Origin of the sequence: Micromonospora sp. DT81.3, from assembly GCF_049847225.1 — a bacterium.
In the GTDB taxonomy this organism is placed as follows: Bacteria; Actinomycetota; Actinomycetes; order Actinomycetales; family Microbacteriaceae; genus Microbacterium.
This window is the reverse complement of sequence record NZ_JBNCNY010000007.1, coordinates 114,997-172,667: the sequence shown is the minus strand read 5'-3', so window position 1 is coordinate 172,667 and position 57,671 is coordinate 114,997. Positions and strand designations below refer to the sequence as shown.

The following is a 57,671-nucleotide window of genomic DNA, read 5'->3' as shown; positions in this document are numbered from 1 at the left end:
GTCGACGTGCTTCCGCTGAACAAAGGGCTGATCGATGCTTAACAGTTTTTGGGATTTCCTCGTCTGGATCTTCTGGTTCTACATCCTGATCGCGTGCATCTGGATCTTCATCTCGATCTTCATCGACATCTTCCGCGATCGCACGCTGGGCGGCTTCGCCAAGGCGCTGTGGATCATCTTCCTGGTCTTCGTGCCCTTCCTCGGCGCACTGGTGTACCTCATCGCTCGCGGGCGCAGCATGACCGAGCGTCAGATGGCGGAGGCGGCGGCAGCCCAGTCGAAGCAGAACGAGTACATCCGCCAGGTCGCGGGCTCGTCCTCCGCTTCATCGCCCTCGGCCGAGATCGAGTCGGCCAAGAAGCTGCTGGACTCCGGTGCCATCACGCAAGCCGAGTATGACGCGCTGAAGACGAAGGCCCTCGCCGCCACCTGATCCAACGCAAGGACACGCAGCACTCGGCCCGCGGCCCGGAGTGGCGAACGTCACGGGCCGCGAGATCGCGAGACTGACGTGGACCCCACCCCGGCCTTCGAACCGGCTGACGCAACGGCGCTCGCGTCGACCCCTGCACCTCCCCCGGAGGCGGGGTCGGCGCGAGCGCCGTTCCACGCGCCGCCGAGGATCAGGGCTGCGCTGGATCACCCGATCCGCACCCCGTTCGTGGCGACCCTCGCGGTCATGGCGGCCATCGTGCTGGGCCTGGCCGTCGGCTCGCTGGCGACGATCGTCGTGTCGATCGTTCTCGCGATGTTTCTGGCCCTGGGCCTGAATCCGGTGGTGCTCGCGCTGCAGCGCGCCGGGCTGAAGCGCGGAACGGGCATCGGAATCGTGTTCGCCGCCTTCCTGATCCTGGTCGTCGTCGGCGTCGTCTTCCTCCTGCCGGCGGTGATCAGCCAGTTCGCCGCGTTCGCGGAGAACCTGCCCTCCAGCCTCGACGAGCTCACGCAGACGGCATGGTTCGTCTCCCTCGATCCTGCGGCTGCCGCCGTCGTGACCGACGGGCTCACTCAGGTGGCGGCGTTCTTCGCGGATCCGGGGAACATCATCGTCATGTTCGGCGGTCTGCTGGCCTTCGGGGTCGGGGTCGTCGAGGCGATCTCATCCAGCATCATCGTGGTCGTACTGACCCTGTACTTTCTGGGTTCGCTGGATGCCATGAAGAGCACGCTGTATCGGCTGACGGCGTCGCACTCGCGCACCACCGTGGAGACACTCACCGAGCGGACCACCGACTCCGTCGGGGCGTACGTGCTGGGCGAGGTCATCCTTGCGGCGTGCAACGCGGCGGTCGTGGTCGTGCTGTACCTCGTGCTGGGACTGCCCTATGTGGCGCTCATGGGGGCGGTCGCCTTCGTCGTCACTCTGGTGCCCGTGATCGGATCGGTGGCCTTCCTCGTCATCGGCACCGTCGTGGCGCTCTTTGCGAATCCGACTGACGCGCTGCTCTTCGCGGTGCTCTACCTGATCTACATCCAGGTAGAGGCATACGTCGTCACGCCGAGGGTCATGTCGCGCGCGGCGGAGATTCCCGGCGTGCTGGTGATCCTCGGTGCCCTCATCGGCGGAGCGCTGATGGGTTTCCTCGGCGCGCTCGTGGCGATTCCGATCACCGCCGCCATCCTGCTGATCATCAAGCACGTCGTGATCCCGTTGCAGGATTCGAAGACGCTGCCCGACCGGTAGAGCGCGGGCACCGGAGGCCGCCCGCGCAATTCAGATGTCGAGGCTGCGGTCCACGAGGCGTGCCGCCACCTGACTCAGCCCGAGACGGTGCGACCGGGCGTATTCGCGGATCAGGGTGAACGCCTCGTCGATGGGCACGCCTCGCGTGTGCGAGACGACGCCCTTCGCCTGCTCGATGACGATGCGGCTGTTCAGCGCCGTCTGCAGCTGCTCCGTGAGTACCGCGCTCTCGCGGATCGATCGTTCGTGCAGGATGCCGATGGTCGCCACGTCGGCGAAAGCCTGGGCGGCGCTGAGGTCGTCATCCGGCGGGCGACCAGGCTCGGACCGCAGCAGATTGAGCGTTCCGATGGTCGCGTCGCGGAGCCGCAGCGGGAGGGCCTCCACGGAGTGGTAGCCCTGCTCGAGGGCGCTCCGCCGGAATGCGGCCCATGCGTCGGGCGCATCCTCGATCTCGGAAAGCGACACCGCGCGCCCGGTGCGAAAACTCTCGATGCAGGGGCCGGCCTCGGCGCTCAGCTGCATCATCTCGACGAGGCGACTGGACTCGCTCGTCGATGCGATGACCTCCAGCTCGCCCCGTCCGTCGGCGAGGAGGATGGCGGCCGCCGTCATTTCGAGCACATCCCTGCACGTGTCGACGAGGAGCTGCAGCAGCTCCACGACGTCGTAATCGTCGACCAGGGTGTCTGCGAGTTTGGCGAACGTCTGCAGCAGCTGTCGCTCGCGCGTGAGGGTCATTCGGCGACCTCGATCCGGGTGCCGTTTCGCGTAAATCGCAGTCGGCCGTCGAGGATGTCCTGTGCGACGTCCATCATCGACCGGCCGGCCGAGAAGGCCTGGCCCTGGATGACGAGGCGAGCGTCGTCGGCCGACACATCGAGCTGGGCGAGGACCATGCCCGACGCCTGGTGGATGAGCCGGCGCGAGAAGGCGTTCCCCACGTCGTCGTAGCCGTCGCCGATCGATGCGAGCGCCCGGCGGAGCACATGGCGTCCGACGACGGTCGCCATCGCACCGGCCTGCTGCGTCTGCGTCCCGCTCAGCCGGAACGGCGCGGCCGTATACAGGTCGATTGCCCCGAACCGCAGCGGGCCGACGGCGAGAGGAAATGCGAACACCGAACTGATGTCCTCGGACTCCAACGACTTCGACAACGCCGGCCAGCGACCGCGGCCCGATTCGCGGATGTCCGGGGCGAGCACTGCCTGCGCCGAGCGCATCGCGTCCCAGCACGGTCCTTCTCCGAGGTCGAACTGCAGCTCGTCGAGGCGCGCGGCCTGACCGTTGCTGGCCGCGAGCGTCTCCGACCCCAGCACCTCGCCGATCGTCGACACCGAGGCGCCGGTGATCGGAAGGACTTCGAGGAGCACGTCGCAGTAGGTCTCCGGATCATCCGGAGTGCGCTCCAGCGTGTCCATCGCATCAGTGAACGAATCGCTCATACCGCACCGCCTCCTCTGGAGAAAACGCTACCGCCGTCGGCGTTATGTGTCAGCGACCGACGTCCCCCGCGGCCTCCTCCTCGGGGCTGGGGATGGGGATGAGGGAGATGGGGACTCCGGGCGTGATCAGCAGCTGGGCGTCCCGTCGCATTCCCTCGCCGTCGTTGACGATGAGCCAGTACTTGCCGCTGTCGAGTCCGGTCAGGATCTCCTGCCGAAGCTCCTCCAGGTCGCGCCCGCCGACGCTGTAAGTGTCACCCCCGTATCGAATGTCGATCCGCTTCATCTCGCTCTCTCCCGTCCGCGTCGTATTCCGCAGGCTCCGGCACTGCATACAATCCCGTCGGCGAGTTGGCGGTATAGACGAGAGCATCCACCCACGCTCGATTGATGGCGGGCCGCTTGCTCCCGTAGAACTTGTACACGACCGAGCACCGCGGGTGGATCCACACGGTGGTCCGGCCGTCGCCGATGCTCGGATCGTCCTTCCACGTGAAGTGGAAGGATTCGCCTCGGCGCATCTTCGCGCCGATGACCAGCTGCAGATGGGCGAGCAGCCGATCCTCGAAATCGACCTTGACGATCGCGTCGTAGATGAACTTGCCCATGGCGCCTCCGTATGCCGAGAGTGTTCGGACACGCCCCCAAGGGTACTGATCGTGCGACGGCGGAGAGCGACGCGCTGACGCGGGGCGCTGGATTCGATTCCCGTGCCGGATCTACTCGGTCCGACACGAGGCATGCGAACGTGCGCACCACCATTCTGCCCGATCGCCCGCATTCTGGGCCCGGGTTGACATGGGCTCCGGGGGGGGTTAACTCCGGGGCTCACGCGGGATGGTGGTGAACGCCTTCCGCCCAGTCCATGTCGTCCCGTGTGAAAGGCGTGCTCGAGAACGGATGAAGGTCGCGGATGCGATCCTCGACGCGAGCCAGCGCCGCCGGATCGATCAGCTCCGGCTTCGCGGATTCGATGGCCCCGACCTCGATGCGGTACGGCGGGCCCACGAGGATCTTCACCCAGCGCAGCCCCCCGCCATCGTTCACGAAGGGAACGCTGATGCAGTCGATCTCGCGGGTGGCCGTCACAGCGTCGTGGCAGCGCAGAACCGCGTCAGCGAGCTCTGAGCCCGTCACGTAGGACCCCTGAACGGTGGTGAGCACTTTCATGATCCGGACCTCGCTCTGCTTAATGCGGAGCCGGGGTCCAGGGCTTCTCGAAAGCTACCACTCGCCGCCGCCAGATGCCACCGGGAGCGGCCAGTGGGGCGAGCATTTTGCACGTTGTCCCCGTGGCTCGTCAAGCCCCTGCAGCCATGGCCCGCGGTGGACATACCGTGGCCTCGGTACGGTGGCGCCCATCGACCTTCGCTGCGCGACCGGTCGAGAAGGGCGCGCACGTCCGGCAAGGGTCCGACTGGGGATTCGGACCCTTGCCGGAAACGCCGGGCGGAGAACACGCCGCAGGGACGGCGGGGCGGCTGCTGCGGGATTCGCGGCGTCCGCAATAGAATTCGGCACAAGAGTTCGCACCTCCCCCCGGTGCGGCCCCGTCGCCGAGGACCGTGTCATGCCGCGCACACGCGCATCCGCTGTACAGGAGAGCGAACGCTCCCGGCCCTCTCGCGCGTTCCTGCGCGTGCTCTACATCGTGCTGGTCGCGCAGACCATCGCGCTGGCGATCGCCATCGTGCTGCTCGTCCAACGGCCCGCGGGCGCCGACTCCGCAGGGGCCGGCACTCCCGCTCCGGCCAGCTCGACGCCCACCGGCTCGAAGCCGACCCCGACGCCCGAGCCGCTGACGCCCGGGCAGCAGCTGCTGGCCGATGCGGCCGACCCCGCCGCGTGCGCGGTGACATTCGCCGGGGAAGGAATCGCTGATCCGCCGGTGCTCGAGCACCTCGGCATCCTGTACGCCCACCTCCCCATCCCTCAGCGAGACGGAGCCGTCTTCGCCGGGTGGTATCCCACACCGGAGGACGCCGCCGCATACACGGATGCCGCCCGCATCAACGGCGCCGACATGGTCGCGTGCACAGATCAGCAGATCACGCTGCATGGATCGTGGAAGACCCCCGAGCAGGTCGCGGCCGAGGATGTCGGCGTCCCCATCCTCATGTACCACCAGTTCACGGCCCGCCCCGAGGGGGAGGATGGCTGGCTGCGGGGCAACTACGCCTACATCGGCGACTTCGACGCGCACATGGCGTACCTCGCCGAGCAGCAGTTCTACCTTCCGACGTGGGATGAGCTGAGCGCCTTCATCGACGGCCGGCTCTCCCTGCCCCACCGGTCGGCCATCGTCACGGATGACGACGCCGACCAGACATGGTTCGACCTGGCCGTGCCGGTGATCGACAAGCACAAGGTGCTCGCGACGTCCTTCATGATCACCGCCTATCGCCAGGACCCGGCGCCCTCCCCGTACGTGCTGAGGCGCTCGCACACCCACGACATGCACCAGGCCGGCGACAACGGCGACGGACGGATGGTGAACTGGAGCGCGGATGAGATCGCCGCAGATCTGCAGGCATCCGCCGCCGTACTGGGTGTCGGACAGGTCCTCGCCTACCCCTTCGGCCACTACAACGACACCGCGAAGCAGGGCGTCGCGAAGGCGGGCTTCGAGATGGCGCGCACGATCGAGCCGGGGTACGTACGGGCGGGCACCGACAAGCTGGCGATGCCGACCGTCCGCATCAACTACGGGATGGGGCTCGACGCCTTCATCGACCTCGTCGGCTGAGCCCACGTTCGGTCGGGCCCACGTTCGGTTCAGGCCTACGTTCGGTTGGCTGCCGGGGAGCGGTTCTCGGCGCTCACCATCCACGCGAACTGTTCGAGCTTCTCGATGATCGCGTGCAGGATGTCTGCGCTGGTCGGATCCTCTTCGTCCACCTGATCGTGAACGCCGCGCATGGTCGAGACCGTCGCGTCGAGGCGCGCGGTGATCAGGTCTACGGTCTCGCTGGTGTCGACCTCGCCCTGCGGATACTCCGGGAGCGTGGTGGTCTCGGCGACCGTGTCGCTGCGGCCGTCCGGCACGGCGTGCAGCGCCCGCATCCGCTCGGCGACGGTGTCGCTGAACTCGCGGGCGGCCTCGATGATCTCGTCGAGGATGCGGTGGGTGTCGCGGAAGTTGCGGCCCACGACATTCCAATGCGCCTGCTTGCCCTGCATCTGCAGCTCCAGCAGATCGACCAGACACGCCTGGAGAGCCTCGTCGAGTTCCCTGGATGCGACGAATCCCTTCTCCGCGTTCTGCCGGCGGGTGCTTTTGACTCCCTTGCCGCCCGGGGCGGTGCGCTTGGCGCCGGTGGATGAGGGGGTCGTCTTGGTCTGCGTGTCCGTCTTGGCCATGGTGGATGAACCTCCTATCCCCTCACCGTAGGGCTGTGGGATCTCGCGGGGGATCCCCTTGACACGTCGGAGCGGTCGCCCTAAGCCCGGGGAGACGGCGCGCGGGACGGTGTACATTTCGGTTCGCCTAGAAGTCGGGAAAGTGAAACTTCCGGAAACTGGTCCCGGCATGTAGAGTCGGTTCCGCGTCATCTATGCATGTGGGATGCATCGATGTTCGGGCGGCTGGGGCTCTCCGATTGCGCGATGGGGATAGAGACGTACCTGGGGTGCGTTTCGTCATTGTGTTGGGGTACACATGCTTGGGGACGATTCTTCGTGCGCGCTTTTCGCCGCTGATATGCGGTGACGGCGGTCGACGCGACGACAGCGGGGGTGGGTGCTGACCCGATCAGCATCTTCGGCCCGGTGGCCGCTCCGCGCGCCGTCTGGGAGAACGTCGGCACCACCGTCGCGCCGCGCGTCCTGCCCGCGCTGGAGCGCCGCCGGCTCTGGGAACGGCGCTACAGCCGGCTGCTCGCGCTGACCGACTCCGTGATCGTCCTGCTCGTGAGCGCTCTGCCGGGCGCCCTCGATCTGCTGCTCACGCCGGTCGTCGCGGGCGACGTCCTGAACGTGGCGCGCGTGACGGCTCTCACCACACCGGTGTGGCTCGTGATGCTCGCGGCTTTCCATACGCGCAGCACGCAGATCGTCGGATCGGGGTCGACGGAGTACAAGCGCGTCGCGCACGCCACGGGATTCGCCTTCGGCATCCTCGCAATCCTCTTCATCGTCTTCCAGTGGCAGGGCGTGCGGGAACAGCTGATCGTGGCTCTACCGATCGGCCTCGTGGGCCTTCTCGTCGGGCGCTGGTCGTGGCGCAAGTGGCTCATCCGCCAGCGCCGATTCGGCCACTACGCCACGCGCACACTGATCGCGGGCAAGCCGAAGGATGTGGAGTACGTCATCCGCAGTCTCACGCGGGACGGCAACCTCGGGTACACCGTGCTCGGTGCGGCGACCACCCAGCCGACACCGGATGAGCTGACGGTCGACGGACGGGCCTACCGGGTCGTCGGCACGATGGACACGGTCGCGGTCCACGCGCGCGAGCTCGGAGCCGACAGCATCGTCGTCGCCAGCCGCCCCGACGACGATCCCGACTTCATCCGGCGCCTGAGCTGGGATCTGGAGGGCACCGCCGCCGAGCTCATCCTCTCCAGCCCGCTGACCGACGTCGCGGGTCCCCGCATCTCGCTGCGACCCATCGACGGACTGCCGCTCATCCATGTGCGGATCCCTACGTTCGAGGGCGGCATCCACATGCTCAAGCGCGCCATGGACGTGTTCGTCGCCATCCTCGCGCTGATCCCCGTGGCGATGGTGACGCCCCTGATCGCGCTGCTCATCAAGCTGGATGACGGCGGACCCACGTTCTTCCACCAGGTGCGCATCGGCCGCGATGGTCGCGAGTTCCGCATCCTCAAGTTCCGCACGATGCGCACGACGGCCGAGCAGGAGCTGGCGGCGCTGCGAGACGCGAACGAGGGATCGGGGCCGCTCTTCAAGCTGAAGAGGGATCCCCGCATCACCCGGGTCGGCGCTGTCCTGCGCAAGTTCTCGCTCGACGAGCTGCCGCAGTTCTGGAACGTGCTGCGCGGAGAGATGAGCGTGGTCGGCCCTCGGCCGCCCCTCCCCAGCGAGATCACCGCGTACGACGGCACCGTCTACCGGCGGCTGTACATCAAGCCGGGCATCACCGGCCTCTGGCAGGTAAGCGGGCGCAGCGATCTCTCGTGGGACGAGAGCGTGCGCCTGGACCTCCGATATGTCGAGAACTGGTCCGTGATGAGCGACCTGATGATCATGTGGCGAACCGCACAGGCGATGGTTCGTCCGAAGGGAGCGTACTGACCGATGGTAATCGAGCGTATCGAGCGGGCAGCGCCCTCACGGACAAGCACGAGGCAGCTCTCGATCGCGATGATCGGCACCCGTGGCGTCCCGGCGGCGTACGGCGGCTTCGAGACCGCGGTCGAAGAGGTGGGACGGCGCCTGGTCGAGCACGGCCATCGGGTGGTCGTCTACACCCGAGGCTCCGAGAGCCGCGAGACGGAGTACCTCGGCATGCAGGTGGTGCACCTCCCCGCGCTCGCCCAGAAGCAGCTCGAGACCCTGTCGCACACGGGACTCTCCACGCTGCACGCCGTCGCGAACCGCCGCCCCGATGCCGCCTTCGTGTTCAACGCCGCGAATGCCCCGTTCCTGCCGCTGCTGCGGGCGAGGGGCATCCCCACGGCTCTGCACATGGACGGGCTCGAGTGGCGACGCTCCAAGTGGGGTGCACGCGGCAAGGCGTACTACCGGTGGGCCGAGCAGTTCGGCGTGCGGTCGGCCGATGCCCTCATCGCCGATGCTCCCGGCATCTCCGACTACTACGCCGACCAGTTCGGCGTCCCGACCGAGCTCATCCGCTACGGCGCGCCGATCATCGAGGCGGCCCCCACGGACGGCCTCCAGGAGCTCGGACTCGAGCCGGGCGGCTTCCACCTCGTCGTCGCCCGGTTCGAGCCGGAGAACCACGTGCTTGAGATCGTCGACGGCTACCGCCGCAGCGACGCGCAGCTGCCTCTGGTGGTGGTCGGCTCAGCGCCCTACAGCGCGGATTACACGCGCGCGATCGAGGCGGCGGCCGGAGAGGACCCGCGCATCCGCTTCCTCGGCGGGGTCTATGACCAGAACCTGCTCGACGCGCTGTACTCGCACGCCCACACCTACGTCCACGGGCACTCCGTCGGTGGCACCAACCCCTCGCTTCTGCGAGCGATGGGCGCCGGCACCGCGGTGATCGGATACGACGTGCCCTTCAACCGTGAGGTGCTCGCCGACAACGCCTGGTTCTTCCAGACGGCGCGCGATCTCGCCATGCATTTCGCTTCGGTCGAAGCGGACGCCGAGCTGGCGGTGCAGCTCGGCTTCGAGGCCAGGGAACGCGCCCGCGAAGAGTTCCGCTGGGACGACGTCGCGGACGCATACGAGGATCTGGCCCTTCGCCTCGCAGACGGCGAGTCGATGCACGACGTCGGACGCCGCGCCGTCCGCGCGGCGCACGAGTGGGATTTCGGGGGACTTCCGGCGATCACCGCCGGTTGACGGGGCGTCTGGGCGAGGATGGGGATCGCTCGCTCAGAACGTCCGTCGCGGCACAGACCCGAACTGTGCCGCGATCTCCCCCCACTGCCGACCGAAGTGAGACGTGTGGGCGCGCAGGGCCCTCAGTTGGGATTGATGCCTGTGCCAGCCGGCACCGTGCACGTCGGGAATATCCATTGGATTGGCCGGCGGGTGCCACGGCAGCCTCATCCCGGTTTCCCTGGGCGGAAGCACGCGGCCCCGCCTCCCGTTGAGCAGATCCGCGTAGACCGCAGCGACGGAAACCCCGGCGGCCGCGGCCCTCTCGAACTGCTTGCGTTCCGGCGCGGTCATGTCGGCTTCTCCGAGCGCGATGGCTTCCCTCAGCGTGAAGGTCTTCGCACGGGCAGAAGGGTCGATCTTGGCGATCTGGGAGCGCTCCAGCCTTGCGGCGGTGATGATGAGGTCCTGGGATGCGATGACCTCTCCGGTCACGGCGCGCGGTGTATGCAATTCCGCAGCTTCACGAGCGGCTGGATTATTGGGAATCAGCCGTGCAGCAATGTCGCACATATGGCTCGCGCGCCCCACCTCCGTGCCGGCGCTCGTCACCGCGACGTCGCTCCGATCGGCATCGACCTGGGTGGAGAGCACGATCTCCATCAGGGGCGATCGACACACGTTCGCCACGCAGACGAACAGAAGATCACTTGTCACGCCGCCCCCGAGGAACTCAAGATATGACAGCCGATCTCGATGCACACCATGTCAGACTTGCATGGATGCCACCGACTCCGCGAACGATCCTAGTTGTTCATCCTGGGGCCGAACTGTACGGGTCCGACAGGGTCCTCCTGGATTCGGTGCTCGGCCTGGTGGACTCGGGTTTCTCCGTGCGTGTGATGCTCCCGGAGGAGGGCCCGCTCGCAGATGAGTTGAGAACCGCCGGCGCCTCCGTCTTCACGAGCGATCTCTTCGTGCTGCGTAAGCGCCTTCTCCGGCCCTCGGGTTGGATGGAACTGGCGTCGACCGCCTTCAGGGGGGTGCGGGCGACCCTTCGGACGCTCAGGAGTACCCGTCCGGACATGGTGTTCGTCAACACCATCACCTTGCCGATGTGGCCCATGCTGGCTCGCGCGAAGGGGGTGCCGGTCCTCCTCCACATCCACGAGGGCGAGTCGGGGGCGAGGTCCCTGGTGAAGCGTGTGCTGTACCTTCCAGCGCTCTTCGCTCACAGGATCCTGATCAACAGCCAGTTCAGCCTGGATGTGATGACCTCCGTATATCCCCGCCTCTCGAGTCGGACGGAGATCGTCCCCAACTCCGTGCCGGCCGCCCTCGCGCCGCCGCCCGCGCGCCCGGACCTCGTCGGCGGTCTGCGGGTGCTCTACGTGGGGAGGCTCTCTCCACGCAAGGGTGTCGATCTGGTGGTGGATGCGGTGGGAAAACTGCGCGAGGCCGGCGAACAGGTGTCGCTGGACATCGTCGGCTCGGCGTTCTCCGGATACGAGTGGTTCGAAGAGCGGCTTCGCGCCGCGGCACAGGATGTCGCGCCCGACCATGTGCGGTTCCACGGGTTCCAGCCGGAGATCTGGAGCTTCCTCTCGCACTCCGACGTCCTGGTGGTGCCTTCGCGCTTCGACGAGCCATTCGGCAACACTGCCGTCGAGGGCATACTGGCCGGTCGTCCGGTCGTCGTGAGCGAGACGTCCGGCCTGATCGAAGCCACGCGAGGCATATCGACTGCGTACCGGATCACACCCGGTGATGCTGCGGCGATCGCCCGAGCTCTGCGCGAGATCGCCGCGGCATGGCCCGAGGTGATCGTCCGACTGGATGACTCCCGGTCGTTGGCGCAAGAGCGGCACGCGCCTTCGGTCTACCGAGAGCGGATCGCTGAGGCGGCGCGCGATGTGGTGCGCCGGCGTAGCTGAGCATGCGCGGCGGGTCGCAGAGCGCGCCGCGTGAGGCAGGCGGGCCCGAGGGGATCAACGCGGAGCGAGTTCTCCTGCAGGAGTCAGGGTCTTGCCGCGTCCCCGCCCGCGCAAAGAGGCGGTCACCCGCGCTTCCGACGAGTAGTCGTAGTACGAGTCGGAGCGACGACGCCGGGCATGCGTGAAGATGATGCCGGCGACCTCGACTCCCGCGCTGCGCAGAGCCGTCAACGCTCTCGACAGCTGAGCGAGGCGCGTCTTGCTCACGTCGACCACGACAACGGTGGAATCGACATGCTGAGCGATGACCGCGGCATCCACCACCGACAGAAGGGGCGCGGTATCGACCACCATCATGTCGAATCGCCCTCGTATCTCCGTCAGGATCTCCGCCATCCGCGCCGATGCCAGGAGCTCGGCAGGGTTGGGCGGGATCTCACCCGCGGGCAGCACGGTCAGAGACGTGTCTCCCCACCGCAGCTTCGCCTCGTCGAACGTGACCGAGCCGACCAGCATCGTCGTGAGTCCGATGGCGTTCTCCAGCCCCAGCGTCGCCGCGATCTGCGGCCGGCGAAGATCGGCATCCACCAGAATGACGCGCAGGCCCGCCTCGGCATAGCTGAGCGCGAGGTTCACGGCGGTCGTCGTCTTGCCCTCGCCCGGGATCGAAGAGGTGACCGCCAGGGAGTTGATGGAATGCTCCACCGCCGCGAACCGCAGGCTTGCCCGGACCCCACGGTAGGCCTCTGCGCTGGGCCCGTTGGGTTCCTGGATGAGAACCGGTGCGCGAGGCGCGCCCTTTCGCTCGGGAACCGCGCCCAGGAGAGGCAGGTCGGTCAACCGCCGGAGGACGTCGGTCGACCGCACCCGTGTGTCCAGGAGCGCCCACAAGGCGATGCCGAGCCCGGCGAGCAGCGCCCCCGCGAAGGCGCCGAGCACCGCATCCCGTTGCTTGTTCGGCGAGGCCTGCACCGTCGCGGGCACCGCAGGCTCGATGACCCGCGCGACGATGGTGGCGTTGCCGCCCTCCTCCACGGGGGCGAGCTCCGCCACGGCCTCCGACAGCTCGGTCGCCATCGCGTTGGCGACCTCCGCCGCGAACGCCGGATCGCTCGAACCAGCGGTGATCTCGAGGATGACCGTGTTCTGCGGTATGGACACCGATGTCATGTTGCGGAGCTCGGCGTTCGTGACGTCTTGACTGAGACCAGCTCGAACCTCGTCCAGCACGATCGATGACGTAGCGAGCTGGGCGAAGGAGAGCATCTGGTTCTGGGTGTAGGCGGAACCCTGGTTGATGTCGGAGCCGCTGGTCGCCGACCGCATCGAGAAGTAGATCGAGGACGACGACAAGTAGATCGGCGTGAGCGTGCTGGAATATCCGAAGGCCGCAATGCCGCCGATGATGGCGGCCAGCAGGATGATCCACCATTTGCGCACCAGCACCGCCAGCACTCTGCCAGGCGTCTGCTGCGGCTTGGCGTCCGTCACGTCGCACCCACCACATCTCGCGCCGAATCGACGCGCTCCTCGATGCGACCCCCCGCCGCACTGCCCCTGCTAAGGGTATACGAGGCAACCGCAAGGCCCGCTGTGAACCAGACGAACACCGCGTACTGCGTGATGAGGGCCACCGTCGCGAACGCGGGGATCTGCGCGACGAGCGCAACGCTCGCGGGAGACGCGCGCCGAAGGACGCCGACCAGGAGAATCGCGAGCAGCAGCACCACGATCACCAGACACAGCAGCCCGAAACGCAGGCCGATGAGAATCAGGGCACTGTCGATCGAGCGGAACCCGCCCCAGTAGTCCTGTCCGGTCGCCAGCACCTCGCGCGACGGCGAAACCCCCACCACGACCATGGAATTGATCAACGGGATGAGGTCGAACCGGTACGCCGCGCTTCCCTCGGCCTCGGCGCCGGCCTCGCCGAACACCTCCAGGAGAATGGGCAGCGCCACCGCAGAACCGACACCGAGGATCACGAGCAGACCGATCCGGAAGGCCCTGTCCATGTACCGGCCGAGGAACGCCACGGCGAGCAGCACCGTCAGGGCGAACCCGATGAGTCCGAGCCTGCTGAAGGTGAGCACGGCCGCGACACCGACGACGACCAGGATCGCCCCGCGGACCCAGGTCGGCCAGCGCACGGACAGGACGAACGCCGCCGACATGGCGAGGCTGCCGCCCAGAGCGATCGAGTGCCCGAAGGCGCCCTCAACGCGAAGCTGGCCGCCACGGATCTGCTGTACGCCCCACACCCCGGCATCACCGGGGACGGCGAGGAAGAAGCTCTGGCCTGTCACGAACTCCGCTATCGCCAGCACCGACGCGATCAGTGCTGCGACGGCGATGCACGCCGCCACCCAGTGCTCGGATACGCGGCCGAGCACGAGGCGCCCCCAGAGGTATGGGAGGAACCAGGTCAGCAGCGAATTCTGCACGTGGCCGGCGACCGCTCCGCCCATGATCTGCGCGAGAAGCACGACCGCAAGAAGGACGAGCATGACGGTGTCGACGGAGGACCAGGTCAACCGGTCCGTGTACCCGCTCGCGATGCAGAGGACGGTCATCCCGGTGAGCGCGGAGATGAACATCCCCGGGGCGTTCACGCCGAGCCAGATCGGAGTGAAGAAAAGGGTGGTGGCCCACAGGGCCATCGCCCACTTCGGCTGCCTGCGAATGAGCAGGAACAGGCCCAGAACGGCGCACAGCCCGGCAGCGCCGACAGCGACGAGCTGTATCGGATCAGATCCCACGCCCGGCCCCCTGTGTTCCGTTGCCCGATTCTACGTGCCGTTCCCGTGTCCCCGCCGAACGTCCGCGCGTCATCACCGCCGTAGGATGTGACAGGGGAAAATCGGGGCCTTGTCGAGGTCCTGGCGGTAAGGGGGACGGCGCGTGCGGATACTCGTTGCGTGGGCGGGGGATGTCTCGCCCAACCTCGGCGTCCGCGCCCTCGGTCGCGGGTCGTCCGATCTGCTGCACGGCGTGTGGCCGGATGCGCGGATCGAGTTCATGGACTTCGGCAATCGGCCGGCTGCTATCCCGTGGGGCACGCCGCGTTCTCTCCTGCGGGAGCGGGTCACCGGCAAGGCCGGGATGATCGAGTGGCTCCGCGGCTTCGACCTCCTGTGGGACACGCGCTCCGGCGACAGCTTCGCCGACATCTACGGCTCCAGCCGGCACGCGAAGATGTCGCTCATCCACGAGTTCGCCGTCCAGGCCGGGGTGCCGGCTGTGCTCGCCCCGCAGACCGTCGGACCGTTCGGCTCAACCATCGGCCGCGGACTCGCGCGGCGCAACCTGCGCCGCTCGAAGCTGGCGTTCGCACGCGATCCGGTCAGCGCCGCCGCGGCTGACCGCCTCGGCCGTCCCGTCGACGCGAGCACAACCGACCTCGTCTTCGGCATCGCGCAGCCGGTTCCCTCGGGTGAGCGCGATGTGCTGCTGAATGTCTCCGGGCTGCTCTGGAACGCGAGCGACCACGTCGACCACGACTCCTATCGACGCGCCGTTCGAAGCCTCATCACCCGCATGCTCGATGACGGACGCACCATCACTCTGCTCCCCCACGTGCTCGACTCCCACGACCCCGACAACGACGTTCCCGTGTCGAAGCTTCTCCAGGACGAGTTCGACGGACGCGTTCAACTGCACGTACCCGCAGACCTGGAGGATGCCCGCTCGGCCATCGCGGGCGCCCAGCTGGTGATCGGGGCACGGATGCACGCGTGCTTGAACGCGCTGTCGACCGGCACGCCTGCGATCGCGATGGCGTACTCCCGCAAGTTCAAGCCCCTCATGGCGGAGCTCGACTGGCCGCACGTGGTTCCGCTGGCCGAATCGGCCGACCCCGCCGCGGAGGTGCTGCGAGCGCTCGAGACGCCTGGACTCGACGAGCGTGCCCGCTCCGCCATGTCGCGCGGGCAGCGGCTGCTCGCGCCGGTGTCGGAGAGTCTCCGGGCGATCGTATGAGTGCTCTGCGCGAGAAGGTGCGCGACGTCGTCGCCCGGGACGCCTGCTCCGGCTGTGGAATGTGCACGCGGCTCGACAGCGGGCTGGAGATGCGGCTGGATGCCGGTGGCCACCTGCGCCCTGTCGAGGCTCGACCCGCCTCCGAGTCGCCGGGCGCCGAGGCCGCCTTCGACGCATCCTGCCCCGGCGTCCGCGTCTCGGCGCAGAAGCCCCGCGGAGCGGAGCGGCATCCGCTGCTCGGTTCCGCCTTCGGCGTCTGGGAGGCATGGGCGACCGACTCGGAGATCCGCTACGCCGGCAGCAGCGGCGGCGCGCTGACAGCGCTGCACGCGTGGCTCGTGACGAGCGGCCGCGCCGCTCGGGTCACCGGCGCTGCCGCCGACCCGCTCAATCCGCGCAGAAGCGTTCCGGTCACGATCACCACCCGCGCGGAGGCGCTCGAGGCCGCGGGGTCCCGGTACGCCCCGGTCGCCGCACTGTCGAATCCCGACGTGCTGGCCCCCGGTTCGGCGGTAAGCGGCAAGCCGTGCGAGATCTCGGCGATGCGCGCCGCGGTCGGCGCGCTGGGTGGCGAGCCGCCGCTGCTGCTGTCGTTCTTCTGCGCGGGCACGCCGAGCCAGGGCGCCACCGACCGGCTGCTGGACCGGCTCGGGATCGGTCCTGACGAGAAGGTGGATGCGATGCGCTATCGCGGGAACGGCTGGCCGGGCCGCTTCGCGGCACGCGCCGGCGAGACCGAGGTGGACGCCGACTACGAGGAATCGTGGGGCTCGACGCTCGGACCGACCACCCAGTGGCGCTGCAAGGTGTGCCCGGACGGCGTCGGCGAGTCCGCCGACATCGTCTCGGCGGATTCGTGGGCCACCGACGAACGCGGCTATCCGGTCTTCGTTGAAGGGGCGGGGGTGAGCGCGCTGATCGCCCGCACCACGCGCGGTCTCGCCGTGATCGAGGAGGCCATCGCCGAAGGGGTTCTCGAGGTGCGCCCCCTCGCGATGCCGCACCTGGCGGATGCGCAGCCGCTGCAGACGGCGCGCCGGCGCTACCTGCTTGCTCGGCTGTGGGGATCGCGTTTCGCCGGCCGCGTTCCGCCGCGGTACACCGGCTTCGAGCTGGCGCGGCTCGGGCTGCCGCATCCTCGGCAGTTCGTGAGGGTGCTGAGGGGGACATACCGGCGCGTTCGCACGGCGCGCGGGACACGCACATGAGCTCGGCCCTGGCGCACTCCGCGGCCCGAGGGGCGTTCTTCACTCTCGCCGCGCAGGTCGCGAAGATCGTGCTGCAGTTCCTCTCGGTGATCGTCCTCGCGCGGCTGCTCTCGCCCCACGACTACGGCCTGCTCGCGATCGTGCTGGTCGTCGTCGGAGTCGGTGAGATCTTCCGGGACTTCGGCCTCACCACGGCATCCATTCAGGCGCCCGTGCTCACCCGCGGCCAGCGCGACAACCTGTTCTGGATCAACACGGCCATCGGCGTCGTACTCACGATCGCGATGTTCTTCCTGGCGTGGCCCATCGAGGCTGTGACAGGTGAGCCCGAGATCGTCGGCATGGTGCACTGGCTTGCGGTGCTCTTCCTCCTGAACGGCCTCGCCACCCAGCACCGCGCGAACCTGGCACGTGACCTCAAGTTCAAGGCGATGGCGGTGATCGAAGTGTCCGCCGCCGCGATCGCCCTCACCGTCGCGGTGGTCTCAGCTCTGCTCGGCGCGGAGTACTGGGCGCTCGTGGCCCAGCAGCTGACGAGCGGCGTCGTGGTGCTGGCGGGGTCCGTGATCGCGGGACGGTGGCTGCCTCGGTGGTACTCCCGACAGGACTCGGTCCGCGACCTCATCAGTTTCGGGTGGAACATCGTCGCCACCAACCTGCTCGTGTACACCGGTTCGCAGATCGACACGATCATCGTCGGGCTGAAGTTCGGCACCAGCCCCCTCGGTCTCTACAACCGAGCGTTCCAGCTCGTCATGACTCCGCTGAGCCAGGTGCGCTCCCCCACGAAGAATGTGGCGCTGCCGGTGCTGTCGCGGGTACAGGAGGATGCGCCGCGCTTCGACAACTACGTGACGGCGGCGCAGCTGCTCCTCGGCTACGGCCTCGGCATCCCGCTCATCCTGGTGACAGCACTCGCCGACCCGATCGTGCGCGTCATGCTCGGTCCGCAGTGGCTCGGGGCGATCCCGATCGTGGCCCTCTTCGCCGTCGCGGGTCTGCTGACGACCCTCTCCTTCGTCGGATACTGGGTCTACCTCTCGCGGGGCCTCGGCAAGCAGCTCTTCCGATACACGATCGTCACGACGATCATCAAGATCATCTGCATCGTCGTCGGCTCGTCCTTCGGCGTGCTGGGGGTCGCCGTCGGCTTCGCTGTCGCGCCGGCGATATCGTGGCCGCTGTCGCTGTTCTGGCTGTCCCGGGTGACCCCCATGCCCACCGCACGGCTGTACGCCGGCGCCGCCCGGATTCTCATCGTGGCCGCGCTGACCGGGTCGGCGGCGTGGGGTGCCGCCCAACTCGTCAGTCCGGCCGGATCCGTGCTCATGATCCTCGCCGGCATATTCGCTGGACTCATCGCCGCCGCGGCACCGCTGATCCTGCCGATCTACCGGCGGGATGCCCGCAACCTCACCGGCTTCCTGCGCCTGATGCTGAAGCGCCAGCCGCGTCCCTGAGCCCCGTCCGTCAGCGCACCTCGAGGTTGTCGACCGTGACGCCCACCGGGGCGTTCGTCGCCGTACCGGACAGGTAGGACAGTACCCCGATCTGGCCGGCACCCTGCAGTTCAGCCTGGGCATCCGTCGCCGTCAGGAACCAGCTGGCGGGTTCCTGAGAACCGTCCGCCCAGACGTTCGCGTTCAGCGTGGTCGAGCCGCCCGCCGTCGTGCTCTGCAGGCGCAGCTGGAGCTTCCCTCCCGCGGTGTACGTGTACCCGGTCAGCACCTTGTTGGCGACGAGCGTCTCGGTGGTGCCGACCAGCTTCGCGATCGATACGGTGACGACGCCGGTCGCGCTGATCCGCAGCTTGAGCCGGTACTCACCGGCGGTGGTCTTGTGCACCTGATAGTTGAAGTGGAGCCCTCCTCCGTCCGCGACCTTGTCGGTCGAGAGCAGCAGGCGGGCGTCCTGGTTCTGCACCGAGAGGCCCGACAGTGCGGCCGACCGCGTCTGCCCCGCACTCATCGACATACGTCCGACACCGCCCGACACCGAGAAGAGCGCGTTGTTGTTCGTCGTCCACGCACCGCCGACCGTCGCGGTTCCCCAGCCGCTGGCCACGGACCGCTCGAAGTCATCGCGCGCCACGAACGCCTGCGCTGTGACGGTCACCGATCGCGTCGCGGGCGCGCTGGTGGCTCCCATGCTGTCGGTCACGGTCAAGGTGACCGTGTAGGTGCCCGCCGCGGCGTACGTCTTGGTGGGGGACGCCTGGGTCGATGTCGTCCCGTCGCCGAAGTTCCAGGAGTAGCCGGTGATCGTCGCGCCGCCGGAGGCCGTGGAGCCGGTGCCGGAGAAGCTGGCGGTGAGACCCGAGACGGCCGCATTGATGACGGCCACGGGTGCTTGATGGGTCGCCGTGGCGTTCACCGTACGGGTGGTCGACGCAGTCATCCCGGCACTGTCGGTCACCGTGAGCGTGACCGTATAGGTTCCGGGGTTGGCGTACGTGCGGCTCGCGTTCACTCCACTGCCCGTGGAGCCGTCACCGAAGTTCCAGGCGTACGAGGTGATCGTGCGACCGCTCGGTGCGCTGGAGCCGCTGCCGTTGAACGACCACGCGAGGTTCGATCCGGATGTCGTGAACGACGCCGTCGGCGCGCTCTGGCCTCGCCCGATCGCATAGTGCGCCGAGATCTGCGAAGCCGTCAGCGCCTTCGGGTACACCGCGAACTCGTCGAGCTGACCGTTGAAGTAGTCCGACGACGGCCGGTTCGGCCAGCTGGCGAGGTTGTCACCTCCGAGCCGCCACATCCCGGTGTAGAGCTGGGCGGCCGTCGCGGACGGTTCCGAAGCAACGAGCGTGCCGTCCACGTAGAGCTGGATGCCGGCCCACGGATCGAGCTGTGCGACGGCGTGATGCCACTGGTTGTCGCGATACGCGGCCGGAGTCGAGATCGTCCGCTGCACCTGCGGGTTGACGCCGAACACGAGCGTCCCGTCGTTGCGCATGTACAGGTGACGGTCGTAGTTGGTCGATGCGCCCGACCCGGCGTTGCCGTATCCGACCAGCTTGCCGCCGGACGAGGTCGACGTCTTGAACCACAGTTCGACGGCGAACGACTCCTCGAGCGGCTGGCCGGCGCTCGAGCGAGCAAGTCCCGTCGAGGTGCCGTTGAAGGTTGCCGAACCGTTCGCCTCGCTCGCGAGCGCGTCATCGCTGGTGGTGCCGACGCCGCCGAAAGGCGTCGCATTGACGCCGCCGGCCTGGTCGGTGAGGCCGCTCGCCCCACCGAGTCGCCAGTACGTGGTGGCCCCGTCATCCAGCACGACATCCGCATAGGAGGACGTCGAAGTGCCGTTGACCGACACCGTCACGTCCGCGCTCGTCGCGGCATTCCCGTCGCCGTCCCGTGCGACCACGCGATACGTGCGACTCGAGCCGGCCGGGATGCCGTCGGCGGCGAACGTGATCGTCGGCGTGTACCAGTAGGTGGACTTCACCGACTTCGTCGCGAGAGGAGCGGCGCCCCCCTGAGCCCACAGCTCGTACGTCAGATTGAGGTCGTCGCGGTCCCAGTTGGCCGGGATCTGCACGCGGGCGGTGCCGGCGGTCGCGGAGCGCGCCGTGGGGGTCCAGGTCGCGCCCGACAGGCGCGGACCCTGTCTCTTGCCCGTGGATGGGCTGCGAGCGAAGCGCACGAGACCTTGGAAGCGCTGGTTGTTGACGGCGGGGAATTCGCCGCCGACGACGACATAGGCTCCGTTGCCGGTCACCGTCCAGCCCGCCTGCCCTTGGCCTGTGAAGCTGCCCGTCGACCAGTCCGGATACCAGTTGACCGCGGCGGGAGCGGGGTAGCCGCTCCAATTCGTGTAAGTTCCGCCGACGTACGGACTCCGCGTGAGCGTGCCCTTCGTCGCGGCGGTGTAGACCGTCGCGTTCTTCATGTTGCCCGGTTTGCCGGAGAGCTGGGGCATGCCGCCCGCGGTCTGGCAGTCGTGCTCGTGACCCGTGCTGTAGACGTTCGTGCCGTCGGAGTACACCCCGTAGTGGTCTCCGTGGCAGTCCGCGATCCAACGCACAGCCCCCGAACCACCGTCGGCGGAGAAGATGCCCTCCAGATTGCCGAGAGAAACGCCGCCGTAGACCCAGCCGGTGCCGTAGACCGCGCCGTTGCTGTCGGTCGTGAGTCCCCAGATGCCGGCGCCACGACCCTCGGACGCGCCGATGGAGGTGTTCTTCACCACGGAGGTGACGGCCCACGGGAGGAGAGCGCCGTCGGTGAGGCTCAGTGCGGCCAGGCCGCGCGCGGAGGCGCCGTTCACCGAGCCGAAGCGACCGCCGATGATTACCTTGTCGCCTGCCGGCGCCAGCACCATCGCATCGACGTGGTGGTCGGCGACCGGAGCCCACCCGAGGATCGCGCCGTTCGTCGGGGATGCGGCCGCGAGGTTCCTGCGGGTTGCTCCTCCCGCCGCTCCGATGGAACCGCCGAAGTAGACGGCCGAGTTGGTGGCGACGATGGCGTTGACGAAGGAGCCGCCGATCGCCGGCCGGAAGGTGTCCAGCAGGGCACCGGTCGACGTGCTGAACGCCGCCACGTTGAATCGGCTCTGGCCGTTCACCTGGGTGAATTGGCCACCCACGTAAAGTCTGCTGCCGTCAGGCGAGAGGGCGAGCGATTTCACGGTGCCGTTGATGTTCGGGGCGAAGGACGTCGCGACACCGGTGGTGATGTTGTAGGCCAGGATGTTGTTCCGCGCGAACAGGTTCGTCCCGGGGGCCGCTCCGGCCGGACGCGCGTTGGAGAAGCTGCCGCCCGCGTACACGGTGCTCCCGTTGATCACCTGCGCCCACACGACTCCGGAGTCGATCTGCACCGTCGGAAGCGGATCCGCCGTCACGGTCTGGGCATTGCGCTGCTCGATCGGCGCAGGCCCCGGCGCTGCGGCCGCAGGCTCGGCGCTCGAAACCACGAGCCCCGCCGCGAGAAGAGCGGCGACGGCCAGCATGCCCGCCGCACGGCCGCGACGACGAGTCGATCCCACAAGTACGTCCTGCATCAGAACCCCCCCGGTTCCGGCGCCGCACAGAGCGGCTCACCCCAGATGCTCCCCAGCAGAGCCCCCGCGTATCGAACCCCAAGCGGCGACTCAAGCCCGAGGGTAGCACCCCCGTTCCGGGGAGGCTAGGGATGCGTCCGAGAGGGTACTGCCGGCTCATGTGAGACACCCGCCCCCGGCGGACCGGGGGCGGGTGTCGTGGCGCTCTCTGCGAGCGAGAGGTCCGCTCAGCGCACCTCGAGGTTGTCGACGCTCACGGTCACCGGGCCGTTCGTCGATGAGCCGGACAGGTAGGCGACGACGCCGACCTGGCCCGCCGCCTGCAGTTCGGCTTGAGCATCCGTCGTCGACACGAACCAGTCCGCGGGCTCGGGAGTACCGTGCGCCCACGCCTTCGCGTTCAGCGTCGTGGACCCGCCTGCCGTCGCGGCCTGCAGCCGCAACTGCAGCTTCGCCCCTGCCGTGTAGGTGTACCCGGTCAGTGTGCGATTCACCAGGATGGTCTCGGTGGCGCCGACGACCTTCGCGATCGACACCTGGACCGCTCCGGCAGACGAGATCCGCAGCTTCATACGGTAGTCACCGCCGGTGCTCTTGTGCACGAGGAAGCTGAAGTGCTGGCCGCCCCCGTTCGCGACCTTGTCCGAGCTGAACAGAAGGCGCGCGTCGACGTTCTGCGCCGAGACCCCGGTCAGCAGGTTGGTGCGCGTCTGACCAGCCGCGAGCGACGCCTTGCCGACGCCATCCGCGACCGAGAACCCTGCCGCTGTCCCCCACGCGCCGCCGGTGACCGCGGATCCCCAGCCGGTGGCGAGCACGCGCTCGAAGTCGTCCTTGGCGACGAACGCCTGCGCGCTCATCGAGACCGGCTGCGACGTGGTGGCCGTCGCACCCATGCTGTCGGTTACCGTGAGTGTCACGGTGTAGTCTCCGGCAGCACCGTAGGTGTGCGACGCGGTCGTTCCAGACCCCGCTGGCGTGCCGTCCCCCCAGTTCCAGGCGTGGGTGAGCGTCGCGCCATCCGAAGCCTGTGAGGCGGCACCGTTGACCGCGAGCGCCAGACCGGTGGCCGAGGCACCGAAGGCAGCGACCGGGTTCGCGTGCGACACAGAGACCGTAGTGGTCTTCTGGGCCGACGTCGCGCCCGTGCTGTCGGTGACCGCGAGCTTCACGGTGTAGGTGCCGCCGGTGGCGTACTTGTGCGTCGGGGCGGCCTCGGTCGAGGTCGCTCCGTCACCGAAGTCCCACGCATATCCCGTGACGGTCGCGCCGCCGGAAGCCGTCGAGCCGGTGCCGTCGAAGGCAGCGGTGAGACCGGACGCGTTGGCCCCGATCACCGCGACCGGAGCCTGGTGAGGCTGGCCGGCACCGAGGGACGTGACCCGGATGTCGTCGACCGACACCGTCACGGGGACGTTGGTCACCGTGCCGGTCGCGTAGGCGACCACACCGATCTGGCCCGCGCCCTGCAGCGAGCTGACGGAGTCGGACCCGGTGACCGTCCAGGCGGCCGGCTCGGTCGTGCCGTCGGGCCAGACCTTGCCGCGCAGTGTGGTGGAAGTACCAGCACCCTGCGTCTCGAGCCGCACCTGCAGCTTGGCACCCGCCGTGTACGTATACCCGGTGAGCGTCTGCGAGGCGAAGGTCGTCTCGGTCGTGCCGACCAGCTTCGTCATGCTGACCTGCACAGCGCCGGTCGCCAGCGTCCGCACCTTCAGGCGGTACTCGCCGGCCGAGGACTTGTGCACCACGTAACTGAAGTGCAGTCCCCCACCGTTGGCCACCTTGTCGGCGGAGAAGACCAGGCTCGCCGCCAGGTCGTCGACCGCGGTCGAGGACAGCGCGGGCGCACGGGTCTGACCGGCGGCGAGGCTGATCCTGCCGACGCCACCCGCGACCGACATCGAGCTCAGCGACGTCCAGTTGCCGCCGACGGCCGCGCTGCCCCACCCGGACGCGACGGTCCGCGAGAAGTCATCGCTCGCCACGACAGTCTGCGAAGCGACGGTGACGTTCTTCGTCGTCACGGCGGACGCCCCGAGGCTGTCGGTGACCGTCAGTGTGATGACGTACGAGCCGCTCGCACCGTAGGTGTGGGTCGCTGTCGCACCGGATCCGGCCGGTGTCCCGTCTCCCCAGTTCCACGCGTACGACAGAGTCGCCTCGTCGGAGGCGGCCGATGTGGACGCATCCGCCGTCACCGTGAGCATGTTCGACTGCGCCGAGAACGATGCCGTCGGGTCGGCGTGCGTGACCGCGACGGTCGCCGTGGTCGTCTTGGTCGCACCGAGGCTGTCGGTGACCGTGAGGGTCACCGTGTAGTCGCCGGCGGCGCCATAGCGGTGGCTCGCCGTCTTGCCGGTGCCGGCGGGCGTGCCGTCGCCCCAGTTCCACGAGTACGACAGGGTGGCCCCGTCCGAGGCTGCCGAGCCGGAAGCGTCGACCGACACGGTGAGCCCTGCGGCGTCATGCGTGAACGACGCCGTCGGGTTCGCGTGCGCCACCGTCACGTCGGCGGTTGCCGCCGAGCTCACCGCGCCGAGCGAATCGGTCACCGTCAGCGTCACCGTGTAGGTGCCGGACGCGGCGTACTTGTGGGTCGGATCGGCCTGCGTCGAGGTCTCTCCGTCGCCGAAGCTCCACGCGTAGCCCGTGATCGTCGCGCCACCCGAGGTCGTCGAGTCATCCGAGTCGAACGAAACGGAGAGCCCGTTCTTGGCGGACCCGATCTTGGCGACCGGCGCCGCATGGGCGGCGGCGATCACGACGCTGGACGTCGCGACCCCTGTGCGCCCTGCGGAATCGGTGACCGTGAGCGTCGCCGTGTAGGTGCCGGGCTCGTCGTAGGTGTGTGAAGCCGTCGCCGTCGAGGCGGTGCCACCGTCGCCGAAGCTCCAGGCGTAATCCGTGATCGTGCGACCCGGAGTCGGCGTGGACGCCGTGCCGTCGAACGTGCGGGACGAGCCCGTTCCGCTCACCGACATCTTCGCCTGCGTCGTCGCGAATCCCTTGGCGATGAGGTAGTGGTCTTCCGCTTCGGTCACCGACAGCGTGCGGCTGTAGGCCGCGAAGTCGTCGAGCTGGCCGGCGAAGTAGTTCGACGAGGGCTGCGAGGGCCACCCGCCGATGTTGTCCCCGCCGATGCGCCAATACCCGTCGTACTCCTGAGCGCCCCTGATGCCGTTGTCGGATGCCACGACCTCGCCGTCGACGATCAGCTGCTCGCCGCCGGCGCCGACCTGGGCGATGACGTGGTGCCACTGTCCGTCGTTGTACGACTCGCTGCTCTGCACCACCGCCGCCCAGCCCAGCCACACACCGAAGACGAGGCGTCCGTCGTTCGCCATGTACAGGTGCCGGTCGTAGTTGTTCGAATTGCCCTCGGACGATGAGCCGTAGCCGAAGATCTTGCCGCCCGAGCTCGTCGTCGTCTTGAACCACACCTCGGCGGCGAAGGGATCGCTCGCCGGGATCGTGCGGGAGGTGCGACCGAACGCCGCGTCGCCGTCGAAGGTCGCCGAGCCGTTGGTGGCGCCCGTGTAGACGTCATCCGCCGACGAGCCGACACCTGCCGTGAGCACCGCATCGCGGTCGCTCACCCAGTCGATGTCGCCCATCGTGCCCCCGAGACCCCAGTAGACCTGCGCACCGTCATCGAGCACACGCTGCGTGTACGTCGCGGGGGGAGTGGACGGCGCACCGACCGTGTGCGGCTTCGCGACGGTCTGGCTCGTCGAGCCGACCGAGTCGGTCACCGAGAGGGTCACGGTGTAGTCCCCCGCCGTGGAGTACCTGTGAGTCGGCGTGGCCTCGCTGGAGGTCGCACCGTCACCGAAGTTCCATGCGAAGCTCGCCAACTCGGCATCGCCGAAGGTGGTCGACCCCTTGCCGGAGAAGGTGACGGTCTGGCCGGCGGACTGCTGGTCGATCACCGCGACGGGCGGCTGATGCGGACCCTTGCCGATCTCATAGTGGTTCGCGACCTGTCCCGCACTGAGCGCCGCGCCGTACACGGCGAACTCGTCGATCGCGCCGCGGAAGTACGACGTCGAGGGCTGATTCGGCCATGAGCCGAGGTTGTCGCCGCCCACGCGCCAGTAGCCGCTGTACGCCTGGGCACCGGTGACGCCCGCGTCGGACGCGACCAGCTGCCCATCCACGTAGAGCTGCATGCCGGTCGTAGGGCTCTGCTGCGCGACGACGTGGTGCCATTTGCTGTCGTTGTACGCCTTCGGGCTCTGCACGGTGGCAGTCCAGCCGGGGTACACGCCGAACATCAGCTGCCCGTTGTTCCTCATGTAGACGTGGCGGTCGTAGCTGCCCGAGTCGCCGGTGTTCGCGTTGCCGTAGCCGACGAGCTTGCCGCCCGTCGTGGTGTCGGTCTTGAACCACAGCTCGGTCGCGAACGAAGAACCGACGGGCGCCGCGCTCGTCGTGCTGGCGAAGCCGTTGTTCCCGGGCGTCGTAGCGGACCCGTTCTCCTCACCGGCCAGAGCGTCGTCGGCGGTCGTCGCGACGCCGTTGTTGAACACGGCGTCGTTGGTCCCGGCCCAGTCCGCGCCGCCGTCCGTGCCGCCGAGGCGCCACAAGAGCGATGCGCCGTCATCGAGGACGGCGTTGGCGTACGGGGATGCGTCGGCCGAGCTGACCGTGACGGCCACGGAGGCGCTGTTCGCGGTGTTGCCGTCGCCGTCACGGGCGACGACCCGGTAGGTCCTGGTCGCTCCGGCGGGCAGACCCGTCGCGGTGAGGATGACGCTGGGCGTGTCCCAGTACGTCGACTTCTTCGTCGTCGTCGCGACGGGCGCTGTCTTGCCCTGCTCGTACAGCTCGTACGTGAGGTTCAGGTCATCGCGATCCCAGTTGGCGGGGATCGCCACGCGGGCCGTGCCGGCGCTCACCGAGCGCGCGGTCGGCGTCCAGTTCACCCCGGAAAGACGCGGGCCCTGCTTTGCGCCCGTCGAGGGGGTCTTGGCGAAGCGAGCGAGGCCCTGGCTGCGCTGCCCGTTCACGTAGGGGAACTCCCCGCCGACGAGCAGGTACTGGCTGTTGCCGGTGGCCGTCCAGCCGGCCTGGCCCTGGCCGGACGCCGTGCCCGTCACCCAGTCCGGGAACCAGTTCACCGCGGCGGGCGCGGGATAGCCGCCCCAGTCCGCGTAGATGTCGTTCACAGACGGGCTGGTCGTGAGCGTCCCCTTCGCCGCGGCGGTGTAGGCCGTTGCGTGACGCACGTTGCCCGGAGCCGGGTACGCCTGCGGCATGCCGCCGGCGGTCTGGCAGTCGTGCTCGTGGTTGGTCGTGTAGACGGTGTTGCCGTCGGAGAAGATGCCGTAGTGGTCGCCGTGGCAGTCCGCGATCCAGCGGATCGCTCCTGAGCCTGCCTCGGCGGCGAACATGCCCTCCAGGTTTCCGACGTACTTGTTCGCGAACACCCAACCCGTGCCGTAGACGGCGTTCGCGTCGGCGGTGAGGGCCCAGATGCCGGCCTTGCCAGCGCTCCCGTCTGTCGCGGCAACGCCGTTCTTCACGGTCGCGGGCGCCGACCACGGCAGGATGCTGCCGTCGGACAGATCGAGGGCGACGAGACCACGCTGGGGAGCGTTGTTGACGGTGCCGAAGCGGCCGCCGACGATGAGCTTCCCGCCGCCCGGCTCCAGCACCATGGTGTCGACCTGCAGGTCTGTGGTCGGTGCCCAGCCGAGGGTGGCGCCGTTCGAGGCCGAGACCGCGGCGAGGTTCTTGCGGGCGACGCCGCCCGCGGCCCCGATGAGACCACCGAAGTAGACGGTCGAGTTCGTCGCGACGATCGCGTTCACGTACGAGCCGCCGATGGCGGGCCTGAACGTGGTCGAGAGCGCACCTGTGGCGACGTCGAACGCCGCGACGTTGAAGCGGGTCTGTCCGTTCACCTTCTGGAACGTTCCCCCGACGTAGAGGATTTTGCCGTCTGGCGAGACGGCGAGCGACTTGACCGTGCCCTCGATCACCGGGGCGAAGGAGGTCGCCACACCGGTGTTGATGTTATAGGCCAGGATATTGCTGCGCGGCATCAGGCTCTGCCCGGGGTTCGCGCCCGCCGGCCGGGCATTGGAGAAGCTGCCGCCGGCGAAGACGGTGTCGCCGGCGATCGCCTGCGCCCACACGATCCCCGAGTCGATTTGCACCGTCGGCAGGGCGTCGGCGGTGACCGTCGTCGCCGGATCCCGCTGCTCGATCGGCGCGATGCCCGGAATCGGCTCCGCAGCGGATGCCGGCGCGGCAACCCCCACGACGATTCCCGTCGCAACCACCGCGGACACGGTGATCCCGACGATGGCCGTGCGCAGCCGCGGCCGCCAGGCCGATGTGAAGGTCCTGACACTCATGTATTGCTCCCCAATTTCGGGCCGTCATCGGCGACGGCCGTCCTTCCCCAGAATTCGTGCAGTTGTATCCGGCTTCACGGTCACCGGGCTCTCGCTCGGCGGCAGAGTGGCAGCGCCCGACCCCTCGGGCGCTGCCACTCAGGCGGCTACCTCACATCGACGTTGTCGATGCTGACAGTCACCGGCGCGTTGGTCGCCGATCCGGACAGATACGTCTGCACGCCCACCTGGCCCGCACTTTGCAGCTCAGGCGTCGCGTCGGTCGTCGACACGAACCAGTCGGTCGGCTCCACCGCGCCGTCGGCCCACACCTTGCCGGTCAGGGCCGTCGATCCCCCCGCGGTGACCGCCTGCAGCCGCAGTTGCAGCTTGCCGCCCGGGGTATGGGTATAGCCGGTCAAGGTCCGGCTCACGATGAGCGTCTCGGTGGTGCCGACGACCTTCGCCAGCGAAACGATGACGACTCCCGCCGCCGAGATCCGCAGCTTCAGGCGGTAGTCGCCGGCGGCACTCTTGTGTACGAGGTAGTTCATGTGGAGACCGCCGCCGTTGGCTAGGACATCCGAGCTGAACTGGAGGCGCGCGTCGACGTTCTGCGCCGATACGGAGGTGAGCAGGTTCGTACGTGTCTGAGCCGGGCTGAGCGTGGCCTTCCCGACTCCGTCCGAGACCGAGAACCCGGTGGACGTGCCCCACGCGCCGCCGGTGATGGCGCTGCCCCAGCCAGTGGGGACCGAGCGCTCGAAGTCGTCTCTTGCCACGAAGACGACCGGAGGCGCGGTCACCGTCACCGGCTGAGACGTCGCCGCGGAGCCGCCCATGTTGTCTGTGAGCGTCAGCGTGACGGTGTATGTGCCGGGAGCCGCGTAGTTGTGCGACGCCGTTGCGCCGGCGCCGGCCGGTGTGCCGTCCCCCCAGTTCCACGCATAGGAAAGGGTCGCGCCGTCGGAGGAGGTCGAACCGGCCGCGTCCACCGACAGGCCGAGGTCTGTCACGGCCGCCGTGAACGCCGCGACGGGATCGGGGTGTACGTGCGCGGTGACGGTCGCGTTCTGCGTCGTGGTCGCCGACCCGCCCAGGCTGTCGGTCAGCGTCAGCGTCACCGGATAAGTGCCCGCCGCCGCATACGTGTGCGACGCCGTTGCACCGGAGCCCGCCGGGGTGCCGTCGCCCCAGTTCCAGGCGTAGGCGAGTGTCGCGCCGTTCGAAGCCGTCGAACCGGAGCCGTCCACCGATAGGACGAGATCGGACGCGGAGGTGGTGAAGGACGCTGCCGGGTCGGCGTGGACGGGCGGTGCAGACGCGGCGGTGTCCAGCACCTTGAGGTCGTCCACGGATACGCTCACCGGAGTGTTGGTGGCCGAGCCGGACAGGAAGGTGATCACGCCCACCTGACCCGCCCCCTGCAGCTCGGACTGGCCATCCGTGGCGGACAGCAGCCAGCCGGTCTGCTCCGCGGTGCCGTCGGCCCACACATTGGCCTTCAGGACCGTCGAGCCGCCGGCGGTCGAGGTCAGCAGGTGCACCCGGAGCTTCGCGTCGGCCGCGTAGGTGTAGCCGGTGATCGTCTTCGTGGCCAGCGTGGACTCCGTCGTGCCGACCAGCTTGGTCAGACTCGCCGAAACCGCTCCCGTCGCCAGCGTGCGCACCTTCAGGCGGTACTCCCCGGCGGTGCTCTTGTGCACAGCGAGGTTCACGTGCAGACCGCCGCCGTTCGCGAGCTTGTCCGCCGAAAGGACGGCCGTCGCGTCGACATCCTGCGCCGAGACGGCGGTGAGCGTCGTCGTGCGTGTCTGGCCCGCATTCAACGACACCCTGCCGACACCATCGGAGACCGAGAACGCCGCCGTGCCCGACCAGGCGCCACCGGTCACTGCCGAGCCCCAGCCGGTCGCGAGAGTGCGCTGGAAGTCGTCACGAGCCGCGAAGACCTGTGCGGCCACCGACACGTTCGCGTTCTTGGTCGCCGATGCGCCGAGGCTGTCGGTGACCGTGAGGGTCACGGGGTAGACCCCCGACGTCGCGTAGGTGTGCGACGCGGTCACGCCGGAACCCGCCGGCGATCCGTCTCCCCAGTTCCACGAGTACGACATGGTCGCGCTGTCGGACGCGCTGGAGGTGGAGGCATCGACGGATGCGTCGAGACCCACCGTGGAGGAGGTGAACGCAGCCACCGGATTCGCGTGGCTGACGGTGACTTCGGACGTCGCCACCGTGCTGGAGAAGCCGAGGTTGTCGGTCACCGTCAGCGTCGTCGTGTACGTGCCCGCAGCGGCATACGTGTGGGACGGAGCGGCCTCCGCGGAAGTCCCGCCGTCGCCGAAGTCCCACGAGTGGCCGGTGATGGACGCCGCACCCGAAGCCGTGGATGCCGAGGCGTCGAACGCGGCGGTCAGGCCGGCCACGGTCGGGGTGAAGGCCGCAATGGGCGCCTGATGCGGTGGCGTGGCGGTGACGGTCTGGGTAGACGAGGCCGTGAAGTTCGCGCTGTCCTTGACCGTCAGTGTCACCGAGTAGGTGCCCGGTTCGGCGTAGACGTGGCCCGCCGTCGCCCCTGTCGCTGTGGCCCCGTCGCCGAAGGCCCACTGGTAGGAGACGATGGTGCGTCCGGCAGGAGCCGTCGTCGCGCTGCCGTCGAACGACTTGGCGAGTTCCGGTCCGGTCACCGCGAACGACGGGGCCGGCAGGGCGAGGCCCGCGCCGAGCGCGTAGTGCTTGGAAACCTGCGCCGCCGTGAGGGTCGCCGGGTACACGGCGAATTCGTCGATCCGACCGTTGAAATAGCTCGAGCTCGGCGCGCCGGGCCATCCGCTGACCGTGTCGCCGCCGACCCGCCAGTATCCCGTGATGGGCCGTGCGGACGCGGTCGCGGTGGCATCGGATGCGACGAGGGCGCCGTCGACGTAGAGCTGCATGCCGGCCGTCGGGCTCAGCTGCGCCACCGCGTGGTGCCACAGGTTGTCACGATAGGTGCCCGGTGACTCGATCGTCTTGTTCATGCCCTGCCAGATTCCGAACACCAGTGCGCCGTTGTTGCGCATGTAGAGGTGACGGTCCGGGTTGGACGAGCTTCCTGAGGTCGCGCTGCCATAGCCCACCAGCTTGCCGCCGGACAGGGTGGACGTCTTGAACCACAATTCCGTCGCGAAGGACAATCCGACAGCCGCCGGCTGTGTCGTGCGCGCAAGCCCGCTGGAGGTGCCGCCGAAAGTCGCCGAGCCGTTGGCCTCGTTCACGAGCGCGTCATCGGACGTGGTGCCGACTCCGGTGCCCGTGACGGCGTTGTTCGCGCCGGCGACGTCGGCGCCGCCGACCGCGTTGCTGGTGCCGAAGCGCCAGTACAGGCTCGCGCTGTCATCGAGCACGCTGGTTGCGTAGGTGGAACCCACCGCGCCGCTGATCGTGACGGTGACGTCGGCGCTCTTCGCCGAGTTGCCGTCCCCGTCCTTGGCCATCACATAGAAGGTCTGCGACGAACCGGGCTCGAAGCCGGAGGCGGAAAGAACCTGCGTCGGTCGGTTCCAGAACGTGGAGGACGCGGTACGGGTCGCAAGCGGCTGGGTGCCGCCCTGCGCCCACAGCTGATACGTGATGTCGAGGTCGTCGCGGTCCCAGTTGGCGGGGATCTGCACGCGGGCCGAGCCGGACTCCACCGACTTCGCCGTCGGTGTCCAGTCAGCGGCCGCGAGGCGTGGACCCTGCTTCGCTCCGCCGACCGGGTTCACGGCGAATCGCGCGATGCCCTGACTGCGGATGTTGTTGACCAGCGGGAACTCCCCCCCGATGAGGAGGTACTGTCCGTTGCCGGTCGCGGTCCATCCCGCCTGACCCTGGCCGGTCGCGGTACCGACCAACCAGTCCGCGTACCAGTTCACGGCCGCGGGAGCCGGGTAGCCGCTCCAGTCGGCGTAGGTGGCGTTCACCGACGGGGAGCGCGACAGCGTCCCCTTGACCGCCGCGGTGTACACCGTCGCATTCTTCATGTTGCCGGGGTTGCCCGAGCCCTGCGGAAGACCTCCGGCGGTCTGACAGTCGTGCTCGTGGCCGGTGCTGTAGACGTTGGTGCCGTCGGAGTAGACCCCGTAGTGGTCGCCGTGGCAGTCGGCGATCCAGCGGACCGCGCCGGTGTCGCCCTCCGCGGCGAAGATGCCCTCGAGGTTTCCGGTCGCTGCGTTGGCGAACACCCAGCCGGTGCCGTAGACGGCGCCTGTGCTGTCGGTGTTCAGCTGCGAGATTCCCGCCTTGCCGGCGGTGGTGCCTGTCGCCAGGCCGTTCTTCACCGTCGCGGTGACGGCCCAGGGCAGCAGCGACCCGTTGGTGAGATCCAGAGCCGCGAGACCGCGCGACGTGATGTCGTTGACCTTCTCGAATCGGCCACCGGCGATGATCTTGTCGCCGGCCGGTGCGAGCACCATGGTGTCCACCTGCAGGTCCGTTGTCGGTGCCCAGGTCAGGACAGCCCCGTCGGACGCGGCCGCCGCCGCGAAGTTCTTACGGGTGACGCCACCGGCCGCAGAGATGAGGCCGCCGAAGTAGACGGTGGAGTCCGTCGCGACGATTCCGTTGACGTACGAACCGCCGATCGCCGGTTTGAAGGTGGTGAGAAGCGCGCCGGTGACAGTGCTGAACGCGGCGACGTTGAAGCGCGACTGACCGTCGACCTGCGTGAACGATCCACCGACGTAGAGCGTGCCACCGTCGGGCGAGACCGCCATGGCCTTGACCGTGCCGTTGATCACGGGGGCGAAGGAAGTCGCGACCCCCGTGTTGATGTTGTACGCGAGGATGTTGCTGCGAGGCATCAGGCTGGTGCCCTGTCCTGCGCCGGCGGGACGCGCATTGGAGAAGCTCCCGCCCGCGTATACCGTGTCGCCCGCGATGACCTGCGCCCACACGACGCCCGAGTCGATCTGCACCGTCGGCAGCGGGTCGTTCGTGACCGTCGCCGCATTGCGCTGCTCGATCGGTGCGGGACCCGTCGTCGAGACGGCGGACGCCGGCGCGCCGACTCCCACCACCAGTCCCGCGGCCGCCAGCGCGGCGACCGTCATCCCGACGACAACCTTGCGCAGATTCAACGCCCCAGCGTTCACTCTGTCTCCTTCGACCGACTACTCGACAGAGCCGACGAAGAGGGCGATCGGTGCACCCGCGACGTACTCGACGCTTACCTGAAGTGCATCCCGCTCTTGGGCGGGAAGCCTGAACACATACACGCCGGATGCGGCGGCACCCGGCTCGACCGAGCCCATGAACGGGCTGAAGGGCTCCGAGGTGGTGGCTTGACCGTAGGAGCCGCCCGACCCGGTCACGGACACCATGGCCGTGCTCAGGTCGATGGTCTCGTCGGAGGCGTTGTCGACGTTGATGGTCAACGCCACCGCCGGGCCCGCGATCTCGCCCGGCGTGTTCGCCTCGACCTCGAGGGGCTCGACCTCGCTCACCGTGATGGAGACGCCGTCGTCGAGGTCGGCGCTCTCACCGAGCTCCGCGTCCTGCGTCGGACCGGGATCGACCGGTGCGACGGTCTCCTCGACGGAGCCGCCGTTCGGCGCGGGGACGGTGGCGGTCGGCACCGGATCGTCGTTCTGCGTTCCGGGCTGCGCCTGCGGCTCTGCCGAGCACGCCGTGAACGCCGTTGCGCACAGGGCGGCTCCCGCCGCCACCGCGCTGAATCGAATAGCCAGACGCCTCAGCGTCGATCGCTTCCCCACTGCTCATCCCCCAGATGATGTTCAGTCGCCGCGCATCCATGCGCGATCGGCTGTTCCCCGATGTGATGCAGACGCCAGTTCCCGCTGGCGTCCGCCATTCCCCGGGACCGACTATAGCAGGGGGTTGAGACGCGAAACTCAGGATCTCCCGAGGACGGGGCCCGCTCAGTCGGGAGTCCGACTCCATGGCCGCAGGGGATCCGCGGCGATGGGGAGGGTCTCGCGGCCCTCGAGTCGCGTCTCCGGCCCGGTCATCGACGTCTCGAGGAGAAGGCCGGGACCTGCGAGCTTCTGGGCGACGTGCGGGAAGCTCGAATAGTGGGGGGCGATGAGGTGCCCCGCCCCCGCCAGGAGGTAGAGGTCGACCACCGACGACACCAGCGCTGCCTTGGTGTTGTACCCGCCTTTGTCATCGAGCGCCACCGTCCCCGGGATCGCGGCGATCACCTCGGCCTGCGCAGGCTCGGCGTCGGCCGACAGGAAGAAGCGGACACCCGGTCGTTCGGCCCGCAGCTCGCGCATCCGGTCGATGTACCAGTGCAGCGGTGAGTGCTCGAGCGTCTGCACGTTCGACACGGGGTGAGCCCGCACCATCACCCCGATGTACGGCTCCCCCGCCAGGTGCCGGTCGCGGAACGCGCGCACGCGGTCCGCGATGACGTCCACCGGCTCGAGGGACTGCAGCTCCTCGCCCCACGGCGTTGCGCCGTCGGGCAGGTGAAGGGCGTGCGCGGTGCGGATCTGCCACGTGCGATCGGATCCCGCGTCGTCGAGCCAGTCGAGGTCGGCCTTTCGATAAGGGTGCCGCAGCGAGAGCATCCGCGACCATGTCGGCGAGATGCGGCGCTCGCCGAACTTCCACAGCTCGTCGAACCGTGCGCCGAACCTTCGGCCGGTCGGCCACGTGTAGGCGAAGTCGCGGCCCGCCCACCGGGCGAGCGAGCGGGCCCCGAGGGTCACCCGCAGCCGGTTGCCGAGGCCGTGGTACTTGCCGGTGAACGCGATCACGCGGCCGTTGCTCACGAGATCACCCCGCTCGCCGACCGAGCGCGCCGTCGCATGTACGCGAGTCCGGATGCCGTGCCCCGCCACGCCGGCACGATCGTGCGCCGGGGGTGCAGCAGCTGGCGGCGTCCACCTCGCAGGAGGATCGCCCAGGCCGCGGGGATGGAGCCGCGCCGCCACCGTCGCTGTGCGTCGGGCTCCAGGTGCTGGGCGGCGAAGACCAGCCGATTGCGCACGTTGTAGAAGTAGTACACCGAGGACTTCCCGCCTTCCGCGACCGATTGGGTGCCGCCCGCGCTGTGCACCGCTTTCACGTCGGTCGCGACCTCCAGCCGGGCCCCGGCGGCAACCGCACGCACCGAGAGGTCGATGTCCTCCCAGTAGAGGAAGTAGTCCTCGTCGAATCCGCCGATCCGCTCCCACATCTCCCGGCTGACCGCCAGGCACGCACCGCTGAGCCAGAGCGCCGAGCGGTCGAACCGGCGCCCCTTGCGCACGCGCCGGACCGCCCCGGTGTCGAGATCCAATTCCATCGCGGAGGCGAAATGGGTGCCGTCGGGACGCACGACCAGGGGCGAGATGACGGCCGACGGGTCGGCGGCGACCCGATCCGCCAGCGTCGCGACGCCGTCTCCGACGACGTACGCGTCGGGATTGAGCAGGATGTAGGAGGTTGCACCGAGCTCGGCCGCGCGCGCAGCCGCGGCGTTCATCCCGGACCCGAAGCCGAGATTGCGGTCGGGGCCGACGAGGTGCCAGCCCTCCCGATCCGCCAGCTCGACCATCGCCGCGCGCTCTTGGTCGGTCGTGTAGTTGTCGACGACCGCGATCAGCGCGCCGCCCGGAAGGACGGTGCGCGCGAGGTTCTCGGCGACCAGCTGGTGCGAGCCGTAGCTCACGACGAGGACCGCCGGCACACCGGCCGTCATCTCACTGCGGTCTCGCGGTCGATGCGGACCATCTCGCGGAACCACTTGACGGCTGCCAGCAGAAGGAAGAGCGTAGCCGCGGTCAGGAGCAGCGTGTAAAGCACCAGGAACGCGGGCGGCCATCCCCAGGCGAGGAAGGCGAGCATGACGACCCCATAGTCGGTGGGCAGCAGCAGGAGCGAGCGGAGCGTGCTCGCGCCCCCCTCGGTGTGAGCCGATGCGAGCCCCCGCTTCCCCTTGAGCAGGTCGTTCAGGATCATCGCGAAGAAGGTGGTGCTGGCCACGACCGTGAAGGCGATCGGCACGAGCAGCCACGCCGATCCGACGCCGACGACGCGACTGAGCCCGATGAGCACCGCCAGGTGCAGCGAGGAGATCTTCATCGCGTCGACGAAGTGATCGAGCCACTCTCCCGCGAGGGACCCACCGCCCCGAAGGCGGGCGACCTGTCCGTCCGCGGAATCGCACGCATAGCCGAGTGCGAGGAGTAACCACACGATGATCCCGAGCGCGGGCGTCGGGGGAAGGACGGCGAGCAGGCCGATGCCCGCGAATGTGAATGCCGCGCTGATCACCGTCACTTGATTGGGTGTCAGCCCCACACGGTAGGCGATCGCGGCGAGCAGTCTGCCGACGGGCCGGTTCACGAAGACCGAATATGCCGGCGCGCCGCGCGCGCGACCCTTCTGCGCCGCGCGCAGCCGCCCGTACGTCTCCGAGATGGTTTCCACCCGGACCCTCCCAAGATGACCGGTGCTTTCGTGCAAGTATGCCGGTCCACCGACGCTCCGGCGCACCATTACAGTTTGTTTGGGGGGTGCGGGATGCGTCGGATCAGGGTGATGCAGTCTTTCGGCGCCCCCCGTGCCACGACCAACCCCTACATCGTGATGCTGAAGAACGCGCTGCAGCGCACCCCCGAGCTGGAGCACGTGCCCTTCTCATGGCGCACCGCGCTCCTCGGGTCATACGACGTGTTCCATGTGCACTGGGGAGACACGCTCCTGGCGGGTCGCCGATGGTACACGCGCGGAGGCAAGCGCGTCGCGCTGCTCGCGCTCGTCGTGCGGCTCAAACTCGCGCGCACCGCCGTCGTACAGACCGTGCACAACGTGTCGCCGCGGGAAGACCGAGGCGCTGACGCACTTCTCCTCCGGGCGCTCGACCGCCGCACCACGCTGCGGGTGCGGCTGTCGGAGACGACGCCCGAGGTCTCCGGCATCCCGTCCGCGCTCGTGCCGCTCGGGCATTACCGGGATTGGTTCGCGCTCATACCCAAGGCCGATGTCGAGCCGCACCACCTCGCGTATGTCGGCCTCATCAAGCCGTACAAGGGAGTGGAGGAGCTGATCGCTGCGTTCGAGGAGTGCGCGGCGACCGCTCCGGAACTGCGACTCACGGTCGCCGGCAAGCCGAGTGATCCCGCCGTCGCGCGCCTGGCCCGCAGCGCCGCCCAGCGGGTGCCGGCCCTGCGCGTGGAACTGCGTTACATCTCCGAGGAGGAGCTGGTCGAAACGGTGACCTCGTCGTCTCTCGTCGTGCTGCCCTACCGGCACATGCACAACTCCAGTGCGGCGCTGGCGGCGCTGTCGCTGGACCGGCCGGTCCTCGTGCCCGACAATGACACGACGCGGTCGCTCGCGAAAGAGGTCGGTGAGGGCTGGGTGCACTTCTTCGACGGCGAAATCACCGCGGAGGTGCTGCTCGAGGCCGCCGCGCGAACCGCGGAACCTCGCCAGGGGCGCCCGGATCTGTCGCGACGCGATTGGGATGACGCGGGTGCCGCTCATGCCGCCGCCTACCGGGCTGCCCTCGCCGCCCGCGGCCGCGGCCGCACCGCCGATCGGCGACCGGCATCGTGATCGTCGTCGCCGTCCCGACCTTCAAACGCCCTGCGGCCCTCGAGGGCGCGCTGGCTATCGTGTCGCAGCAGGTCGACCAGTTGAACGCCGCGGGCGATGACCGGTACAGGGTGCTGGTGGTGGACAACGATGCGGCGGGGTCCGGGCGGGAGGCGGCGGCCCGCTTCGGGGTGTCGTACGTGATCGAGCGCACGCCCGGGATAGCCGCGGTCCGCAACCGTGCGCTGGACGATTCCACTGACGCGGACGCGGTCGTGTTTCTGGATGACGATGAGCTGCCGGAGCCCGACTGGCTGCGCAACCTCGTCGAAATGCACAGAGCGACGAACGCGCACGCGGTCGCCGGGCGCGTGATCACCCGCTTCCCGGACGACGTCGAACCCTGGGTGGCGGCAAGCGGCGCGTTCATCCGGCCGGTGCGCGAACACGGTCAGTCGATGCGCGAGGCCGCCACGAACAACCTGCTCCTCGATCTCACCCGCATCCGCCCGCTCGCGCTCCGGTTCGACGAGCGCTTCGGCCTCACGGGAGGGAGCGACAGCATGTTCACCCGCGCCCTGACCGCGCGGGGCGGGACGATCCGGTGGGCGGAGGATGCGGTCGTCCTCGAGCAGGAGGAAGCGGCGCGTTTCACCCGCGCGTGGGTACTCATGCGCGCGTTCCGGTTCGGAAACACCGCCGCCCGCGTCGATCTCGCGCTCGCGGGGTCGGTTGGCGCCCGCGCCGGAGAACGAGTCAAGACGAGCGTCCGAGGAGCGGCCCGGGTAGTGGGCGGATCGGGCCGTTGCGTGTGGGGCGTCCTCACGCGATCGCTGCAGCACCGCGCGCGGGGCCTCCGCACCGCCTATCGCGGGGCGGGGATGATCGCCGCATCCATCGGTTACGCGCACGACGAGTACGGCCGCCGGCGACGCCGGCCGGAATGAGAACGGCCCCCTCCTCATGCGAGGAAGGGGCCGTTCTTCGAGAAAAGGCTACGGGAGCACCGTGTAGGCGTTCATCGGCTGGCCGGTCGCCTCCCAGACGTTGCCCGACAGCGACGGGGCGTTGGAGGTCGGCGCGATCACCGCGCAGTGCCCGTACTCTCGCTCGGGCCCGAACACGTTGCTGAGGATGGATGTCTGCACGAAAGCGGGTGTGCGCGCGATGTTCACCGTGCACGCTCCGCCCTGCAGGTAGTTGTCAGCGATCCTGATCGTGCCCAATCGGGTCCGCGAGGTGTCCTGGGTGATCTGGACGGCCGCGTTGTGCGCGCCCTCGATGCGGTTGCCCTCGATCACGATGTTGGTGCCGGCCTGGATCTGGATCGAGTCGGTGTGGGAAGGACCACCATTCCAGAGCGGGTCGTTGACATAGTGGGAGTTGTCGTGCAGCCAGGAATCGCGCACCGTGACGTTGCTGCCCAGCACTCGGACAGGGTCGACGACGCGGTGGATGTCGACGCGCGCCGCGGTGAAGTTGCTGCCCATGATGCCGTTCCAATAGGGCGACGTGACGGTCGGGACGAGTTCGGAGTCCACGATCGTGAAGGGCTGACCCGACGCGACGTTGTTCACGAGGCCTGCTCGGCCCGGAACAGCACCGCCGACGACACGGGTGTTGCGGATCACGACGCCCGGAGCCTCGATCACGATGACACCGCGGACCTCGAGGCCCTCGATCACCGCGTTCGCCTGCTTCACCACGATGTCGCCCTGGTGAACAGTGAGGGTGACGCCGGTGGGCACGCCTGTGTTCGAAGGGCCGGCCAGGGAATCCGACGGTGGAGCGGGCGCAGGCGCTGGAGCCGGCGCCGGTGCAGGCGCGGGGGCGGCGGTCGAAGACAGCGTCTGAGCCGTGTAGCTGACCACCGCTGACATCGCCGGAGTCGAGGTCGAGACGTAGAACGTCGAGTCGGCGGTGCCGGCAGCGGTGAGGGGCGCGCTCGAATCGGTCGCCTTCACTTCTGCGACCTGTCCCGCCACCCGCGCGTAGCCGGTGAGGGTTGTCGTCGTGGTGCCTTCGGCGACCAGACGGAGGTCGATCGCCGCACCGGCAGTGGCCTTGGAGGGAAGGAACTGGTCATCGCTGATCGTCTGGAGCGTCTCCACACCGCCGTTGCGCGTCGACTTCTTGAGAGCCACTTTCACGGTGCCATCAGGACTGATACGCGACTGGAGAAGGTATGCGCCGGCGCTGTTCGATCGCAGACGAACGCTCGTGTAGAGCCCGCTGCCCGACGCCGGCAGCTGTGGCACGTTGAACGTGAGAGTCGCGGAGCCGACAATGCCGCTTCCGCCGATCGCCACCGAGTCGGTGGAGCCGGGCTCGAGCGAGAGCACCTGGAGCTCGGCCGCAGTGGCGGTTGAGGGGACGCCGACTGCGCCGGCCACCGCGAGCGAGAGAGCCGCGATCATCGCGGCGAACCGCTTTGTGCCGAGGGGTTTCTGTCTGATTTCGGGAATGGACGATCGAGTATGCACAAGCCACCAATGGGGGTTTCGGTGCGCGGGCGGGTGTTTGCGTTGGCAAGCCGCGCAGGGACGAGGGGGATTGTTGCAAGCGTAATCAAATCGTGATCGTCAACAAAATTGCTGATAGAAGTCTAATTTTCGACCAGGGCTCGGCTCATAATCGACCGATCGATCAGTCTTTTCGGGAGGCCTTGCCGCCCTCATCCGCGGTCATGATGGCGCTCGCTCACATGACGACGGGCCGGATCCCTCAGAGGAGGATCCGGCCCGTCGTTCTCTGCTCGGAGCGTTACGGCGCGACGATGTACGTGTTCATCGGCTTTCCCGTCGCCTCCCAGATGTTTCCGGAGAAGACCGGGGCGTTCGCGTGCGGGGCGATCACCGCACACGGCGCGCTCTTGCGCTTGGGACCGAACACGTTGTCCACCAACGACGGCTTGACCACGGCCGGCGTCTGGTCGATGTTGACCGTGCACGCGCCACCCTGCAGGTAATTGTCGCGGATCACGATGTTGCTCATCCGAGTGCGATTCCTGTCCTGACCGATCATGATCGCCGCGTTGTGGGCGTCCTCCATGCGGTTGCCCTCGAGGAGGATGCTGTCACCCGCCTGGATCTGAACCGAGTCGTCGTGAGTCGGGGTCCCGTCACGGTACGGGTCTTTCTCGGTGTAGGTGGAGTCGTGGAGCCAGGAGTCCTTCACGGTGACGTTGCTGCCATAGATGCGGATCGGATCCACGACACGGTGAACGTTCACCCGGATCGCGGTGAAGTTGCTGCCATAGATGCCGTTCCAGAGCGGGTCTTCAACGGCGGCGGCGATCTCGGAATCGATGACCGTGAACGACGCGCCCGAGACGATGTTGTTCACAAGCCCCACTGAGCGCGGGGTGGAGGTGCCGACGATCTTCGAATTCTTGATCACGGCGCCGGGCGCGTTGACGGTGATGATCCCTCGCACCTCGAGCCCCTCGATCACCGTGTTCGGCTCGTTGATCGTGATATCGCCGTTGTACACCTGCAGGCCCACGCCGCGCGGTACGCCCGTGGTCGAGCCGTTCGGCCACTGAGAGGGCGGCGCCGGTGCCGGCGCAGGAGAGGGGGCCGGTGCAGGAGCGGGGGCCGGTGCAGGAGCGGGGGCCGGTGCAGGAGCGGGAGCCGGTGCAGGAGCGGGGGCCGGTGCCGGAGCGGGCGCCGGTGCCGCCGGGTTGGACAGTGTTTGGGCCTTGTAGCTGACCACTGCCGACATGGCGGGCGTCGACGAGGAGACGTAGAAGGTCGAGTCGGCACGGCCGGCTGCGGTGAGAGGAGCCTTCGAATCGATCGCGCTCACCTTGACGATCTTTCCTGCAAGCCTGGCGTAGCCCGTGAGAACAGTCGTCGCGCTGCCGTCCGCGATCAGACGGAGGTCGATCGTCGCGCCGGGCGTCGCCTTCTTCCGCAGGACCTGTGCGTTGCCGATCGGGGTGAGCGTTTCGGCGCCACCGCTGCGCGTGGACTTCTTGATAGAGAGATTGACGGTGCCGTCCGGGAACACTCGGGACTGCAGCACGTACGCGCCGGCGCTGTTCGAGCGAACGCGAACGCTGGTGTAGAGGCCGCCACCGGATTTCGGCAGCTGCGGAACGTTGAAGCTCAGCGTCGCTGAGCCGACCGTGCCGCTTCCACCGATGGCGACCACACTGGTCGATCCGGGCTTCAGCGAGAGGGTCTGGGACTCCGCGGCGGTCGCCGCGGTCGGAGCCGCGACCGCGCCCGCGAGCGCCAGGGAGAGGATCGCGACTGCTGCCGAGATCCGCTTTCGGCGAATCGGTTTTGTGTTGGTTCTGGGTAGGGACGATCGAGTATGCACAAGCCACCATTGGGGGATCGGTACGCGTAAAGGGGGGTGCCTGGTTGCAGGCCGCGCACGGGCGAGGGGGATGTGGTGAGAGTAACCAAATCGTGACCCGGAATCTATTGCCTGAGAGCAATCTCATCCCCCTGACACACCGTCGACACAAACGGCGGACGCGGGTTTCCCTATGCCACCGGCCCTCGCGGTGTTACGTTGAGGCATTCATTCGATCTCCTGGGGAGGTGGATCGATGCGCTCGCACCCGACGTCGCGTGCTCGATATCTCGGCCTTTTTCTCATCGTCGCGCTTGCGATGTCCGTTCCCGCTCCGGCGAGCGCGGCGGGGGCGCCACCTCCTCCGCCGACGTTGGTGGGACCCGCGAACGGGAGTACGGCGGCGCCCGGCACGTCGTTATCGGTGACGGCCACCGACCCGGATGACGCGCAGGTCGAGGTCTCGTTCCACGGCGCGCCACGTGGCCCGGGCAGCCCCTCAGGCTCTGACTTCACCCTCATGGTGCTGCCGGACACGCAGAACTACATCCTGACCACGGCGAACATGCCCGTGCTGAACAGTCAGCTGCAGTGGATCGTGGCGGAGCGCGACCGTCTGTCGTTGGCGTACGTCGCAGGCGTCGGCGACATCGTCGACAACCAGACGTCGGCCGCTCAGTGGTCGCGGGCGAACAACGCGTACAAGATCCTCGACGACGGCGGGGTTCCCAGTGCCGTCGTCCCCGGCAACCACGACTTCGACCTGGCAACGGGCGCCTTCGCGGGATACGACGCGAACTTCCCGGTCTCGCGCTACAGCGCGGCCTCATGGAACTCGCCGACCGCCAGATACGGCGGGTACTACGGGCAGAGCCAGTTCGGGCCCGACCCGGTCGACCGGCGGAACATGAACAGCTACTCGCTCTTCACCGCGGGCGGGATGGACTTCCTGCTGCTCAGCCTCGAGCTGAACGCGCCCGACGATGTGGTGGCGTGGGCCCAGCGCGTCCTCTCGGCCCACCCCGATCGCCGGGCGATCCTGGCCACCCACAGCTTCGTGAATGTGGCGGGTGCGTTCAGCACGCAGGTCGTGCGGACGGACGTTCCTGGCAATAGCGGCGCGGCGCTCTGGCAGAAGCTGGTGTACCCGAACTGCCAGATCTTCCTCGTCGTGAACGGTCACTTCACCGACGGCTTGGACGGCGAGGCGAACCGGAGCGACGCGAACGCCTGCGGCCGCCAGGTGCAGTCCGCGTTGTCGGACTATCAGGGCCGCCCCAACGGCGGAGACGGCTGGCTCCGTTACTACACCTTCAGCCCCGCACGCGACGAGGTCACCGCGACGACCTACTCGCCGTGGCTGGGTACGCGCGAGACGGATGCCGACAGCGCGTTCGCCTGGAGCTATGACATGACCGCACCGCCGGTCGAATCGCCGCTTCTGGGCACCGTGACCGTCCCGAGCGGTGGCACCGCGCAGCTCGCCGCCCCCACGCTCTCCGCGGGTACCGTGTTCGACTGGTACGCGACCGTGGACGACGGCACATCCGTGACGCGCGGACCGACCTGGTCGTTCACCGCCGGCTCGAGTGCCCCGCCGGTGCTTGCCCAGGACACGTTCACGCGCACGACGGCGTCGGGCTGGGGGACCGCCGAGATGGGCGGGGCGTGGACCGTGAACTCGACCACGAAGTTCTCGGTCTCGGGAGGGATGGGCCGCGTCATGGCGACCGCCGGCTCCACGCTCAACGCCACGCTGGGCGCGATCTCGTCGACGGACACGTCGGTCGCCGCGACCGTGTCGGTGGACAAGCTCGCCGACCAGGTGCTCACGAGCACCGTCATGGGGCGAGTGGTCGGCACCGCTTCGTACGGAGCCCGGCTCCGGCTGAACTCGAACGGGACCGTCGCCGTTCAGCTCATGCGCGACGCCACCGTGCTCGGCGGAGGCTCCGTCGCGGGCTCCATCGGTCCGTCATCGCCGATCTCCGTCCGCGTCGACACCCTCGGCACCTCTCCGACCACTCTCCGCGTGCGCGTGTGGCCCGCGGGCGCCCCGGAGCCGACGTCGTGGAACTACACCGTGACCGACGCGACACCCGCCCTCCAGTCCGCCGGGTCGGTGCGGCTCAGCACGTATCTCTGGGCAACGGCCACGAACGGCCCGGTGAATGTCGGGTACGACAACCTCTCGGTGGTCGGGGTGGGCTCCACTCCGCCGCCGGCGAACGTACCGCCCGTCGCAGCCTTCTCCGCGACGACATCCGGACTGACCGTGTCGACGGACTCCGGGGGCTCGACCGATTCCGACGGCGTGATCGTGTCCCGCTCCTGGAGCTTCGGCGGCGTGGTGAAGGCCGGGCAGACCGCTTCTCACACCTTCGGCACAGCGGGACAGTATCCGGTCACGCTCACGGTGACGGACGACGACGGGGCGTCGGCATCTTCGACGCAGACCGTCACGGTGTCCGCGCCGCCGACATCCGCGATCGCCGCCGATTCCTTCTCGCGCACCGTCGCGACCGGCTGGGGCACGGCGGATGCGGGGGGTCCGTGGACGGTGAATTCCGCTGCGAAGACTTCCGTGTCCTCCGGAGCCGGGAGATTCTCTGCGACGGCGGGATCCACGCTGACCGCGACCCTCGCGCAGGTCGCGTCATCCGACGTCGACGTGCACGCCGTGGTGTCGTTCGACAAGCTCCCCAACCAGTACTTGAACTTCCTGGTCAACACACGAGTCATCGGCTCTGCTGTCTACGGCGCCAGGGTGCGCCTGAACGCCAACGGCTCCGCCGTGCTGCAGCTCATGAGAGACGGAACGGCTCTGGCGGGCGGCGCCGTCGCAGGGCTCACGGTCCCGGCGCAGGCGAAACTCCACATCAGGACGCAGGCGACGGCCACTTCGCCGACGACACTGCGGGCGAAGGTGTGGCTCGACGGATCGCCGGAGCCTGCCGCCTGGCAGGCTGTCGCGACGGACAGCACGAGCGCCCTGCAGGGGACCGGTGCACTCGGACTGGGGGCGTATGTCAGCTCGTCCACGACCAACGGCCCGGTGACGGTGAGCGTCGAGGACGTCGTGGTCAACGCGGTGCCCTGAAACCGGGATTGCGTCGGTTCCGAATCTGGGATGCTGCGCAAGGGTTGAGGCGGTATAGTGCGGAATGCGTCCCGTTGATCTGTCACGGGGCGCCACTGGGGAATCAGCGATGGGGATCGCTTCACGAGTTCTGGGGGCTCACAAACAATGGCTCAGCGCATTGGCTATGCCGCGGGTGCTTTCGACCTTTTCCACGTCGGGCACCTCAACATCCTTCGTCACGCGAAGGAGAACTGCGACTTCCTGATCGCGGGTGTCGTCAGCGATGAGATGCTGCGGGCGGTGAAGGGCGTCGAGCCCGTGATCCCCACAGCGGAGCGGGCCGAGATCGTGCGGCATATTCGCTACGTCGACGACGTCCACATCGAGACGGTCCCCGACAAGCTCGACGTCTGGAAAGAGGTCGGCTTCACCCACTTCTTCAAGGGTGACGACTGGCGTGGGACCGCGAAGGGCGACCGCCTGGAACGGGAGTTCTCCGCCGTCGGGGTCGAGATCGTCTACTTCCCGTACACGGTGCACACCTCGAGCACCGCGCTGCGACGGGCGCTCGATGTCATGTCGAACCTCGACCGCAGCAAGGACCTCGCCGACGGCGCCCTCGCCGTTCGGCACTGATCTTCCGCCTCCGGCGGAAGCCGGCGGAAGCTCGCCGTCTGGGGCGACGAGCTTCCGCTTCAACGGCCCCACCCCGCGATCACCCTCTGCACTCCCCCGGTGCAGGCGGGTGTCATCACCCCGGTCGGGGTGGGGCCGTCTCACACCGGAGACCACTGCGGTCTCCTGGGCATCTCATAGCCGGCGCTCGGCTGGCGCCCGAGGCCGCACGATACGCTGAGAGCCCGGCAATGTGGCGCGCGCTCCGGCTTCAGCGCCACACCGCCACCGCCGACATCCGGAGCACGGTCCTGGAAATCTCCGTCATCATCCCGACCCTTAACGAGGGTCCGAACGTCACGGAGTTGCTGCGCAGGCTCGAGGCGAGTACCGGGAACCACACGCTCGACGTGATCTTCGTCGACGACTCCACCGACGACACCCCGGACATCATCGCGACGGCGGCAGCGGCATCCACTCTGCCCGTGCGGCTCATTCATCGCGACGTGCCCACCGGCGGGCTCGGCGGCGCCGTCATTGACGGCGTGCTGGTCGCGCGCTACCGCTGGTGCCTCGTCATGGACGGCGACCTGCAGCATCCACCGGAGAAGATCGGCGAACTCGCCGCGCGCGCCGGCCAGGGCGACGTCGACATCGTCGTGGCCTCGCGGTATGCCAGCGGAGGCACATCGCTCGGGCTGGCCGGCTGGCTGCGCACGGCCGTCTCGCGCCTCACCAGGATGGTCACGCGGGCCATGTTCCCCCGCAAGCTGCATGACTGCAGCGACCCGATGACCGGATTCTTCCTCCTCGACCGCGATGCGGTCGACGTCGAGGAACTCGAACCGCGCGGGTTCAAGATCCTGCTCGAGATCCTCGCCCGTCGCCAGCTGCGCATCGCCGAGGTGCCGTTCGACTTCGGGGCGCGGTACGCGGGAGCGTCCAAGGCCTCCGTGGCGCAGGGACTGCGGTTCCTGACACAGCTCACGGTGCTGCGCTTCGGGCGGATGTCGGCCTTCGCGCTCGTCGGCGGGTTCGGCGCCGTGGCGAACCTGGCGATCATGTGGTTCCTCGTTCAGCTGGGCGTCGAGTACATCTGGGCTGCGGTCGTCGCGAGCGAGTTCACCATCATCGGCAACTTCCTGCTGCTCGAGTACCTCGTCTTCCACGACCTCCGCTCATCGAGCGGTCTCATGCGGCATAGGTTCCTCAAGTCCTTCGCGTTCAACAACGCCGAGGCACTCATCCGCATCCCGTTCATCTACGTGCTGGTCGAGGCCGCGCACGTTCCCAGCGTGCTGGCGGCGGCGGTGACCCTCGTTCTCGCGTTCGCGGTGCGATTCGTGTTCCATGCGCTCGTGGTCTACGCCCCCAGTAAGCACGTCGACACGGACGAAGAGGTGCCGATCGAGTACCGACTTGCGGAGGACTCGGCGACCGCTCAGCAACACGCGCCTAGGCTTGAGGGATGACTTCTCCCACCCCCGAGACGATCACGATATTCGGCGCCGAGTGGTGCGGCGACTGCCGCCGGACCAAGAAGCAGCTCGATGGACTCGGTGTCGACTACACCTACATCGACCTCGAGACGGACCCCGCGGCGGCCGACGTGGCCCGCGAGATCTCCGGGCGCACCCGCATCCCCGTCGTCGTCTACCCCGACGCTTCGCACCACGTGGAGCCGAGCAACGCCGACGTGGAGTCGAAGCTGCGCGAGCTGGCCGTGCTGTAACGCCTCGCCGCACTCACTAGGCTGACGTGGTGAGCGGGGGCGTCGAACGCAATACGCGGACGATCGAGGAATCGGTCGTCACCGAGTTCTCCGACCGCATGAGCTACAGCGGCTATCTTGATCTCGAGACGCTGCTGGCCTCCCAGCATCCCCTGAGCTCGCCCGAGCACCACGATGAGCTCCTGTTCATCATCCAGCATCAGACGACCGAGCTGTGGCTCAAGCTCGTGCTGCACGAGCTGTCGGGCGCGTGCCGCTGCCTGCGCGAGGATCAGCTCGCACCGGCGCTGAAGTGCATCGCCCGGGTCAAGCACATCCAGCGAACGCTCACCGAGCAGTGGTCGGTGCTCGCGACGCTGACGCCTGCCGAGTACGGCCAATTCCGCGGAGTGCTGGGCAACGCGAGCGGATTCCAGTCGGCGCAGTACCGTGCGGTGGAGTTCACGCTGGGCAACAAGAACGCCGGCATGCTGCGGGTGTTCTCCGCCGATCCCGCCGCCCGCGAGCTCGTGCGGTCGAGCCTCGAGGCGCCGAGCCTGTACGACGAGTTCCTGCGCCTGCTGGCGCGCGAGGGCTACGCCATCCCCGACGAAGTGCTGGAGAGGGATGTCACCCTCGCCTGGACATATGTGCCGGAGCTCGTGTCGGTCTTCGCCGGCATCTACGCAGATCCCCAGAAGCACTGGGCCGCGTACGAGACGTGCGAGGAGCTCGTCGACCTGGAGGACAACTTCCAGCTCTGGCGGTTCAGGCACCTGAAGACCGTCGAGCGGATCATCGGGTTCAAGACGGGGACCGGCGGATCGAGCGGGGTGCCGTTCCTGCAGAAAGCGCTCGAACTCACCTTCTTCCCCGAGCTGTTCGCCGTCCGCACCGAGATTCCCGGTTGACCCATGCGGCGGCTCGATGCGTTCGCCCTTCGCGAGCTTCTCGGACCCCACGCCGACCTCTGCCGTCGGGCGATCAGCGGAGACCACGGCGTGGTGCTTCCGCCGTTCGTCGACCACCATGTCCACCTGCATCTGATCGACGAGCGCACGCTGCTCTCGCACGGGATCGCCGCGGTGCTCGACCTCGGCGGAGACCCCGTGGAGCTCGCACGTCGCCTCAAGAACCACATGCCCCGCGCGGCGTACGCGGGCGCGTTCCTCACCGCCGTGGGCGGATACCCCGTCGGACGCTCGTGGGCGCCGGATGCCATCGTGCGCGAGGTGTCCGACCCGTCGCTTGTTCCCGGTGTCGCCGGAGGGGCGGGAACGGCGGTCGACGAGCAGGCCTCGTTCGGGGCATCCGTCGTCAAGGTCACGCTGAACGCCTCGACCGGTCCGGTGCCGGAACCGGCCCTGCTGCGGGCGATCATCGCCGCCGCGCGCAGCCACGGGCTTCCCGTCGTCGCGCACGTCGAAGGCGAAGGGATGACGGAGCGCGCCGTCGAGGCCGGCGTCGACGTGCTGGCGCACGCTCCCTTCAGCGAGCGGCTCGACGAGTCGCTCGTGCGCCGCGCCGCGTCGTCGCAGCGCTGGATCTCGACGCTGAGCATCCATGACGGGGATGCCGCGGCCGATGCCATCGACAACGTCGCCCGCTTCGTCTCCGACGGCGGCCGGCTGCTCTACGGCACCGACCTCGGCAACGGCGCGCAGCCGGTGGGTGTCAACGTGCGAGAGCTTGAGGGGCTGCACGCGGCGGGCGTGCGCGGCGCCGCCCTGATCGCCGCGCTGAGCGACCCTTGGCCCTTTCCCGAGCGCTCGAACGCCGTCGCCACCTTCGTTCCGGGCCATCCGCCCACCGATCTCGACTCCGTCGCCGGCTGGCTCGCCGGTGCGACGGTCCTTCCCGCCGAGGAGCTGGTGCACGATGACCACTGACGACCTGACCACCGGCGACCTGACCACAGCGGGCCAGATCCCATCCGCCTCCGAGCTCGCGGCCGAGGCATCCGCGCTCGATGCGGCCGACCCCCTCCGCTCCCTCCGCGACGAATTCGTGGGCTCCGAGACGTCACTCGTCTACTTCGACGGCAACTCGCTGGGCCGTCCGCCGCGCAGCGCCGCCGCGCGACTGGAGACGTTCGTGCGCGAAGAGTGGGGCGGCCGCCTAATCCGCGGCTGGGACGAGTCGTGGATGCAGCTGCCGTTCCTGATCGGCGACACGATCGGGAGGACCGCGCTCGGCGCGGCCCCCGGGCAGACCGTGATCGGCGACTCGACCACCGTGCTGCTCTACAAGCTGCTGCGGGCGGCCTTCGACTCCTGCGCCGCGGAGGATCCCCGGCGGGTCGAGATCGTCATCGACCGGGACAACTTCCCCACGGATCGGTTCCTCGCCGAGGGCATCGCCGCGGAACGGGGCGGACGCGTGCGGTGGGTCGAGGTCGATCGCGCAGCCGGGGTGTCCCCCGAACTCCTGCGGGAGGCCGTCGGTCCCCAGACCGCCGTGGTGCTGCTGAGCCACGTCGCCTACCGGTCGGGGTTCCTCGCGGACGCGGCCGAGTTGACCCGGATCGCCCACGACGCAGGGGCACTCGTGCTCTGGGACCTCTGCCACTCGGCCGGCTCGGTGCCCATCGAGGCAGACGCGTGGCGCTTCGACCTCGCCGTCGGCTGCACCTACAAGTACCTCAACGGCGGCCCCGGCTCGCCCGCGTTCGCGTATGTCGCGGAGCGGCACCAGTCGGCGCTCGCCCAGCCGATCCAGGGGTGGATGGGTGCGGCGGACGTCTTCGCGATGGGACCCTCGTATGCACCGGGCGAAGGCATGCGCCGGTTCCTCTCCGGCACGCCGCCCATCGTCGGGATGCTCGCCCTGCAGGACACGCTTCGGCTGATCGAGACGGTCGGGATCGAGGCACTCCGGAAGAAGTCGGTGGCGCTCACAGAGTTCGCGGTGCGCCTCGCCGATGCGCTCCTCGCGCCGCTCGGAGTGACGCTCGCGTCTCCGCGGGGTGCGGGCGAGCGCGGAGGCCACATCACCCTGTCCCACCCGCGGATGCGGGAGGTGACGGCGCGGCTGTGGGAGCAGGACGTGATCCCCGACTACCGCGACCCCGGCGGCCTGCGCATCGGCCTCTCGCCACTCTCCACGAGCTTCACCGAGACGTTGGAGGGCATGCGGGCCGTCCGCGGCGCGTTGGAATAGGGATCCGGGCCCCGCGCGTACGCCGGTTCAGGCGATGTGCTCGAGATCAGGCCCATTCCTCGCCGAACGTCCTGAGGCCGCGCCCGTCACCTGATCCGGCGTACGCCCACCCGCCGCGATGAGGGATCCGACGGAGCGCCGGAGCCGCATCCAGGGCGAACGAGACGCTCCCGAGCCGGACGTATGCTGGTGCAACCGCCCGAAGGAGAGCGCCCATGACCCCCGCCGCGAAGGCCTCCGCCCCGCACGCTTCCGCGTCCGCCCCGCACGCATCCGAAGCATCCGACCCGGGGGTCGTCGCATCCGGCGGGAACCCGTCCGGCGCCCACCCCGAGGTCGATGCCGCCCTCGCCGCCCTCGGCGAGGGCGCGCGCATCTGGAGCCACCTGACCCTCGGGCAGCGGGGGCGGCTCCTCGAGCGACTGCACGCGACGGTGTCGGCTGTCGCAGAAGAATGGGCGGATGCCGCATCCGACCTCAAGGGCGTGCCGGCCGGTCACCCCCTGCGCGGCGAGGAGTGGCTCGGCGGACCGTACGCGGTCCTCGTTTCGCTGCGCGCCTATGAGCAGACGCTGAAGACTCTGCAGAAGGGCGGGAATCCGCTCGACGGCCTGCGCGTGGACGAAGCGCCGACCGGTGGCATCCGAGCGCATGTCTTCCCCGCGAAGCCGATGGACTCGCTTCTGCTGTCCGGCTTCTCCGGCGAGATCTGGATGGCGCCAGGCCTCACGCTCGACGAGGTCCGCGCGACGGCGGGGCTCGGACAGCGCCACCCCACAGCGCCGGGCGGCGTCGGCCTCGTACTCGGCGCCGGCAACGTCACCTCCATCCCCGTGCTCGACGTGCTCTACGAGCTGCTCGCGAACAACCGCGTCGCGCTCCTCAAGCTCAACCCCACGATGGACCCCCTGATCCCGGTGTTCGAGCGGGCCCTCGCTCCGCTGATCGAGCCCGGTCTCGTGCGCATCGTCTCCGGCGGGCCGGACGTCGGAGAATACCTCACCGCCCACCCGGGCATCGATCACGTGCACATCACGGGCTCGGCGACGACCTTCGATGCCATCGTGTGGGGCACGGGTGAGGAGGCGGAGAGGCGCCGCGCCGAGGACAGTCCCCAGCTGACCACCCCGATCACCAGCGAGCTCGGCGGGGTGTCGCCGATCATCGTGGTTCCCGGCGTCTGGACGGACGCCGACCTGCGCTTCCAGGCGGAGCACGTGGTGACGATGCGGCTGCAGAACAGCGGCCACAACTGCGTCGCCGCCCAGGTCGTCCTCCTCTCGTCGGAGTGGCCGCAGCGCGAGGCCTTCCTGGGGTCGCTCCGTGAGGCGTACGCGGCTGCGCCGGCTCGCCCGGTCTGGTATCCCCGGGCCGACGAGAAGCTCCAGGCCGCGGCATCCGCCTACCCGGACGCCGAATGGTTCTCGGATCGCACCCGTGCGCTCGTCCATCTCGACGGCGGCGCCGACGCCTCAGCACTCGAGGGGACGGAGTACTTCTCCCCCGTGCTCGGAGTGATCGAACTGCCAGGACTCGGACAGGAGTTCGTCGACGCGGCGGTGGCGCACGCCAACGATAAGCTCACCGGCAGCCTCGGCGCCAACGTCCTCATCGACCCCGCGACGCAGAAGGCCCTGGGTGACGGGTTCGAGCGCGCCATCGCCGACCTTCGGTACGGCGGTATCGCGATCAACACCTGGACCGCCTTCAACTACCTGACTCCGGTGCTGACATGGGGTGGATTCCCCGGCGGCACCCTGCACGATGTCGGCAGCGGCATCGGAGTCGTGCACAACGCCCTCCTCCTCGCCGGAGTGGAGCGGTCGGTGGCTCGCGGTCCCTTCCGTCCGTTCCCGCGTTCCCTGCCGACGATGATCCGGACGCGGAGCGTGTCGAAGGGCGGCCTGCTGCCCAAGCCACCGTGGTTCGTGACCTCGCGCACCGGCTCCGAGGTCAGTGAGGGCTTCGCGCGCTACCGCATGGATGGCAGCCTCGTGCGGCTTGCGGGGACACTCGCCAAGGCGTTCCGCGCGTGAGCCGCTCGCGACGGCTCACCAATCCGCTCGCGGCCCGCACGACGAGACGGGATGCCGCTGCCCGGCCGTTCGGACGCGACGGGCTGACCGCCGACTACATCGTCGTCGGCGCGGGGTCTGCGGGCGCCGCCGTGGCCGCGCGCCTCACCGAGGATCCGACCGTCTCCGTGCTGCTGTTGGAGGCCGGAGGTCCGGACACGAAGCTCGAGCTGCACGTGCCGGCCGCGTTCTCGAAGCTCTTCCGAGGCATCTACGACTGGGGGTACGACACCGTCCCCCAGCCGCACCTCGAAGGCCGCACCGTCTACTGGCCGCGGGGCAAGACACTCGGGGGCTCGTCGTCGCTGAACGCCATGATGTGGGTGCGCGGATTCGCGGCCGATTACGACGGATGGGCGCACACCGCGGGAGAGCGGTGGTCATGGAAGTCGCTGATCCCGTATTTCCAGCGCGTCGAGCGCACCCAGGGCCCGACGGATCCGACACAGGGCACAGATGGTCCTCAGTCGGTGGAGCACCAACGCGACCCACGGCCGGCCACGGCGACCTTCCTCGACGCGGCTCGGGAGGCGGGCTTTCCCGTCACGCCCGCGAACCTGCCCGAGGGTCAGGGCTTCTCGCAGACGATGGTGTCGCAAAGGCGTGGCGGCCGGGCATCCACCGCCGATGCATACCTTCGTCCGGCGCGTCGCCGGCCGAACCTGCGCGTGCTCACCGGCGCGCACGTGCGACGCGTGACGTTCGAGGCGCGTGCAGGCACGTCGTCCCGTGGAGCGGTCCCTGAGCGAGGGAGCGAAGCGACCGAGACGAAGGGCGCCTCGCCCGATACGCACAGCCCCCGCGCCACCGGCGTCTACGTCGAGGTCGGCGGGGTCCGCAGGCACGCCGTCGCACGGCGCGAGGTGATCCTGTGCGGTGGAACCATCAACACCCCGCAGCTGCTGATGTTGAGCGGCATCGGACCGGCCCAGCACCTCGCCGAACACGGCATCCCGGTCATCGTCGACAGCCCCGAGGTCGGCGAGAACCTGCAGGACCACCTCGTCGCAGGACTCGCGCCGCAGGCGAAGGGCGGCACGCTCTTCGACGCCGGCCGCCCGACCGAACTCGCGCGGTACCTCGCGTCCCGTCGCGGGATGCTGACATCCAACGTGGCGGAGGCGATCGGCTTCGTGCGCACCGAGATGGCGGACCGCACGGGGATGCCGGCGGACCTCCCCGACATCGAGATCCTCTTCGCCCCCGTCCCCTACGTCGGAGAAGGCCTCGTGCCCGCACCCGAGCACGGGCTGACGGTGGCGGCGATCCTGCTGCAACCCCGCAGCCGGGGCACCATCCGGCTGGCTTCGAAGGATCCGGCTGCGAAGCCGCTCATCGACCCGCGCTACCTCAGCGATCCCGACGGCGTCGACGCCGAGACGCTGCTGGCCGGCCTCGCGATCTGCGAGCGCATCATCGCCACTGACGCGCTGGGCGCCCTCACCACGGGCCGCTGGGTGCTGCCCACCGACGGACACGAGCTCACGCCCGAGCAGCGGGCCGAACTCTCGATCCGGCGGTACTCGCACACTCTCTACCACCCCGTAGGCACGGCGCGAATGGGCTTGGACGACGCCTCCGTGGTGGACTCCGAGCTGCGCGTTCGCGGCGTGGAAGGACTGCGCGTGGCGGACGCGTCGGTCATGCCGACCGTCATCCGGGGCCACACGAACGCGCCCGCGATCGTCATCGGAGAGGCCGCCGCCGACCTGATCCGGGGCGTGCGCGCATAGCACCACCTCCTACCTCACTCCGAGCACCGGGCAGCTTACACCGAGCCGCCGAGCCAAAAGCGCGCGGCGGGTCAGGCGGAGGCGAAGCGGTCCGTAGCCGCCACGAGCGCTGCGGCGATGCCCGGTTCCGTGACGGAGTGACCGGCGTCATCCACGACGACAAGTTCCGCTTCCGGCCAGGCACGATGCAGATCCCACGCGGTCATGATCGGCGTGCAGATGTCGTAACGTCCCTGCACGATGACGGCCGGGATGTGCCTCAGCCTCCCTGCATCCGCGATCAGCTGGCCCTCGCGGAACCAGCCGCCGTGCATGAAGTAGTGGTTCTCGATGCGCGCGAACGCCGTCGCGGCGTGCGGCTCAGCCATCTTCGACACCAGGTCGGGATCCGGCCGCAGGGTCAATGTGGAGGCTTCCCACGTGCTCCAGGCGACGGCCGCCGGTACGTGCACCGCCGGGTCGGGATCGCTCAGCCGCCGGTGGTACGCCTCGATCAGGCGGGACCGCTCCAGTACCGGGATCGGAGCGACGAAGTCCTGCCAGAGGTCCGGGAAGATCGCCTCGGCGCCGCCCTCGTAGAACCACTCCAGCTCGTGGCGCCGCAGGGTGAAGATGCCCCGCAGCACGAGCTCGGTCACGTTCTCGGGGTGCGCCTGCGCGTAGGCGAGTGCCAGTGCACTGCCCCACGAGCCGCCGAAGACCTGCCAGCGCGCGATGCCGAGGTTCTTGCGGAGCAGCTCGATGTCGGCCACCAGGTGCCACGTCGTGTTGTACCGGAGGTCGGCATCCGGCCACGCCGCATGCGGCGTGCTGCGTCCGCATCCGCGCTGGTCGAACAGGACGATGCGGTACTTCTCCGGGTCGAACAGCCGGCGGTGCGAGGGCGAGGTCGCCGCACCGGGTCCCCCGTGCAGGAACACGACGGGCTTGCCGTGCGGATTCCCGCTGCACTCCCAGTAGACCCGGTGACCGTCGCCGACCAGCAGCATGCCGCTGTCGTAGGGCTCGATCGGGGGGTACAGCGCGTCGGCCTCGGTCATAGGCTGCTTCCCGGCACGGCGAAGGTGTCGCACGCCCCGATGCCGTTGTCGTAGCCCGCGTCGAACCAGCGCTGGCGCATCTCGCTCGACCCGTGCGTCCAGCCCTCGGGATTGACGGCGCCCCCGGACGCCGCCTGGATGTGGTCGTCGCCGACGGTCGCGGCGGCGTTCAGCGCGTCCGCGATCTGCTGCCGCGTCGGGGGTTCGAGGAAGGGCACGCCGGCCTCATCCTCCTGCTCGGTCATCGCCCCGACCCACGCGCCGGCATAGCAGTCGGCCTGCAGCTCCATGCGCACGCCGTTGCTGTCCGGCCCCGTGCCGTTGTCGGGATACCTCTGCATCGTGCCCGTGATCTGCTGGATGTGGTGCCCGTACTCGTGCGCGAGCACGTACAGCTGGGCGAGCGGGCCGGCGGTGGCGTCGAAGCGATCGCGCAGGAGGGCGAAGAACGTCGGGTCGACGTAGACGTTCTCCTCCGGCGGGCAGTAGAACGGGCCGGTCGCATTGGATGCCGTGCCGCACTGGGTGCCCGTCTCGACATCCACGATGATGAGCTCCGGCTCGCGGTATCCCTCGACGTTCTCGGCCCAGAACTGGTCGATGGCGAGGGATGCCGCCGCCAGCCGGCAAGCGTCGTTGGCGTTGGCGTCGGCGCCCGTCTCGCAGTTCGCGATCTCGGAACCGCCGGTCTGCTCCTGCTGGGGTGCTCCGCCACCACCGACCAAGCCTGTGAGGTCCACACCCGTGAACATGCTGATCAGCAGGACGGCGATCCCCACGATTCCCACGCCGCCGCCGGCGACCGCAGCTCCGCGCCCACGGCGCCGCGCTTTGTTTCCCCCGACATTGGCGTTCTCATTGAACGTCATGGCCCCACGGTAGTTGACGCCGGCTGTGATCGTCAGGCGGCTCCGCGAAGGGCCACGGATGTCTATACTCTGCACACGCGCCTAGGCTCGGGGCATGGCAGCGACTCCTCCGACCGCGGGGACCACCCCGACCACACGGTCGATACCGACCACCGTGACCATCACCGGAGCGGGCGGGCAGATCGGCTACGCCCTGTTGTTCCGCATCGCGGCAGGAGACATGCTCGGGCCCGACGTGCCGGTGCGGCTGCGCCTGCTCGAGATCCCGCAGGGACTGCGCTCGGCAGAGGGTGCGGCGCTCGAGCTGCAGGACTGCGCCTTTCCGCTGCTGGCCGACGTCGAGATCACCGACGACCCCGCCGTGGCGTTCGACGGGTGCAACCTGGCGCTCCTCGTCGGCGCGCGGCCGCGTGGTCCGGGCATGGAGCGTGCCGACCTGCTGGCCGCGAACGCCGGGATCTTCGGGCCGCAGGGTGCCGCGCTCGGCGCGCACGCGGCGGACGATGTGCGCGTGGTCGTGGTGGGCAACCCGGCGAACACGAACGCACTGATCGCCGCTGCCTCTGCCCCCGACATCGATCCGAGCAGGTTCACGGCCCTGACCCGGCTGGACGAGAACCGCGCCAAGGGCCAGCTCGCCCAAGCGCTCGGCGCGCCGGTCGGCGACATCCGGAACGTCACCATCTGGGGCAACCACTCCGCCACGCAGTTCGCCGACGTCGCGCACGCCACGGTCGGCGGCCGAGCGGTGACGGACGCGCTCGCGGAGCGGCTCGACGTGGATGTCGCCGCCTGGCTCGACGACACCTTCCTGCCGCGCGTGGCGAAACGAGGTGCCGAGATCATCGAGGTTCGTGGCTCCTCGTCCGTCGCCTCGGCCGCGAACGCGACGATAGACCATGTGCGGGACTGGGTGCACGGCACGGGCGAGGGATGGACGTCTGCCGGTCTGATCTCCCGCCGCGAGTACGACGTGCCGGAGGGCCTCGTCTCGTCGTTTCCCGTCCGCAGCGACGGAACCGGCTGGCAGATCGTCGAGGGGCTCGAGATCGACGACCGGGCGCGACGGCTCATCGACGCATCGGTGGCAGAACTCGCGGCCGAGCGCGACGCGGTGCGCGAACTCGGCGTCCTCTGAGTGGTCGTCCCGCTCGCAGCGGTCTCCCCGCCCCGGCTCGGTTACGGAGTGTCGCCACGCCAGGCACAATAGAGGGGACGAAGGAGCGCGGATGAGCGAGACAGCAGGCGTGACGGATGCCGCCACGCGGCACGCCCCGCACGATCACTCCTCCGAACCCGGGCTGCAGACGAGCCCGCTGCACCTGCCGCACACGGCGGCCGACTGCCCCAAGTGCTTCGTCGAGCTGCAGCGCGACCGCGACTGGTGGCAGGCCCGTCCCGCCGGGTCCCGTCTCGTGGGCCTCGTCGTGGCTCGGGACGGCATGCCGCCGGTCGTGGAGCAGCGCGACGACCTCACGCGCTTCGGCGTCCCGATCGA

At 68.8% G+C, this 57,671-nt stretch carries 42 protein-coding genes (1 of these 42 running past the window's edge); 22 read left to right on the top strand and 20 right to left on the bottom strand.

Annotated elements, in window-relative coordinates:
- The first annotated feature begins 34 nt into the window (after nucleotides 1-34).
- Both ACPW96_RS16510 and ACPW96_RS16505 read left to right on the top strand, forming a co-directional pair.
- The gene (locus ACPW96_RS16510; RefSeq protein ID WP_425821870.1) at nucleotides 35-433 is read left to right on the top strand and encodes an SHOCT domain-containing protein; all 399 of its coding nucleotides are present in this window, start codon (nucleotides 35-37) and stop codon (nucleotides 431-433) included.
- Between the two features lie 78 nt (nucleotides 434-511).
- Entirely contained in the window at nucleotides 512-1,684 is a 1,173-nt protein-coding gene (locus ACPW96_RS16505; RefSeq protein ID WP_425821872.1) for an AI-2E family transporter, read from the top strand.
- Between the two features lie 30 nt (nucleotides 1,685-1,714).
- Here the strand turns inward: ACPW96_RS16505 and ACPW96_RS16500 are convergent, their stop codons facing one another.
- The 5 genes from ACPW96_RS16500 to ACPW96_RS16480 form a co-directional block, all read right to left on the bottom strand.
- On the bottom strand, nucleotides 1,715-2,425 hold the full coding sequence (locus ACPW96_RS16500; protein ID WP_425821874.1) for an ANTAR domain-containing protein: 711 nt from the start codon (nucleotides 2,423-2,425) through the stop codon (nucleotides 1,715-1,717).
- Nucleotides 2,422-3,129, bottom strand: coding sequence for a GAF and ANTAR domain-containing protein (locus ACPW96_RS16495; protein ID WP_425884347.1), 708 nt, complete (start codon nucleotides 3,127-3,129; stop codon nucleotides 2,422-2,424). Before ACPW96_RS16495 ends, ACPW96_RS16500 begins: the two co-directional genes overlap by 4 nt.
- Before the next feature lie 49 nt (nucleotides 3,130-3,178).
- Nucleotides 3,179-3,415, bottom strand: coding sequence for a hypothetical protein (locus ACPW96_RS16490; protein WP_425821878.1), 237 nt, complete (start codon nucleotides 3,413-3,415; stop codon nucleotides 3,179-3,181).
- A complete protein-coding gene (locus tag ACPW96_RS16485; RefSeq protein ID WP_425821880.1) occupies nucleotides 3,384-3,737 on the bottom strand; it encodes an ATP-dependent DNA ligase in 354 nt (117 codons plus the stop codon). Before ACPW96_RS16485 ends, ACPW96_RS16490 begins: the two co-directional genes overlap by 32 nt.
- A gap of 220 nt (nucleotides 3,738-3,957) precedes the next feature.
- The gene (locus ACPW96_RS16480; protein WP_425821882.1) at nucleotides 3,958-4,299 is read right to left on the bottom strand and encodes a hypothetical protein; all 342 of its coding nucleotides are present in this window, start codon (nucleotides 4,297-4,299) and stop codon (nucleotides 3,958-3,960) included.
- Nucleotides 4,300-4,699: 400 nt separating this feature from the next.
- Here ACPW96_RS16480 and ACPW96_RS16475 point away from each other — a divergent pair, with 400 nt between their 5' ends.
- Entirely contained in the window at nucleotides 4,700-5,875 is a 1,176-nt protein-coding gene (locus ACPW96_RS16475) for a polysaccharide deacetylase family protein (RefSeq protein ID WP_425884346.1), read from the top strand.
- A 35-nt stretch (nucleotides 5,876-5,910) separates the two neighbouring features.
- Here the strand turns inward: ACPW96_RS16475 and ACPW96_RS16470 are convergent, their stop codons facing one another.
- Nucleotides 5,911-6,489, bottom strand: a complete 579-nt coding sequence (locus ACPW96_RS16470) for a Dps family protein (protein WP_425821886.1) — start codon at nucleotides 6,487-6,489, stop codon at nucleotides 5,911-5,913.
- Between the two features lie 345 nt (nucleotides 6,490-6,834).
- On the opposite strand from ACPW96_RS16470, the gene ACPW96_RS16465 reads away from it, so the two are divergent.
- Both ACPW96_RS16465 and ACPW96_RS16460 read left to right on the top strand, forming a co-directional pair.
- A complete protein-coding gene (locus ACPW96_RS16465; RefSeq protein ID WP_425884344.1) occupies nucleotides 6,835-8,385 on the top strand; it encodes a sugar transferase in 1,551 nt (516 codons plus the stop codon).
- Between the two features lie 3 nt (nucleotides 8,386-8,388).
- Entirely contained in the window at nucleotides 8,389-9,624 is a 1,236-nt protein-coding gene (locus ACPW96_RS16460; RefSeq protein WP_425821890.1) for a DUF1972 domain-containing protein, read from the top strand.
- 33 nt (nucleotides 9,625-9,657) lie between these two features.
- Here the strand turns inward: ACPW96_RS16460 and ACPW96_RS16455 are convergent, their stop codons facing one another.
- Nucleotides 9,658-10,293 carry a hypothetical protein gene (locus ACPW96_RS16455; RefSeq protein WP_425884449.1) on the bottom strand — a complete coding sequence of 212 codons (636 nt, stop codon included), beginning with the start codon at nucleotides 10,291-10,293 and terminating at the stop codon, nucleotides 9,658-9,660.
- A gap of 50 nt (nucleotides 10,294-10,343) precedes the next feature.
- Here ACPW96_RS16455 and ACPW96_RS16450 point away from each other — a divergent pair, with 50 nt between their 5' ends.
- On the top strand, nucleotides 10,344-11,537 hold the full coding sequence (locus ACPW96_RS16450; protein WP_425884342.1) for a glycosyltransferase: 1,194 nt from the start codon (nucleotides 10,344-10,346) through the stop codon (nucleotides 11,535-11,537).
- Nucleotides 11,538-11,591: 54 nt separating this feature from the next.
- On the opposite strand, the gene ACPW96_RS16445 is transcribed toward ACPW96_RS16450, so the two are convergent.
- Nucleotides 11,592-13,028 (bottom strand): polysaccharide biosynthesis tyrosine autokinase, encoded by a 1,437-nt coding sequence (locus tag ACPW96_RS16445; protein ID WP_425821895.1) that lies wholly within the window; start codon nucleotides 13,026-13,028, stop codon nucleotides 11,592-11,594.
- Complete coding sequence (locus ACPW96_RS16440) at nucleotides 13,025-14,296, bottom strand: hypothetical protein (RefSeq protein WP_425821897.1); 1,272 nt, start codon at nucleotides 14,294-14,296, stop codon at nucleotides 13,025-13,027. Before ACPW96_RS16440 ends, ACPW96_RS16445 begins: the two co-directional genes overlap by 4 nt.
- Before the next feature lie 142 nt (nucleotides 14,297-14,438).
- Between ACPW96_RS16440 and ACPW96_RS16435 the strand changes: the two genes are divergently transcribed.
- Genes ACPW96_RS16435 through ACPW96_RS16425 form a run of 3 tightly spaced genes read left to right on the top strand, consistent with a single transcriptional unit; the run spans nucleotide 14,439 to nucleotide 18,183 of the window.
- Nucleotides 14,439-15,515, top strand: coding sequence for a polysaccharide pyruvyl transferase family protein (locus tag ACPW96_RS16435; RefSeq protein WP_425821899.1), 1,077 nt, complete (start codon nucleotides 14,439-14,441; stop codon nucleotides 15,513-15,515).
- Nucleotides 15,512-16,723: a Coenzyme F420 hydrogenase/dehydrogenase, beta subunit C-terminal domain gene (locus ACPW96_RS16430; RefSeq protein WP_425821901.1), complete on the top strand. Its 1,212-nt coding sequence runs from the start codon at nucleotides 15,512-15,514 to the stop codon at nucleotides 16,721-16,723. The genes ACPW96_RS16435 and ACPW96_RS16430 overlap by 4 nt, the downstream gene beginning before the upstream one ends.
- Nucleotides 16,720-18,183 (top strand): lipopolysaccharide biosynthesis protein, encoded by a 1,464-nt coding sequence (locus ACPW96_RS16425; protein WP_425884341.1) that lies wholly within the window; start codon nucleotides 16,720-16,722, stop codon nucleotides 18,181-18,183. The genes ACPW96_RS16430 and ACPW96_RS16425 overlap by 4 nt, the downstream gene beginning before the upstream one ends.
- Nucleotides 18,184-18,193: 10 nt before the next feature.
- Here the strand turns inward: ACPW96_RS16425 and ACPW96_RS16420 are convergent, their stop codons facing one another.
- The 7 genes from ACPW96_RS16420 to ACPW96_RS16390 all read right to left on the bottom strand — a co-directional run bounded on the left by ACPW96_RS16420 (nucleotide 18,194) and on the right by ACPW96_RS16390 (nucleotide 36,474).
- On the bottom strand, nucleotides 18,194-21,730 hold the full coding sequence (locus ACPW96_RS16420; RefSeq protein WP_425884339.1) for a PKD domain-containing protein: 3,537 nt from the start codon (nucleotides 21,728-21,730) through the stop codon (nucleotides 18,194-18,196).
- Nucleotides 21,731-21,957: 227 nt separating this feature from the next.
- Nucleotides 21,958-28,095: a PKD domain-containing protein gene (locus ACPW96_RS16415; RefSeq protein ID WP_425884337.1), complete on the bottom strand. Its 6,138-nt coding sequence runs from the start codon at nucleotides 28,093-28,095 to the stop codon at nucleotides 21,958-21,960.
- A 146-nt stretch (nucleotides 28,096-28,241) separates the two neighbouring features.
- Nucleotides 28,242-33,188 carry a PKD domain-containing protein gene (locus ACPW96_RS16410; RefSeq protein ID WP_425884335.1) on the bottom strand — a complete coding sequence of 1,649 codons (4,947 nt, stop codon included), beginning with the start codon at nucleotides 33,186-33,188 and terminating at the stop codon, nucleotides 28,242-28,244.
- An 18-nt stretch (nucleotides 33,189-33,206) separates the two neighbouring features.
- Complete coding sequence (locus tag ACPW96_RS16405) at nucleotides 33,207-33,809, bottom strand: DUF4352 domain-containing protein (protein ID WP_425821911.1); 603 nt, start codon at nucleotides 33,807-33,809, stop codon at nucleotides 33,207-33,209.
- A gap of 165 nt (nucleotides 33,810-33,974) precedes the next feature.
- Nucleotides 33,975-34,832, bottom strand: a complete 858-nt coding sequence (locus ACPW96_RS16400; RefSeq protein ID WP_425821913.1) for a hypothetical protein — start codon at nucleotides 34,830-34,832, stop codon at nucleotides 33,975-33,977.
- Nucleotides 34,829-35,743 carry a glycosyltransferase gene (locus tag ACPW96_RS16395; RefSeq protein WP_425821915.1) on the bottom strand — a complete coding sequence of 305 codons (915 nt, stop codon included), beginning with the start codon at nucleotides 35,741-35,743 and terminating at the stop codon, nucleotides 34,829-34,831. The genes ACPW96_RS16400 and ACPW96_RS16395 overlap by 4 nt, the downstream gene beginning before the upstream one ends.
- The gene (locus ACPW96_RS16390; RefSeq protein ID WP_425821917.1) at nucleotides 35,740-36,474 is read right to left on the bottom strand and encodes a CDP-alcohol phosphatidyltransferase family protein; all 735 of its coding nucleotides are present in this window, start codon (nucleotides 36,472-36,474) and stop codon (nucleotides 35,740-35,742) included. The genes ACPW96_RS16395 and ACPW96_RS16390 overlap by 4 nt, the downstream gene beginning before the upstream one ends.
- A 111-nt stretch (nucleotides 36,475-36,585) precedes the next feature.
- Here ACPW96_RS16390 and ACPW96_RS16385 point away from each other — a divergent pair, with 111 nt between their 5' ends.
- Nucleotides 36,586-37,605 carry a glycosyltransferase gene (locus tag ACPW96_RS16385; protein WP_425884333.1) on the top strand — a complete coding sequence of 340 codons (1,020 nt, stop codon included), beginning with the start codon at nucleotides 36,586-36,588 and terminating at the stop codon, nucleotides 37,603-37,605.
- On the top strand, nucleotides 37,602-38,531 hold the full coding sequence (locus tag ACPW96_RS16380) for a glycosyltransferase family 2 protein (protein ID WP_425821921.1): 930 nt from the start codon (nucleotides 37,602-37,604) through the stop codon (nucleotides 38,529-38,531). Before ACPW96_RS16385 ends, ACPW96_RS16380 begins: the two co-directional genes overlap by 4 nt.
- A gap of 48 nt (nucleotides 38,532-38,579) precedes the next feature.
- On the opposite strand, the gene ACPW96_RS16375 is transcribed toward ACPW96_RS16380, so the two are convergent.
- On the bottom strand, nucleotides 38,580-40,001 hold the full coding sequence (locus ACPW96_RS16375; RefSeq protein ID WP_425821923.1) for a hypothetical protein: 1,422 nt from the start codon (nucleotides 39,999-40,001) through the stop codon (nucleotides 38,580-38,582).
- Nucleotides 40,002-40,347: 346 nt separating this feature from the next.
- Nucleotides 40,348-41,739, bottom strand: coding sequence for a hypothetical protein (locus tag ACPW96_RS16370; RefSeq protein WP_425884332.1), 1,392 nt, complete (start codon nucleotides 41,737-41,739; stop codon nucleotides 40,348-40,350).
- A 574-nt stretch (nucleotides 41,740-42,313) separates the two neighbouring features.
- On the opposite strand from ACPW96_RS16370, the gene ACPW96_RS16365 reads away from it, so the two are divergent.
- The 9 genes from ACPW96_RS16365 to ACPW96_RS16325 all read left to right on the top strand — a co-directional run bounded on the left by ACPW96_RS16365 (nucleotide 42,314) and on the right by ACPW96_RS16325 (nucleotide 54,264).
- Nucleotides 42,314-44,989, top strand: coding sequence for a PKD domain-containing protein (locus tag ACPW96_RS16365; protein ID WP_425884331.1), 2,676 nt, complete (start codon nucleotides 42,314-42,316; stop codon nucleotides 44,987-44,989).
- 147 nt (nucleotides 44,990-45,136) lie between these two features.
- Nucleotides 45,137-45,607, top strand: coding sequence for an adenylyltransferase/cytidyltransferase family protein (locus ACPW96_RS16360; RefSeq protein ID WP_425821929.1), 471 nt, complete (start codon nucleotides 45,137-45,139; stop codon nucleotides 45,605-45,607).
- Nucleotides 45,608-45,837: 230 nt separating this feature from the next.
- The gene (locus tag ACPW96_RS16355) at nucleotides 45,838-47,058 is read left to right on the top strand and encodes a glycosyltransferase (protein WP_425884330.1); all 1,221 of its coding nucleotides are present in this window, start codon (nucleotides 45,838-45,840) and stop codon (nucleotides 47,056-47,058) included.
- Nucleotides 47,055-47,318: a glutaredoxin family protein gene (locus ACPW96_RS16350; RefSeq protein WP_425884328.1), complete on the top strand. Its 264-nt coding sequence runs from the start codon at nucleotides 47,055-47,057 to the stop codon at nucleotides 47,316-47,318. The genes ACPW96_RS16355 and ACPW96_RS16350 overlap by 4 nt, the downstream gene beginning before the upstream one ends.
- Before the next feature lie 29 nt (nucleotides 47,319-47,347).
- Nucleotides 47,348-48,208, top strand: a complete 861-nt coding sequence (gene kynA / locus ACPW96_RS16345; RefSeq protein ID WP_425884326.1) for a tryptophan 2,3-dioxygenase — start codon at nucleotides 47,348-47,350, stop codon at nucleotides 48,206-48,208.
- 3 nt (nucleotides 48,209-48,211) lie between these two features.
- Nucleotides 48,212-49,186 (top strand): amidohydrolase, encoded by a 975-nt coding sequence (locus ACPW96_RS16340; RefSeq protein WP_425884325.1) that lies wholly within the window; start codon nucleotides 48,212-48,214, stop codon nucleotides 49,184-49,186.
- The gene (locus ACPW96_RS16335; RefSeq protein ID WP_425884324.1) at nucleotides 49,176-50,456 is read left to right on the top strand and encodes a kynureninase; all 1,281 of its coding nucleotides are present in this window, start codon (nucleotides 49,176-49,178) and stop codon (nucleotides 50,454-50,456) included. Before ACPW96_RS16340 ends, ACPW96_RS16335 begins: the two co-directional genes overlap by 11 nt.
- A 215-nt stretch (nucleotides 50,457-50,671) precedes the next feature.
- Nucleotides 50,672-52,492 carry an aldehyde dehydrogenase family protein gene (locus ACPW96_RS16330; protein WP_425884323.1) on the top strand — a complete coding sequence of 607 codons (1,821 nt, stop codon included), beginning with the start codon at nucleotides 50,672-50,674 and terminating at the stop codon, nucleotides 52,490-52,492.
- Nucleotides 52,489-54,264 (top strand): GMC family oxidoreductase, encoded by a 1,776-nt coding sequence (locus ACPW96_RS16325; protein ID WP_425884321.1) that lies wholly within the window; start codon nucleotides 52,489-52,491, stop codon nucleotides 54,262-54,264. The genes ACPW96_RS16330 and ACPW96_RS16325 overlap by 4 nt, the downstream gene beginning before the upstream one ends.
- Nucleotides 54,265-54,335: 71 nt before the next feature.
- On the opposite strand, the gene pip is transcribed toward ACPW96_RS16325, so the two are convergent.
- Together pip and ypfJ are read right to left on the bottom strand one after the other, a co-directional pair.
- Nucleotides 54,336-55,304, bottom strand: coding sequence for a prolyl aminopeptidase (gene pip / locus ACPW96_RS16320; protein ID WP_425884320.1), 969 nt, complete (start codon nucleotides 55,302-55,304; stop codon nucleotides 54,336-54,338).
- Nucleotides 55,301-56,173 (bottom strand): KPN_02809 family neutral zinc metallopeptidase, encoded by an 873-nt coding sequence (gene ypfJ, locus ACPW96_RS16315; RefSeq protein WP_425884318.1) that lies wholly within the window; start codon nucleotides 56,171-56,173, stop codon nucleotides 55,301-55,303. Before ypfJ ends, pip begins: the two co-directional genes overlap by 4 nt.
- Nucleotides 56,174-56,267: 94 nt before the next feature.
- Here ypfJ and ACPW96_RS16310 point away from each other — a divergent pair, with 94 nt between their 5' ends.
- On the top strand, nucleotides 56,268-57,311 hold the full coding sequence (locus ACPW96_RS16310) for a malate dehydrogenase (protein WP_425884316.1): 1,044 nt from the start codon (nucleotides 56,268-56,270) through the stop codon (nucleotides 57,309-57,311).
- A gap of 91 nt (nucleotides 57,312-57,402) precedes the next feature.
- A protein-coding gene (locus tag ACPW96_RS16305; protein ID WP_425821949.1) for a recombinase family protein crosses the window boundary here: on the top strand, nucleotides 57,403-57,671 show its 5' portion. Its footprint extends 226 nt past the window's final position; only the first 269 of its 495 coding nucleotides appear in the window; its start codon is at nucleotides 57,403-57,405; its stop codon lies off the right edge, out of view.

Bases quoted from the DNA above. Each gene is read 5' to 3' on its own strand.
- ACPW96_RS16360 (WP_425821929.1), top strand. From the start codon at position 45,137: ATGGCTCAGCGCATTGGCTATGCCGCGGGTGCTTTCGACCTTTTCCAC.
- ACPW96_RS16340 (WP_425884325.1), top strand. From the start codon at position 48,212: ATGCGGCGGCTCGATGCGTTCGCCCTTCGCGAGCTTCTCGGACCCCAC.
- ACPW96_RS16385 (WP_425884333.1), top strand. From the start codon at position 36,586: ATGCAGTCTTTCGGCGCCCCCCGTGCCACGACCAACCCCTACATCGTG.
- ACPW96_RS16415 (WP_425884337.1), bottom strand. From the start codon at position 28,095: ATGAGTGTCAGGACCTTCACATCGGCCTGGCGGCCGCGGCTGCGCACG.
- pip (WP_425884320.1), bottom strand. From the start codon at position 55,304: ATGACCGAGGCCGACGCGCTGTACCCCCCGATCGAGCCCTACGACAGC.
- ACPW96_RS16310 (WP_425884316.1), top strand. From the start codon at position 56,268: ATGGCAGCGACTCCTCCGACCGCGGGGACCACCCCGACCACACGGTCG.
- ACPW96_RS16475 (WP_425884346.1), top strand. From the start codon at position 4,700: ATGCCGCGCACACGCGCATCCGCTGTACAGGAGAGCGAACGCTCCCGG.
- ACPW96_RS16430 (WP_425821901.1), top strand. From the start codon at position 15,512: ATGAGTGCTCTGCGCGAGAAGGTGCGCGACGTCGTCGCCCGGGACGCC.
- ACPW96_RS16420 (WP_425884339.1), bottom strand. From the start codon at position 21,730: ATGCAGGACGTACTTGTGGGATCGACTCGTCGTCGCGGCCGTGCGGCG.
- ACPW96_RS16350 (WP_425884328.1), top strand. From the start codon at position 47,055: ATGACTTCTCCCACCCCCGAGACGATCACGATATTCGGCGCCGAGTGG.
- ACPW96_RS16330 (WP_425884323.1), top strand. From the start codon at position 50,672: ATGACCCCCGCCGCGAAGGCCTCCGCCCCGCACGCTTCCGCGTCCGCC.
- ACPW96_RS16485 (WP_425821880.1), bottom strand. From the start codon at position 3,737: ATGGGCAAGTTCATCTACGACGCGATCGTCAAGGTCGATTTCGAGGAT.
- ACPW96_RS16425 (WP_425884341.1), top strand. From the start codon at position 16,720: ATGAGCTCGGCCCTGGCGCACTCCGCGGCCCGAGGGGCGTTCTTCACT.
- ACPW96_RS16395 (WP_425821915.1), bottom strand. From the start codon at position 35,743: ATGACGGCCGGTGTGCCGGCGGTCCTCGTCGTGAGCTACGGCTCGCAC.
- ACPW96_RS16450 (WP_425884342.1), top strand. From the start codon at position 10,344: ATGACAGCCGATCTCGATGCACACCATGTCAGACTTGCATGGATGCCA.
- ACPW96_RS16490 (WP_425821878.1), bottom strand. From the start codon at position 3,415: ATGAAGCGGATCGACATTCGATACGGGGGTGACACTTACAGCGTCGGC.
- ACPW96_RS16510 (WP_425821870.1), top strand. From the start codon at position 35: ATGCTTAACAGTTTTTGGGATTTCCTCGTCTGGATCTTCTGGTTCTAC.
- ACPW96_RS16460 (WP_425821890.1), top strand. From the start codon at position 8,389: ATGGTAATCGAGCGTATCGAGCGGGCAGCGCCCTCACGGACAAGCACG.
- ACPW96_RS16375 (WP_425821923.1), bottom strand. From the start codon at position 40,001: ATGATCGCGGCTCTCTCGCTCGCGGTGGCCGGCGCAGTCGGCGTCCCC.
- ACPW96_RS16335 (WP_425884324.1), top strand. From the start codon at position 49,176: ATGACCACTGACGACCTGACCACCGGCGACCTGACCACAGCGGGCCAG.
- ACPW96_RS16355 (WP_425884330.1), top strand. From the start codon at position 45,838: ATGTGGCGCGCGCTCCGGCTTCAGCGCCACACCGCCACCGCCGACATC.
- ACPW96_RS16495 (WP_425884347.1), bottom strand. From the start codon at position 3,129: ATGAGCGATTCGTTCACTGATGCGATGGACACGCTGGAGCGCACTCCG.
- ACPW96_RS16500 (WP_425821874.1), bottom strand. From the start codon at position 2,425: ATGACCCTCACGCGCGAGCGACAGCTGCTGCAGACGTTCGCCAAACTC.
- ACPW96_RS16470 (WP_425821886.1), bottom strand. From the start codon at position 6,489: ATGGCCAAGACGGACACGCAGACCAAGACGACCCCCTCATCCACCGGC.
- ACPW96_RS16480 (WP_425821882.1), bottom strand. From the start codon at position 4,299: ATGAAAGTGCTCACCACCGTTCAGGGGTCCTACGTGACGGGCTCAGAG.
- ypfJ (WP_425884318.1), bottom strand. From the start codon at position 56,173: ATGACGTTCAATGAGAACGCCAATGTCGGGGGAAACAAAGCGCGGCGC.